Source organism: Mycolicibacterium tusciae (assembly GCF_002086795.1).
Classification (GTDB): Bacteria; Actinomycetota; Actinomycetes; order Mycobacteriales; family Mycobacteriaceae; genus Mycobacterium; species Mycobacterium tusciae.
Window position 1 is genome coordinate 513,999 of sequence record NZ_MVIM01000003.1, and the last position, 56,503, is coordinate 570,501.

Genomic DNA, 56,503 nt, shown 5'->3' on the forward strand with positions numbered 1-56,503 from the left:
AATGGCCTCGTCGGACAGTGCCTTCTGCCAACACATCAACGCGACACTGGCAGCGAACCGCTGCAGGTCCCAGGTGAAATGGCCGACGAACGCCTCGTCGAAGTCGTTGACGTCGAAAATGAGAACCCCGGCGCCGTCCATGTAGGTGCCGAAGTTCTCGGCGTGCAGGTCACCCTGGATCCACACGCGCGAGGTCCGCTCGTCGGCCCACCTGTCCTCTCGGTCTGCGACGTCGGCATAAAACACGCACGCGCTCCCGCGATAGAAGGCGAACGGCTCAGCCGCCATCTTCCGGAACTTGGTTCGGAACGCGTCGGGATCGGCCTTCATCAGGTCCGAAAACGCCTCGACGAGGCAGTTGACGATGACTGATTCCCTTTCGTCCTGCATGGGAGGAGGAGTACCCCAAAACAGATGTCACCGATCCCCGCCACACTGCGGTCATGCTCGACCTGGTCCTGCCGCTGGAGTGCGGCGGCTGCGGCGCGCGCTCGACGCGGTGGTGCGACGCCTGCGCCAAAGACCTGGCAGTCAAGCCCGACGAACCGCACCTCGTCAGCCCTCGCGCCGACCCCGGCATACCCATCTTCTCGCTCGGCCGCTACGCAGGCGCACGTCGCCAAGCGATCGTCGCCGTCAAGGAGCATGGCCGCGCCGACCTTCTCGCTCCGCTCGCCGGTGCGCTCGGCGCGGGGCTGGATCACATGCTGACCTGGGGTGTCGTCGGCACGCCGCTCACCGTGGTGCCCGCACCGACACGCCGGTGGGCGGCCAGGCGGCGCGGCGGGGACCCCGTCACCCGCGTCGCCCTTGCCGCGATCTCCGGACGGCCCGAAGTCACCGTGGTTCCGGCGCTGCGCACGCGAGCCTTCGTCGCCGATTCCGCAGGCCTGTCCAGCGCCGACCGCCAGCGCAACATCGCAGGCCGGGTGAAGCTGGTACGCCCCGTCGGTCTCATGACAGGGGACGTCGTGATCGTCGACGATGTCGTGACGACGGGCGCGACCGCGCGTGAATCGGTCCGCGTCCTGCACCGCGCCGGCGTAGCTGTGGCGGCGGTGCTGGCTATCGCCAACGCTTGACCGCCCGTGGTGACGGTCCCGGTAATTACTTCGGCATCAAGGGGATGTGAAGAACTGAAAACAGGTCCTGAAAACTCAGTGCATTTTGTGGCACGACCGGGTGAACACGGACTACCGTCGGGTTCAACCACCCGTGAATGCCTCACGGCGGCGCATCACCAACCGGCGCCGGCATCGCCCACCAGCGGTAGGAGGTGAGTAGACGACACCTTGCACCGGCGGGCCGCGACTAAGGCATGAGACATGCAGGTCCCCTCGGCGCGTATCCACATCCAGCCGGGCACGCTGACGCGTGCGGACGCGAAAGAGAAACGAGTTGCCAAGTATGTCAACCCATTCCATTGGCTCGGACCAAGCAACGCTGGTCACCGACGAGACGCCCGAAGCCGAACCGCGAGCCGAGATCGTCGTCAAGGGTCGCAACGTCGAGATTCCCGAGCACTTCCGCATCTACGTCTCAGACAAACTCACTCGCCTGGAACGACTCGACCGCACCATCTACCTCTTCGACGTCGAGCTGGACCATGAACGCAACCGGCGCCAGCGCAAGAACTGCCAGCACGTCGAGATCACCGCGCGCGGCCGCGGCCCGGTAGTCCGGGGCGAGGCCTGCGCCGACAGCTTCTACGCCGCGCTGGAGTCCGCGGTCTGCAAACTCGAGAATCGACTTCGGCGAAGCAAGGACCGTCGCAAGATCCACTACGGCGACAAGACCCCGGTTTCGCTGGCCGAGGCCACCGCGATCGGCCCGATGCCCGACACCCTCAACGGTTCCGGATCGGAATCACCGCAGGTCGACCCGGCGATGCTGGACGACCACGAACCCGGACGCATCGTGCGCACCAAGGAGCATCCGGCCACGCCGATGACCACCGACGACGCCCTGTCGCAGATGGAGCTCGTCGGCCACGATTTCTTCCTGTTCCATGACAAGGAAAGCGACAAACCGTGTGTGGTGTACCGCCGCCACGCCTACGACTACGGACTGATTCGGCTCTCCGACCCGCAAGGCTGATCGCTTCGCCTGACACGCTCGCCGGACTCGGCGTGCCGCGTCGCTACCATGGGTTGAGCTCTATCAGATCCAACCCACCTGGAAAGCCTGAGGAATAGCGTGCTGGATAAGTTGCTCCGTCTCGGTGAAGGCCGCATGGTCAAGCGGCTCAAGGGGGTGGCTCAGTACGTCAACACCCTGTCCGACTCCGTGGAGAAGCTCTCCGACGCCGAGCTGCGGGCCAAGACGGACGAGTTCAGAAAGCGGTACGAGGGGGGCGAAAGCCTCGACGATCTGCTGCCCGAGGCATTCGCCGTCGCTCGTGAGGCGGCCTGGCGCGTGTTGGACCAGCGCCATTTCGACGTCCAGGTGATGGGTGGCGCCGCGCTGCACTTCGGCAACGTCGCGGAGATGAAGACCGGCGAGGGCAAGACCCTTACCTGTGTGTTGCCTGCCTACCTCAACGCACTGGCCGGCCAGGGTGTGCACGTCGTCACGGTCAACGACTACCTCGCCAAACGTGACGCCGAGTGGATGGGCCGCGTGCACCGCTTCCTCGGCCTCGACGTCGGCGTCATCCTGTCCGGTCTGACGCCCGACGAGCGACGCGTCGCCTACGGCGCCGACATCACCTACGGCACCAACAACGAATTCGGCTTCGACTATCTGCGCGACAACATGGCGCACTCCCTGGAGGACCTGGTCCAGCGTGGCCACAACTTCGCGATCGTCGACGAGGTCGACTCGATCCTCATCGACGAGGCCCGTACCCCGCTGATCATCTCGGGCCCGGCAGATGGCGCATCGAACTGGTACACCGAGTTCGCGCGGCTCGCCCCGCTGATGGAGAAGGACGTCCACTACGAGGTCGACATCCGCAAGCGGACCATCGGCGTGCACGAGATCGGCGTAGAGTTCGTCGAGGATCAGCTCGGCATCGACAACCTCTACGAGGCCGCCAACTCCCCGCTCGTCAGCTACCTCAACAACTCGATCAAGGCCAAAGAGTTGTTCACGCGCGACAAGGACTACATCGTGCGCGACGGCGAGGTGATCATCGTCGACGAGTTCACCGGCCGCGTGCTGGTCGGGCGTCGCTACAACGAGGGCATGCACCAGGCGATCGAGGCCAAGGAGCACGTCGAGATCAAGGCCGAGAATCAGACGCTGGCCACCATCACGCTGCAGAACTACTTCCGCCTCTACGACAAGCTCGCCGGCATGACGGGCACCGCCCAGACCGAGGCGTCCGAGCTGCACGAGATCTACAAGCTCGGTGTGGTCAGCATCCCGACGAACAAGTCGATGATCCGCGAAGACCAATCGGATCTGATCTACAAAACCGAAGAGGCCAAGTACATCGCGGTCGTCGACGACGTCAGCGAGCGGTATGAGAAGGGTCAGCCGGTGCTGATCGGCACCACCAGTGTGGAGCGCTCGGAGTACCTGTCTCGCCAGTTCACCAAGCGCCGCATTCCGCACAACGTGCTCAACGCCAAGTACCACGAGCAGGAGGCCAGCATCATCGCCGAGGCCGGGCGTCTGCGTGCGATCACGGTGGCCACCAATATGGCCGGCCGCGGTACCGACATCGTGCTCGGCGGCAACGTCGACTTCCGGGTCGACAAGAAGCTACGCGACCAGGGCCTTGACCCGGTGGAGACCCCCGAGGACTACGAAGCGGCGTGGCACAAGCTCCTGCCCGAGGTCAAGGCGGAGGCCGCCAAGGAAGCCAAGGACGTGATCGAGGTCGGCGGTCTCTACGTGCTCGGCACCGAACGCCATGAGTCCCGGCGCATCGACAACCAGCTGCGCGGCCGCTCGGGCCGCCAGGGCGATCCGGGCGAGTCCCGGTTCTATCTCTCACTCGGCGACGAGCTCATGCGGCGGTTCAACGGCGCGACGCTGGAGTCGCTGCTGACCCGGCTGAACCTGCCCGACGATGTGCCGATCGAGGCCAAGATGGTCAGCCGCGCGATCAAGAGTGCGCAGACCCAGGTCGAGCAGCAGAACTTCGAGGTCCGCAAAAACGTCCTGAAGTACGACGAAGTGATGAACAAGCAGCGCATGGTCATCTACGACGAGCGCCGCCGGATCCTGGAGGGCGAGAACCTCGCCGACCAGGCTCACAAGATGCTCATCGACGTGGTGACGGCGTACGTGAACGGTGCGACCTCCGAGGGCTACTCCGAGGATTGGGACCTCGAGCAGCTGTGGACCGCGCTGCGGCAGCTCTACCCCGTGGGCATCGACCACCACGACCTCATCGACTCCGACGCCGTCGGCGAGCCTGGCGAGCTGACCCGCGAAGAGCTGCTCGACGCGCTGATCAAGGACGCGGAGCGCGCGTACGCGGTCCGCGAGAAGGAGCTCGAGGAAATCGCCGGCGAGGGTGCGATGCGTCAGCTGGAACGCAACGTGTTGCTCAACGTGGTCGACCGCAAGTGGCGCGAGCATCTCTACGAGATGGACTACCTCAAGGAGGGCATCGGGCTGCGCGCGATGGCGCAGCGCGACCCGCTGGTCGAGTATCAGCGTGAGGGCTACGACATGTTCATCGGCATGCTCGACGCAATGAAGGAGGAGTCGGTCGGCTTCCTGTTCAACGTGGCCGTGGAAGCCGCGCCCGCTCCTCCGGCGGCCCGAGTGGCGCCGGTAGCCGCGCCGCAGGGACTGGAAGAGTTCGCCCAGGCGGCCGCCGCCAAGGCTCAGGGGGGCGCTCAGGGCGGATTGGCCACCAAGGAGCGCCCGGCACCGACCGAAGCTGGACAGCCGGCGGCCTTGCGTGCCAAGGGAATTGACAACGAGCCGCCACCGATGACCTACAGCGGCCCCGCCGAGGACGGTTCGACGGAGGTCAGGCGCACGGGCGGGGGCGGTAAGCACGCCGCACCCTCCGGCTCACGCAGGGAGCGTCGGGAGGCGGCGCGTCAGCAGGCCCGCGAAACCAAGCGGCGCGGCTGAGGCGTCAGCCGATCTGCAGAGCGACGATGCGCCAGCGATCCCGGTAGAGCTCGATGCGTGCGGCGAGCGCACGCACCCGCGGCCCGTTGGTGAACGTCCCGAACACCTCGGCCTCGGTGCCGTCGGTGCCGTCGACCATGCGCAGCCGTATCCGGTGCAGCCTCGCGACGGTGCGCACCCCTTGCGGGCGGCCGTTCCGGCTGTGCGATGACCGGCTCAACTCGATGACCGTGTCGATCAGCGCCGGCGCCACCAGCGGCCGCAGCTGCGCGACCGGCCTGCGCCGGTCGATCACCTCGAGCACCCTTCGCAGCGCGGCGTCGGCGAACATGACGGCGGTGCGCGGCGGATCCGCCTCCCGAACGGCCGCCCGGTTTCGCGCGGGGGACGCCGACCGCGAGGCGCGCCGGTGCAGCACCGGCGTCGATCGGCATGCCGCCAAGCCGACGGGCTGCGGCTCGTAGTCGACCACCGGCGATACCAATGGTGCACCCGGCGTCGGGGTCGGGGATGTGGTCATGAAATGCTCTCCGGCGATCGACGGGGATGGACGGCATCTGCCGGAGAGTTGCAGATCTGTTCATGATCGCACGGTTTGCGGTGGGTTCTCTGCACCCGTGCTGCGGAGCGACAGGATTGGTCGCTACGTTGGTAATCAGAACCACCGCGGCCGAGAACCGCGTAGTCAACGAGGGGGCGTCGCGGCGATGGTGACCAGGTTGTCGGCCTCCGACGCGGCGTTCTTCCGTTTGGAGAACACGTCGACGCCGATGTATGTGGGGTCGCTGTCGATCCTGCGCAAGCCGCGCAACGGATTGAGCTACGAAACCCTGCTCGAAACCGTCGAGCAGCGGCTCCCACAGATTCCGCGCTACCGCCAGAAGGTTCGCGAAGTGACCCTCGGACTGGCGCGCCCGGTCTGGGTGGACGATCCCGACTTCGATATCACCTACCACATTCGCCGTTCGGCCCTGCCGTCTCCGGGGAGCGACAACCAGCTGCACGAACTGATCGCGCGGCTGGGCTCCCGGCAGTTGGACAAGTCCAGGCCGCTGTGGGAGATGTACCTGATCGAGGGTCTGGCCAAGAACCGGATCGCGATCTACACGAAGTCGCATCAGGCCCTGGTGAACGGGATGACGGCGCTGGAGATCGGACACGTCATCGCCGACCGCACGCAGAAGCGCCCGGAGTTCGGTGAGGACATCTGGATTCCGGCGCGCGAACCCAGTGACCGCCGGCTGCTGGTCGGTGCCGTCGGCGAATGGGTGACCCGTCCCGCCGAACAAGTCGGGGAGCTGCGCTCGGCGGTCACCGGTGTCGTCACCAATGCCGGTCAGCTGGCCGACGTCGGCAGGCGATTGGTCGACGTGGTCCGTACCGCCGCGCGCGGCACCGCGCCGAACAGCCCGCTGAACACCACGGTGTCGCGCAACCGCCGGTTCGCGGTGGCCAGCGGCGACCTGGAGGATTTCCGTCTGGTCCGGGCCCGGTACGACTGCGACGTCAACGACGTGGTGCTCGCGGTGGTGGCGGGTGCGTTGAGGAACTGGCTGCTGTCCCGTGGCGAGCCGGTGTCGGCGACCACGACGATGCGTGCGATGGCCCCGATGTCGGTCTACCCCGACGCCGATCTCGACACGACGGGCCCCGGCCAGGCGATCAGCGAGGTGTCGCCGTTCCTCGTGGATCTTCCGGTAGGTGAGGGCAACGCGGTTGTCCGGCTGTCACAGATCGCGCACACCACCGAGTCGCACCCCACCGCCGCCAGCCTGGTTGACGCCAGGACAATCGTCACGCTGTCGGGCTTCGCGCCACCGACGTTGCACGCCATGGGAATTCGCGTGGCAACCGGCTTCTCGGCGCGCCAGTTCAACCTGCTGATCACCAATGTCCCTGGCGCGCAGAAGCAGATGTACGTCGCGGGCGCCAAGCTGCTCGAGACCTATTCGGTGCCACCGTTACTGCACAACCAGGTCCTGGCCATCGGTGTGACGTCCTACGACGGCATGCTCTATTTCGGCATCAACGCCGACCGCGACGCGATGAGCGACGTTGACATGCTGCCGACCCTGTTGCGCGAATCGCTGGATGAACTGCTCGAAGCCGCACGTTGAACGGTCGTATTTCTGATCTTGGTTGAGATTCAGCCGCGGTGGGAATGGCTCATCGGTGAGCATCGACGCCGAGAACCCGCATCCGAAAACGTCCGTCCGGCGGACCCTCTCCTCGCCCACCGACCGGGTCATTCCGCACCCAGTCCTGGATGTACCCGTCGAAGAAGCCGCGTACACGCGGTCACGCGGAGTGGACTGGGTCGTCTTCGGAGTCACCGCAGTCATCGCGGTCGCGTTTCTGGTCTGGGGCTTCGTCAGTACCCCGTCGCTGGCCGACGCGTCCGGCAGCGCGCTGACCTGGGTCATGGACAACACCGGCTGGTTGTTCGTCCTGACGGGGTCGGGGTTCGTGATTTTCGTGCTCTGGCTCGCGCTCGGCCGCTACGGAACCATCCCGCTGGGCCGTGACGATGAGGAGCCCGAGTTCAACGGAGTGTCCTGGGTATCCATGATGTTCTCCGCAGGCATGGGGATCGGGCTGATGTTCTTCGGTGTCGCCGAGCCCCTGACGCACTTCACCACGCCGCCGCCGGGAACCGGCGACGCGGGTAATCCGGAGGCGGTCCAGAACGCGTTGGCGACCACGCTGTTCCACTGGACCCTGCACCCCTGGGCGATCTACGCGGTCGTCGGGCTGGCGATCGCGTACGGCGTGTACCGGAAGGGCCGGCTGCAGCTGATCAGCGCGGCGTTCGTGCCGCTGCTGGGCGAACGCGCAAATGGCCCGTGGGGCAAGGTCATCGACATGCTGGCGATCTTCGCGACGCTGTTCGGATCAGCGGCATCGCTCGGGCTTGGGGCGCTGCAGATCCGCAGCGGCCTGCAGATCGTCGGCGGTATCGGCGAATCCGGCAACACGATCCTGATCGTGATCATCACCGTGTTGACGATCGCGTTCGTGCTGTCCGCGGTGTCGGGGATCGCCCGCGGCATCCAATGGCTGTCGAACATCAACATGGTATTGGCCGTCTCGCTGGCGCTGTTCGTATTCGTCGTCGGCCCAACGGTTTTCATTCTCAACCTGATGCCGACCGCGATGGCCAGCTACCTGGGCGACATCGCGATGATGTCCGCGCGCACCGGGGCCGAGGGCGCCGAGGTCAACACCTGGCTGCAGACGTGGACCATCTTCTACTGGGCGTGGTGGGTGTCGTGGACGCCGTTCGTCGGCATGTTCATCGCGCGGATCTCGCGTGGGCGCACCATCCGGCAGTTCGTCGCGGGGGTGCTGTTGGTGCCCAGCCTGGTCTCGCTGGTGTGGTTCGCGGTCTTCGGTGGAGCCGCGATCAAGCTCCAGCAGGAAGGCGTCGACCTCGCGGGTGAGGGCAGCATCGAGGCGCAGCTGTTCGGTCTGCTCGACCAATACCCGATAGCGACGGTCGCGAGCGTTTTGGTGATGGTGCTGGTCGCGATCTTTTTCGTCTCCGGCGCGGACGCGGCGTCGATCGTGATGGGTGCGCTGTCCGAACGCGGGACCATCAAACCGGGCCGGGGCACCGTCATCTTCTGGGGTGTCGCGATGGGAGCGGTGGCGGCGGTGATGCTGCTGGTAGGTGGAGAAGACGCGCTGAAGGGGCTGCAGACCATCACCATCATCGCGGCTTTGCCCTTCCTGCTCGTCATGATCGGCCTGGCGGTCGCGCTGGTGAAAGACCTGCGCAACGACCCGAAGGTGGTGCGGCGGCAGTACGCGTCCGAAGCGGTCAACAACGCCGTCGTCAGCGGGGTCACCCAGCACGGCGACGATTTCGTGATCGTGGTCGAGAAGGATCCCGACGCCGACAAGAGCGGAGCCGGTTAACCTTCGGGCGTGCGCGTCTACGTCCCAGCGACCCTGGCCATGTTGCAGCAGCTCGTCGCCGACCAGATGCTGCATGCCCGCAGCGGAACGGCCTTCGCGGTGACGCCGACGCTGCGCGAGGCTTATGCCCAGGGCGACGACGACGAACTGGCCGACGTGGCGTTGCGCGAGGCGGCACTGGCCTCGCTGCGACTGCTCGCAGGGGAGGGCGCATCGACCATGCCGTCGCGCCGGGCGGTGGTGGTGGCCGAGGCCGGTGATCTGACACCTCGACCCGATCTCGACGACGCAGTGGTGCGGCTGTCCGGCCCGATCGCATTCAGCGACGTGATCGCGGCGTACGTCGACAACGCCGATGCCGAGCCCGCGGTGGTGGCCGCAATCGAGGCTGTCGACGACGCTGACCTCGGTGATGAAGACGCCGAGTTCGTGGTCGGCGATGCCCAAGACCATGACCTGGCCTGGTACGCCCCGCAGGAGCTGCCGTTCCTGCTGGAGCTGCTGTGACGGCGGTAACTGTATTGAGTACGGGACCGTAAGTTACGGTACCGTAGGTTACGTGGCCAAGAACTCGATAAAGATCTCGGCTCAAGTCGCCGACACTGCCCGAGCGGGTGTCGTCGGTGAGAAGCACCCGGCCTGGCATGCGCTGCGTACCGTCGCTCAGCGGATCACCACACCGCTGCTACCCGACGACTACCTCAAACTCGCCAACCCCCTGTGGTCGGCGCGTGAACTGCGCGGCCGAGTGGTGGAAGTGCGCCGCGAGACCGAGGATTCGGCCACCCTCGTCATCAAGCCGGGGTGGGGCTTTTCCTTCGACTACCAGCCGGGCCAGTACATCGGCATCGGGTTGCTGGTCGACGGCCGCTGGCGTTGGCGGTCGTATTCGCTGACCTCGAGCCCGGTCACGGCCGGCGCCGCGGGACCGGTGATTTCCAGGTCGAGGCGCACCATCACGATCACGGTCAAGGCCATGCCCGAGGGATTCCTGTCGACCCACCTCGTCGGCGGGGTCGCGCCCGGCACAATCGTGCGACTGGCCGCGCCGCAGGGCAACTTCGTGATGCCCGACCCGGCTCCGGCGAAGGTGCTGTTCATCACCGGCGGTTCGGGCATCACCCCGGTGATGTCGATGCTGCGTACCCTGACCCGTCGCGATCAGGTCACCGATATCGTCCACTTGCATTCGGCGCCAACGGAATCCGATGTGCTCTTCGCGACGGAGCTGGCAGACCTGGAGCGTGGTCATGAGGGGTACCGCCTACGACTGCGTGCCACCCGAACTGAGGGACGCCTGGATCTGTCTCGCCTTGACCACGAGGTGCCCGACTGGCGCGAGCGCCAGGTCTGGGCGTGCGGCCCCGAGGGCATGCTCGACGCCGCTGAGCGCGTGTGGTCGGCCGCGGGCATCGCCGATCTGCTGCACCTGGAACGTTTCGCGGTGTCCAAGGCCGCGGCACACGGTCAGGGCGGCACCGTGGAGTTCGCGCGCAGTGGCAAGACCGTCACCGTGGACGCCGCGACGCCGTTGATGGATGCCGGCGAGGATGTCGGTGTGCGGATGCCGTTCGGCTGCCGCATGGGTATCTGCCAGTCATGCGTCGTGGGTCTGATCGAGGGACACGTCCGCGACCTGCGGACGGGTGCCGAGCATGAACCCGGCTCGCGGATACAAACCTGTATTTCCGCAGCTTCCGGCGATTGTGTACTGGACGTATGAGGTTTACCGACCAGTAACCTACGGGTACGTAGGTTACGATAACGTAGGCACCGAGAGGAGGCTGAAAGATGGCAATCACTGACGTTCCTGAATTCGCGCACCTGACCGATGCGGACATCGAGAATCTGGCTGTTGAGCTGGACTCGATCCGCCAGGACATCGAAGACTCCCGCGGGGAGCGCGACGCGCGCTACATCCGCCGCACCATCGCGGCCCAGCGTGCCCTCGAGTTGGCGGGCCGGCTGACGCTCGCCGCAAGCTCGCGCCGCTCGGCATGGTGGGCGGGCACCGTCACCCTGGGGGTGGCCAAGATCATCGAGAACATGGAGATCGGCCACAACGTCATGCACGGCCAGTGGGACTGGATGAACGATCCCGAGATTCACTCCTCGACGTGGGAGTGGGACATGAGCGGGTCGTCCAAGCACTGGCGCTTCACCCACAACTTCATGCATCACAAGTACACGAACATCCTGGGCATGGACGATGATGTGGGCTACGGCGTGATTCGTGTGACGCGCGACGCGAAGTGGAAGCCGTTCAATCTGTACGGCAACCTGCTGTTCAACACACTCCTGGCCATCGGCTTCGAGTGGGGCGTCGGACTGCAACACCTGGAGCTCGGCAAGATCGCCAAGGGCGGCGACGACCGTGTCGCGACGATGAAGCGCGTGCGTGAGTTCGGTGTGAAGGCGGGTCACCAGATCGCCAAGGATTACGTGGTGTGGCCGGCGCTGACGTCGTTGTCGCCGGGGGCGACGTTCAAATCGACACTCAAGGCCAATGCGGTCGCCAACGTCATCCGCAATGTGTGGGCCAACGCCGTCATCTTCTGCGGTCACTTCCCTGATGGCGCAGAGAAATTCACCAAGACCGACATGGTCGGCGAGAGCAAGGGTCAGTGGTACCTGCGCCAGATGCTGGGTAGTGCCAACTTCGAAGCGGGTCCTGCGCTGCGGTTCATGAGCGGCAACCTGTCCCATCAGATCGAGCATCACCTGTACCCGGACCTGCCGAGCAACCGGTACGAGGAGATCTCGATCCGGGTGCGCCAGTTGTGCGACAAGTACGACCTGCCCTACACGACGGGCAACTTCCTTATGCAGTACGGCAAGACGTGGCGCACCATCGCCAAGCTGTCGCTGCCGGACAAGTACCTGCGCGCCACGCGCGACGATGCGCCGGAGACCCGCAGCGAGCGGATGTTCGACGAACTCGAGCCCGAGCAGCGACGCGGGCTCAAGTCGGCGATCTCCGCTGTGCGCGCACGACGCCGTGAGAAGCGGCTGCAAAGCGGCCGGGAACTCGCCGCCTGATCTGATCGACCGAGAGAGAGCCCTCCCCAGCCGGGGAGGGCTTTTTCGTGTCCGCCGATCGGGGGACACGCGAATCCCCCGGTGGACCGGCTGATCGCCCGACATACACCGGCGCTGGGAGGCGGCATCCTTGAGTCATCGCAGGCACACCCCGGCGATATGGCCGAAAGGCCAACTCACACAGGAGTATCGACATGAAGAACAACACCTTCGCCAAGACCGTCGCCCGCATCGCACTGCCGCTGGCCATCGGTGCCGCCGCGCTGGGCATGGCCGGCATCGCCAACGCCCAGACCCAAGAACCGGTCGGCCCGGGCTACCAGTATGCCCCGACGACCACCGCGCACCCCGCCCCCCAGGCGCCCACCACCCATCACGGCGTGGGTCGCGTCGAGGAAATGGTCCCCGGCTACCACCGCTGAGCCACACCCCTCTAGAGGCCCTCTCCGCAAGGAGAGGGCCTCACCTTTTCAGTGGCCTTCCCGCAGCGCCGCTAGCAGTCGGCGTGCGGCGGCGACCCGAACGGCGGCGGGGCCGGTCAGCATGTCGAGCGCGCATTCGGGGTCGGCAGGCGGGCCCATGTGGCCGCAACCCCTCGGGCAGTCGTCGATCGCCTCGGCCAGATCGGAGAAAGCGAGCATCACATCATCGGGTTCGATGTGTGCCAGGCCGAACGACCGGATCCCGGGAGTGTCGACCACCCAGCCTCCGACGCTCAGTGGGAGCGCGACCGATTGCGTTGAGGTATGCCTGCCTCGGCCCATGTCCGTCACTACACCGGTTGCCCGATCCGCTTCCGGAACAAGGCGATTCACCAACGTCGACTTACCGACCCCGGAATGTCCGAGCAGTACCGTTATCTTCCCGGCGAGCAGTGGGGCCACGGCGTCGAGTGGATCGTCTCGTCCGGCGGTCGTGACTTTGAGATCGAGGTCGGCGAATTCGGCGGCGAACGGCTCGGGGGGTGCGAGGTCGGTCTTGGTGAGGCACAGAATGGGTTCCAGGCCGCCGGCGTACGCGGCGATGAGTGCGCGCTGCACCAGACCTGTGCGCGGCGGCGGGTCGGCGAGAGCGACCACCATCAACAGCTGATCGGCGTTGGCGACGACGACGCGTTCGGTGGGATCGGTGTCATCGGCGGTGCGGCGCAACACGGTTCGCCGCTCACCGCGTCGAACGATGCGAGCCAGCGTGTCCTGCTTGCCCGAGACGTCGCCGACGATGTCAACGTCGTCGCCGACGACGATAGGCGTGCGCCCCAGTTCGCGTGCTCGCATGGCGGTGACCAGGCGGTCGGGGTCGTGGTCGAGCGCGCATCCCCACCGGCCGCGGTCAACGGTGACGACCATGGCTTCGTGGGCGTCTGCGTGATCCGGGCGGTTCTTTGTGCGCGGCCGCGATCCTCTGCCCGGACGGACCCGGACGTCGGACTCGTCGTACTCGCGAGGGCTCAATCGCCCGCCAGCATGTCGGCCCACATCTGCGGGAAGTCGGGCAGCGTCTTGGCGGTGGTGCCGATGTCCTCGACCTCGACGCCGTCGACGCGCAACCCCACGATGGCTCCGGCGGTGGCCATCCGGTGATCGGCATACGATCGCCACAACCCGCCGTGCAGCGGACTCGCGGTGATCAGCAGACCGTCGGGCGTCTCCTCACATTGCCCGCCGAGGCCGTTGATCTCTGCGGAAAGTGCTGCAAGCCGGTCGGTTTCGTGTCCGCGCAGATGGGCGACACCGCGTAGCTGCGACACCGACCCCTCCGGCGCGATGGCAGCGAGCGCGGCCACCGCGGGCGCCAGCTCACCCACGTCGTGAAGATCGACGTCGATGCCGGTATAGGACTCGGGTCCCTGCACCTCGAGATACGAATCACCTTGGCGGACAACTGAGCCCAGGTTCTTGAGAACCGTCAGGATCGTGTCGGCGGGCTGCACGCTGGCCGGCGGCCATCCGATGATGCGGACGGCTCCTCCGGTGACCACTGCGGCAGCCAGGAACGGTACCGCGTTGGAGAGGTCGGGTTCGATGATCCAGTGCCTTGCGGAGATCGGGCCGGGGGAGACGTGCCACCGGTTGGGGAGCGTGTCGTCGACGTCGACTCCGGCGTCGCGAAGCATGGCGATCGTCATCGCGATGTGCGGGGCCGAGGGCACCGACTCCCCCGTGTGCACGATGGTCAAGCCCTCGGTGAACGCCGCACCGGAGAGCAGCAGACCCGACACGAACTGCGAGGACGACGATGCGTCGATCTCGACCGTCCCGCCCGCCACCGAGCCGGACCCGTGGACGGTGAACGGCAGCGCGTCACCGTCGACGTCGACACCGAGGCTGCGCAGCGCATCGAGCAGCGGAGCGATGGGCCGGGACCGCGCCTGCTCGTCGCCGTCGAACGTCACCGTCGTCGTGCTCAGCGCCGCCACCGACGGCACGAACCGCAGAACGGTGCCGGCGAGGCCGCAGTCGATGCGGGTCCCCGGCTGCGGGTCGATCGCACCGCTGAGGGTCAGTTCGGTGTCGGCGCCGTCGACCGTGACACCGAGTGCGTCGACCGCGCCGATCATCAGATCGGTGTCGCGGCTGCGCAGCGCGCCGCTGATCGTCGACGTGCCGTTCGCCGTCGCCAGCGCCGCAAGCACCAGCGCGCGGTTGGTCAGCGATTTCGACCCCGGCACGGTGACCGTGGCATGCACGGGACGCGAGGTCGACGGTGCCTGCCAGTTGCCCACGGCTCTATCCTGCCTTGTCGGTTCGGCGTGCCACCATGGGATATATGTGTGGACGATTCGCGGTGACCACCGATCCGGCGTTGTTGGCCGAGAAGATCCAGGCGATCGACGAGAGCGTGGCGGCGGCAAAGAAGGACGCGCCGGCCGCCAACTACAACGTCGCGCCGACGACGACGATCAACACCGTGGTGAAACGTCACAGCGAGCCCGACGACGAGTCGACCCGCCGGCTGCGGTCGATGCGCTGGGGTCTCGTCCCGCCGTGGGCCAAGACCACCGAAGACGGCGGTCCGGACACCAAGGGACCGCTGTTGATCAACGCGCGTTCGGAAAAACTGACCACCTCGCCCGTCTTCCGGAACTCGGCCAAGAGCAAGCGGTGCCTCATACCGATGGACGGGTGGTACGAATGGCGGCCCAACGGAGAGACGGCGACGGGCAAGAAGGCTCCCAAGACGCCGTTCTACATGTACGGGGGCGATGGCGAGCCGCTGTTCATGGCCGGTCTGTGGTCGACGTGGCGCCCCCGAGAGGCGCCGAAGGACTCGGCGCCCCTGGTGAGTTGCACGATCATCACCACCGACGCCGCGGGCCCACTGGCCGAGATCCACGACCGGATGCCGCTGACCATCAGTGAACGCGACTGGGACCGCTGGCTCGACCCGGACGCGCCGATCGACGAGGGGCTGCTGCGTGGTCATGGTGACCTGGACCGGATCGAGATCCGTGAGGTGTCCCGGCTGGTCAACAGCATCCGCAACAACGGCCCCGAGTTGATCGAGCCTGCCGAGCCCGAACCCGAACAGGCCACGCTGCTGTAGCGGACTTTTCGGGCATATACGGCCGCTCAAGGCAGAATAGCCATTAACATATCTGCATGCTCGCGGCTGCCAGAAAGGTCCTCGCCTTCGAGATGACCATCGCCGAGTGGATCGGTACCGGGGCGATGCTCGCGGTTCCCTACCTGCTCATCGGCGTGGTGTGGACGGCCATCGCGGGAGACCAGATCGGCTGGGACGGGTCCGCGCGGATCCTGTCGATTCTCGTATCGATCGCCTCGTGGCCTGTGTTGATCGTCCCGGCAGTGTGCACGATATGACCGCTGAACGCTGCCGCATCACCATCCACAGGCGCACGACCAGGTGGGACCACGACGAACACGTCACCGCGGCCGATGCAATGGATTTCTGGTCGTTCGCCGCCGGAGCGGCCAACGTCATCATGCAGCTGTCGCGTCCCGGGGTGGGCTACGGCGTCGTCGAAAGCAAGGTGGACTCGGGCAATCTGCTCAAGCATCCGTGGAAACGGGCGAGGACGACGTTCCAATACCTCGCGGTCGCGATCATTGGAACGCCGCAGGACCGCGCGGCGTTCCGTGAGGCCGTCAACGGTGCGCATCGGCACGTCAAGTCCACCCCGGACAGCCCGGTGCGTTACAACGCTTTTGACCGCGACCTGCAGATGTGGGTGGCAGCGTGCCTGTTCGTCGGACTGGAAGACACGTACCAACTCCTGCGTGGTGAGATGACCGCTGAACAGTCCGAGCAGTTCTACCGGTCGGCATGGACCCTGGGCACGACGCTGCAGGTGACCGAGGACCAATGGCCGCCCACCCGAGTGGAATTCGATGCGTACTGGGCCACGGCGTGCACTGAGGTCGCCATCGATGATCGCGTCCGCGGCTATCTGCTCGACCTGCTGAACCTGCACATGATCAACCCCGTGCTGGGCCTGCCATTCCGGCCGTTGCTCAAGTTTCTCACGATCGGATTCCTGGCACCGGTGTTCCGTGATGCCATGGGCGTGCAGTGGGGTGATTTCCGGCAGTGGCTCTTCGAAAGCCTTTTCCTGGTAGTCGCTCTGGGGAACCGATTCCTGCCGGTGTTCGTCCGTCAGGGCGGCAGTTATGTCTTGCTGGCAGATGTGCGGCGCCGGGTGCGCCGAGAACGCGCGTTGGTGTGAGCTTCCTGCGCCGGGTGCTGAGCCGGAAGGTGAGTGTGGCGGCGATGATCGAATTCGCGCTGTGGCTTGCGATTCCGTACCTGCTCATCGGGTTCGTGTGGGCCTTCTTCGACGCCGAGCAGGTGCAACTGTTCGACACCGCGTTCCGCATCCGGTTGCCCGCCGGCTCCGAGATCCTGGCCTACGTCCAGACGGCGGCCATGTGGCCCCAGCTCATGCTCGGTGCCGACGTCTGCGCGGCGTGAAAAGGGCTAGCCCCGGCCGCCTCTAGTACCGAGAAATTCTCTGTATTGATAGAGTATTGCTCGTGCCTCGAACAGGCGTGGATGCACGGGCCCGGTTATTGGACGTGGCACGCCGGCGGTTCGCGATCGATGGGGCACTCTCAGCGACCTTGGACGAGGTGCGGCGCGAGGCGCAGGTGAGTGTCGGCGCGCTCTATCACCACTTTCCCAACAAGCTGTCGCTGGCGACCGCCGTCTACGCGCAGCTGATGAGCGAGTACCAGACGGGGTTCATCACGATGCTGCGCGAACACGATACGGCCGAGGGAGGTATTCGTGGCGGTGTGAGGTATCACCTGCGATGGGTGAGCGCACACCGCGGCGAGGCCGCACTGTTACTGGGTTCCCGGCTGGACAGTGGCGAGTTGCGCCATTGCAACAGCGTGTTTTTCGCGGCGGTCCGGGACTGGTGGCGCCCGCACCAGGCTTACGGGGCGCTAGGACCGCTGGATATCGGGATCACCGCCGCGCTGTGGCTCGGGCCCGCGCAGGAGTTCTCGCGCTATTGGGTGGCCGGCTCAGCGGCCAAGCTTCCGCGCGGGGCCGTCGATACGTTCGCTGATGCCGCCTGGACGGCGTTGCGCGCCAATGAAACCGAGGAGTGAACCACCATGAAAAGCGAAACCGATTCCCTGTACCGGCGGTTGCTGGCCGAAGGCGACGCCACTGACGCTCCGGAGCGGGTACGGGTGGACCGTCGCGGTGACCGAGCGGTCGTCACGCTCGACGAGCCGCAGCGGCTCAACGTGCTCTCCGCGCCGCTGGTACGCCAACTGCGTCGGGCGCTGACCGTCCTGGATGCCGACCCCGACGTGCGATCCATCGTCATCACCGGTTCCGATCCGGGATTCAGCGCCGGCGGCGACCTGAAGATGATGGGCGCAGCCATCGAGAACCGCGATGCCCCGGAGGGTGGCGCCGATGTATGGCGTTGGATCAGACGCGAATTCGGCGGCATCGCCCGGCTCATCGCGGGTTCGGACACCCTGTTCGTCGCCGCGCTCAACGGCCCCGCTGCCGGTGTCGGTTTGGCGTGGGCGATGACGTGTGACCTCGTCATCGCCAGCGAACGGGCCGTGATCGTGCCCGCTTTCGGTCGGCTGGGACTCATTCCTGAGGTCGGGACCAGTTGGGCGCTGACCCGACGGCTGGGCTATCAGGGAGCGTTGGCGTTCTACCTGTGCGGCGAGCACATCGACGCCGAGACCGCCCTGCGTCTTGGGCTGGTGCAGCAGGTGGTCGCTCACGGCGAGCTGCTGAACGCGGCCGACGAATGGTGCTCGCGCATCGCTGACATGCCCCCGCATGCGATGGCGATGACGAAGCCGCTGCTGCGCGCCGCCGCCGATGCGAGCTGGAATGACGCGCTCACCATGGAGGAATTCGCCGAGCCGACCTGCTTCACCACCGCGGCCTTCGCGGGCAACGTGCACGGCATGCTCGGTCAACGGACATCGTCGTAGCGCGAAGACATGGCCTCCGCGCGTGCCACGATGGCGCGGTGAGCTTTGAGGTCACCGCGCCGCCGCTGCCGCGGCCCGTGCTGTTCGACCAGTTCTGGTGCGACCTCACCTTCGTTCACTGGCCGGTCCGGCCGCAGCGCGTCACGCACCTGTTCCCGCCGGGCACCCGCCCGGACGTGTTCTCCGACGGCCTCACCTATGTGGCGCTGGTGCCGTTCGTGATGCGCCACAGCGCGTTGGGCACGTCGCTGCGACTGCCGTACTTCGGACGCTTCGCCGAGACCAACATCCGGCTGTACTCGGTCGACGACGCCGGCCGGCACGGCGTGCTCTTCAGGTCGCTGGAGACCCAGCGACTGGCCGTCGTGGGGCTCACGCGAGCGCTGATGGGAGTTCCGTACACCTGGGCGAAGATGCGCGTCATCCAGCGCGACGACGAGATCACGTATTCCAGCGTTCGGCGCTTGCCGACCAGGGGACTGCGCAGCAGGCTCCGAGTGCGGATCGGCGACCCGGTGACGCCCACGCCGCTGGAGGTGTGGCTTACGGCGCGCTGGGGCGGGCACACCCGTAAAGCCGGACGCACGTGGTGGGTGCCCAACGAACACGGCCAGTGGCCGCTGCAGGAGGCCGAAATCCTCGACCTCGAGGACGATCTGCTGACCGCGGCCGGAGTGGAGGTCGCTGGCCAACGCCTACGTGCGCTGTTCTCCCCGGGCGTGCACGCGCGGTTCGGAAGGCCCTCGCAGGTGGTCTAGGGGCCGGTGTATCCGGGCGGATTCGGCGTGTCCACCCATAAATCGACGCCGAGTTCGGCACCGGGCACGCAGTCGTATACCGACAGATCCGTGACACCGGACTCCAGCAACACGTCCTCGCACAGCACGGTGTTGCCGGTGTACTCGCGGGCCGGCTTGTTGAGGATCACGTACGCGGCATCGGAGTACACCGCCGGCTTGCGGGCCCGGCCCATGGCCTCGTCGCCGCCGAGCAAGTTCTGTACCGCCGCCGTCGCCACCATCGTGCGGGGCCACAGCGTATTGGAGGCGATGCCCGCATCACGCATCTCCTCGGCAATTCCCAAGGCGCACAGCGTCATCCCGTATTTGGCCATCATGTAGGCCGTGGGCTTGAGCCACTTGGGCTCCAACCGGATCGGCGGCGACAGCGTCAGGATGTGCGGATTCTCGCGTCCCATCATGTGGGGGATGCAGGCCTGCGACACCGAATAGGTGCCACGCACCTGGATCCCGTTCATCAGGTCGAACCGCTTGAGCGGGACCTCCGTCACCGAACCCAGGTTGATCGCCGAGGCGTTGTTGACACAGATGTCGATCGCGCCGAACTGCGCGACCGCCGCCTCCACCGCCGATGCGACCGAGTCGCCGTCGCGGATGTCGCCGACGATCGGTAGCGCCTGGCCGCCCGCCTGCTCGATCTCCTTGGCCGCGGTGTAGACGGTGCCTTCAAGCTTGGGGTGTGGTTCGGCGGTCTTGGCGACGAGCGCGATGTTCGCGCCGTCGGCGGCCGCGCGCTTGGCGATCGCCAGCCCGATACCGCGGCTGGCTCCGGAGATGAACATGGTCTTCCCTGAGAGCGACATGGCCTCACCCTATGACTCCGCCGACGCACCCCGGCGCGAACGTGGGTTACCGGCACACCTTTCGCGCCAAAAGCGTGCGGGTAACCCACGTTCGGCGGATCGTCAGGCGCGGATGGCGGCGATGGTCGCGGTGGTCAGGGCGATCAGATCCCGCGGATGCACCGCGACCTCCCAGCCTCGCCTGCCCGCGCTGCACAGCACGCGATCCCAGGTCAGCGCCGACTCGTCGACAACTGTGGGCAGGGCCCGGCGCTGGCCGAACGGCGAGATCCCACCGATCACGTATCCGGTCGAACGTTCGGCGGCCGCGCGCTCAGCCATCGTGACCTTCGGCACGCCCAGCGCGGTGGCGGTCGCCTTGAGCGCGAGCTTGGCGGGCACCGGCAGCACGGCGACGCCGAGTCTGATGTCGCGGCCGGGGCTCCGGGGCCCCGCCGGCATTGCCACCACCAGCGTTTTGAACACCTGCTCGGGCTCGACGCCCTCGGTGTGGGCCAGCGCCCGCGCGGCCTCCTCACCGAACGACGAATTGCGGGGGTCGTGGTGGTACTGGAGAACCTCGTGGGGCACCCCGGCTGCCACCAGGACCGCGATCGCAGGAGTTGCCGCACGCGTCACGGGCTCGAGCGTAGTGCGGGAACAAGCCCACCCGGTGGCGCTGTTGTTGACGGCAGTCAGGGCTGCCAGCAGCGGCAGCCGGGAAAGATGTCCGTCTCAACCTCTACGATCGAAGGAGGGGTCAAGGTGCCAGCACTTGCCTTAGAGCGTCCGGTGGACCTGCCGGGCCTGTTTGGTGGCGCCGCAACAGAAGGGACGGTGCTTCCCGCGATGACCGACATTGACGGGTCGGCGCCCGCAAGATCGGACGAGTCAGACGCCGAGCTGACCGCCCGGTTCGAGCGTGACGCGATACCTTTGCTCGACCAGCTGTACGGCGGCGCGCTGCGCATGACGCGCAATCCGGCGGACGCCGAGGACCTGCTGCAGGAAACCATGGTGAAGGCCTATGCAGGCTTCCGCTCGTTTCGTGAAGGCACGAACCTCAAGGCGTGGCTGTACCGAATCCTGACCAACACTTACATCAACAGCTACCGCAAGAAGCAGCGCCAGCCTGCGGAGTATCCGACCGAGGAGATCACCGACTGGCAGCTTGCGGCCAATGCCGAGCATTCGTCGACCGGGCTGCGCTCGGCCGAGGTGGAGGCTTTGGAGGCCCTTCCGGACAGCGAGATCAAGGACGCGCTGCAGGCGCTGCCCGAGGAGTTCCGGATGGCGGTGTACTACGCCGACGTGGAAGGGTTCCCGTACAAGGAGATCGCCGAGATCATGGATACCCCGATCGGCACGGTCATGTCCCGGCTGCACCGAGGCAGGCGTCAGCTTCGTGAATTGCTCGCCGACGTGGCCCGCGACCGCGGATTCATTCGCGGTGAGCAGGTCGAGGCACCTGAGGAGGTTTCGTCATGAGCTCGACCAACGACGAAGAGCGCTGGCAGCCGCCGGTCGGTCCAGTCGACCCGGAGCATCCGGAGTGTGCTGCGGTGATCGCCGAGGTGTGGACGCTGCTCGACGGTGAATGCACCGCCGAAACCCGCGACAAACTGCGCCATCACCTCGAAGAATGCCCCGCGTGCCTACGCCACTACGGCGTGGAGGACCGCGTGAAGAAGCTGATCGCGAATAAGTGCGGCGGGGAGAAAGCCCCTGACAGCCTGCGTGAGCGGCTGCGCATCGAGATCAGCCGCACCACCATCATCCGGCGCGGTTAGCCGCTACTTGACGGCCTTCGAGCCCGCATTGGGCCGCTTTCCGTGGTTGGCCTTCGAGTGCTTGCGGTCGCGCTTCTTACGGCCACGCTTAGCCATGGTCGTCCTCCATTCGGTACAGGGGATTGTGGAGCCCGCATCCAGCGGGTGCTCGTAGCCATTCTCTCACGGCCTGGCGACAACTCTGCCGGGCCGGTGGTGTGGTTCGATATGTGCGTCAGGTACGCGGAGCCGGGTGCCGAGGACATAGGACTCCGAAGGGGTGAAGATGGCCGAGGATGTTCGCGCCGAGATCGTGGCCAGTGTGCTCGAGGTCGTGGTGAACGAGGGCGATCAGATCGGCGAGGGCGACACCCTGGTGCTGCTGGAGTCGATGAAGATGGAAATCCCGGTCCTGGCCGAGGTCGCAGGCACCGTCAGCAAGGTGAGTGTGTCGGTCGGCGACGTGATCCAGGCCGGCGACCTCATCGCAGTGATCAGCTGATGCGGGTTCGACGCCCGCAACAGTGAGGCCCGATGTCGACCCTCGGTGACCTACTCGCCGAGCACACAATGCTGCCCGGCAACGCCGTCGACCATCTGCATGCGGTGGTGGGTGAGTGGCAGCTCCTGGCCGACCTCTCATTCGGTGACTTCCTGATGTGGGTGCGTCGCGATGAAGGTGCGCTGGTGTGCGTGGCGCAGGTCCGACCGAACACCGCGCCGACGGTGCTACTCGCCGACGCCGTCGGCACCCTGAACCAGGCACATGAGATGCCCGTCGTGGCCGATGCGTTCGACTCGGGTGCCATCGGCAGGCAAAACCCGACGGGCTATAGGGATTTGCAGGAGGATCCCCCCAGCCTCAACGTGGAGGCTGTTCCGGTGCGCTACAACAACAATGTGGTCGCGGTGCTGACGCATCAGACCGCACTGGCGGCGCGCAAAGCGAGTCCGCTGGAAAGCGCGTACCTCGACTGCGCCGACGACCTGCTGCTGATGTTGTCCGAAGGCACCTTCCCGAATGTCGGTGACGTCGCCATGTCGCGCTCGAGCCCACGTGTCGGAGACGGCTTCATCCGCCTCAACGGAACCGGCATCGTCACGTTCGCCAGCCCGAACGCAATCTCGGCTTACCACCGGATGGGCCTTGCGGCCGAGCTCGAGGGACACAACCTGGTCACCGTGACCCGGCCGCTGATCTCGGACCCATTCGAGGCCCAGGAGTTGGCCGACCACGTCCGTGACTCGCTGGCCGGCGGTTCGAGCATGCGGATGGAAGTCGACGCAGGCGGCGCCGCGGTGTTGCTGCGCACGCTGCCACTTGTGGTGCACGGCAACGCTGTTGGAGCCGCCGTGCTGATCCGCGACGTGACCGAGGTCAAGCGCCGCGACCGCGCGCTGCTGTCCAAGGACGCGACGATCCGCGAGATCCACCATCGGGTGAAGAACAATCTGCAGACGGTCGCCGCCCTGCTGCGACTGCAGGCGCGGCGCACCAACAACGCCGAGGGCCGCGAGGCGCTGATCGAGTCGGTGCGCCGGGTGTCCTCGATCGCGTTGGTGCACGACGCGCTGTCGATGTCGGTGGACGAAGAGGTGAACCTCGACGAGGTCATCGACAGAATCCTGCCGATCATGAACGACGTTGCGGCTCCGGTGGATTCGGACAACCCGATCCGGATCAACCGGGTCGGCGAACTGGGTGTACTCGACGCCGACCGGGCCACGGCCTTGATCATGGTGATCACCGAACTGGTGCAGAACGCCATCGAGCACGCCTTCGACAGGTCCACTCAGCACGGGTGCGTGACGATCCGCGCCGAACGTTCGGCTCGTTGGCTCGACGTGGTGGTACATGACGACGGCCGCGGGCTGCCCGAAGGCTTCAGCCTGGAGAAGTCCGATCGGCTTGGACTGCAGATCGTGCGGACGCTGGTGTCGGCGGAACTGGACGGTTCGCTCGGCATGCACGAGGTGGACTCCGGCGGTACGGATGTGGTGTTGCGGGTGCCGATCGGGCGCCGTGCCCGTCTGGCGCAGTAGGTAACTTGTGTCGACCGATGAAAATTGACATCGACTGACGCCATTCCCGTGAATTTCATTACCAAAAAATTACGGCCCCGACTTTCGTCGGGGCCGTAATACGTGTCTGATGCGGGATGGGAGCTTTAGACCCCGCTGCGGGCCTTGGTGCGGGCATTGCGCCGCTTCAGCGCGCGCCGCTCGTCCTCGCTCATGCCGCCCCACACGCCTGCGTCCTGTCCAGACTCCAACGCCCAGGTGAGGCAGTCTGTAGTCACCGGACAGCGGTTGCAGACAAGCTTCGCGTCAGCGATCTGAGCGAGGGCCGGGCCACTGTTTCCCACCGGGAAGAACAGTTCCGGATCTTCGTCGCGACAGACCGCCTTGTGGCGCCAATCCATAGCTATAACTCCTTATCGTGTGCGCAGCACAGCGCACTGACGTTTTCTCGGCTGTTAACGCATGCGCATGAAATGTTTCTGCACTGTTGCATCCGAGTTTTTCACAGGCTGAACAGATGTCAATACTGATGAGTTAACAAGTGGGCAACCTCACTAGCAGGCCCGCATTTTCAAGCCCTCACTCGTTTGTACTACACTCGTTCCACCTGCGCCCTGAATCGGTTGATCCGGCGGCGTTATCGCTGCTCAGGCTAGGTGTTCGCCGACGGCGCAACAACACCCAAGGCATTTGGCACCGACGTGAACGTCATCGTGTCGCGTAGCCCGAGGTAATCGCCGTCGATCTGGCAGGCGACCGGTGTGTCACTCGTCACTCTCAGCTGTGGTAGGTCGTCTTCCCGGATCAAGTGCGCTGCGTCTATGCGCGGGCGTCTCGCCAGCATCTTGCGCACCAGCTGCAGATTGGCCCAGACGTTCATGCTGGTGATCGCGAAGACACCCAGGCCGGTGTCGAACGAGGTCGTCGGGTTTGTCCACACGGGCCTCGTGTTGGCGTACGTCCAGGGGCTGGAGTTCGACACAAAGGCGAAATGAACGCCCTCCACGGGGTCGCGGCCGGGGATGTGCAACGTCAGCGAGGGGTCCTTGCGGGCGCTGGACAGCATTTCGCGGATCGCCACGCGGATGTAGCGCGAGGCCGTGACCTTGCGGCCCTTGGCGCGCTGCGCCTCGACGGCGGCCACGACATCACCATCCACACCCATGCCCGCGGTGAACACCGCCCAGCGCTCGCCGCAGTCCATCAGGCCGATGCGCCGCCAGGTCTTGCGACGGCGGTAGGCGGACAGCAGGTCGACGAGTTGATTCGTGGCCTCGATGGGGTCCGGGCTGATCCCGAGTGCACGTGCAAACACGTTCGCCGAGCCGCCCGGCACGACGCCCACGGCCGGCGCCCCCACACCCGGCCCGCCGACCTCGAGAATGCCGTTCACCACCTCGTTCACGGTGCCGTCGCCGCCGTGCACGATCAGCACCTCCACACCGTCGGCCGCGGCCTCGCGGCCGATCTCCACCGCGTGACCGCGGTGGTCGGTGTGGATGACGGTGAGCTTCACCCGGCTCTCGAGGGCGTGAGCGAGCAGATCACGCGTGGCCGGGGTCGTCGACGTCGCATTGGGGTTAACGATCAGCACGGCGCGCACAGAGGACGACCCTATCTAAAGGGGCAAGCCGAACCTCTACCCTCGAGGTCGTGACCGTTCCCTCCCCGGCATCCGTGCGTCAGGCAGCCATCGTGGTATCGCTGGAAGGCGTTGCCGGCGTGAGTGCGGCGGTCTGGTACCTGGTGAGCGGGCTGCTCGGCACCCGTGAGCCCGGAATGAACCTGTTCGGCACCGCGGGATGGTTCGTCGTCATGGGTTCGGCCGTCCTTGCTGCGGGATGGGCGCTGTGGACGGGCCGGCAGTGGGGACGCGGCCTGGCCGTGTTCGCCCAGCTGATCCTGCTGGGGGTGGCCTGGTACGTCGGCGTCGGATCGGGCCAGTGGGTGCCCGGCGTCGCGGTTGCGGTCATGGTGCTGGCCGTGCTGGCCCTGCTGTTCAGCCCGTCAGCCCTGCAGTGGGCGGCGGCTCAGGGCTCGCCGGCCGCCGACGACGCGGCGAGCGCCGACAAGTCCGGGCCCGAAACCCGGTAGGTGATCCACTCGTCCTGCGGCTTGCCGCCGACCGCGTCGTAGAGCGCGATCGCGTTGACGTTCCAGTCCAGCACAGCCCACTCCAGCCGGGCGCCGTCAATGTCGATGCATTGGCGCGCGAGTGCGGCGAGCAGTTTTCGCGCCAGTCCCAGCCTGCGAAAGTCGGGGCGCACGAACAGATCTTCGAGATAGATGCCGGCCACGCCCTCCCACGTCGAGAAGGTGCGGTACCAGATGGCGCACGCGGCGGCTTTGCCGTCGACCTCCGCGATGTGCGCCCACGCGGTCGGCACATCACCGAACAACGCCGCCGTCAGCCGCTCCTCGGTGAGTGTGCACTGGTCCACGGAATGCTCGAACTCGGCGAGCTCATAGACCATGGCGGTCAGTTCCGGCTCGTCGCCCGGCCGGGCAAAACGGATCAGCTCGCTCATGGCTGCACTCCAAGGGCTGCGAATATCGTCTTGAATTTCGTTGTGGTTTCGTCGACTTCGTCGTCGGGCTCGGATTCGGCGACGATCCCGCCGCCGGCGTAGGCGTATGCGGTGCGACGGTCGGCGGACAGTTGTGCACAGCGGATCGACACCACCCAGCGGCCGTCGCCGCGCTGATCGCACCAGCCCACCGCGCCCGCATAGAACCCGCGATCACCCTCGAGTTCGTTGATCAGCTGTTCGGCCGCATCGGTGGGCACTCCGCCCACCGCCGGCGTTGGGTGTAGGGCGATCGCCAAATCCAGTGCTGTGGTGGCGTTTTCGCGCAGTCGCCCACTGATTGGGGTGTAGAGATGCCAGACGGCAGCGGTCTTGTTCAGTTTCGGTTCTGCCGGAATGTCCAATTCGGTGCACAGCGGCTCCAGTGCGGTGCGCACCGCGTCGACGACGAGCTGGTGCTCGTGCCGGTTCTTCGCCGAGGCCACCAGCGCCGCCCCGCTCGCCTCGTCGGCCTCGGGATCGGCCAGGCGTGGCGCCGATCCGGCGAACGGTGCGCACAGCATCCGGTCGCCCTTGCGTGCCACCAGCAGCTCCGGACTCGCACCGATGAGCGCACTGCCCGAGTACCCGCCGCCGGCCGCGGTCAGGTCCGCCAGAAACGCATTGGCCGCGGAGTCCTGAGCGACGATGCGATCCAGGATCGTGCGGGCATCCAACGGACCATCGGCGACCAGGCGCAGCGCGCGGGCCAGCACGACCTTGTGCAGGCCGCTGTCGGGATCGCGCAGGCGTTGCAGCGCTGACGCGATGCGGGAACGGTGTTCGTCCGGCTCCGGCAGCGTCTCGGCGATGTGCACAGACGGCAGCGTGCGCAACGGCCACTCCGGCAGCGCATCGAGGAACTGGACTCCCTGCGGCCGGATGAGCGCCGCCGGCTTCGACATGTCAAAGGGTAAGGCGCCCACAACGATTGGCGCGCTGTGCGAGGCCAGCGCGGCCCGTGCCTCCGCGACTCTCGGGAATGCGGTGTGCACGCCGTCGGCGATGACGGCGCTGCCGCCCGAGGCGAGGACGAACGACGGTTCGCGGGTCATGAGGGCAGGCATGGGTGGCGATGGCCCGTCAATCCCAGTGCGATGATCTGGCGCACACCGTGCTCGTATCCGCACACCGCGATCGAGGCGGCCACCATCGCGAACCTGATGCCCTCGGAGATCTCGAGCTGCACCCAGCGCGTCAGCACCGCTCGGGAGAAATGGCCGTGGCCGACGAAAAGGACGTCACGCGACTTCATCTGCTCCAGCGCGAACTCGATGGCGCGGTCGGCGCGATCGCTGACCTGCTGGGTGGATTCACCACCCGGGCATCCGTGCGTCCACACCAGCCAGTCGGGCACGGATTGTTGAATCTCCTTGGTGGTCAGGCCCTCGTAGTCGCCGTAATCCCATTCGGCGAGAACAGGGGAGACCTCGTCGACCGTCAGTCCGGCGAGCTCAGCGGTGACGAGTGCGCGTTGCCGCGGGCTGGACACCACCAGCGGGTTGTCCAGGCTCAGCACGTCCAGCGCGTCGGCGGCCAGCTTGGCCTGCACGCTGCCGGTTTCGGTGAGCTCGAGTTCAGTGCGGCCGGTGTGCCGACCCGAGAGTGACCATTCCGTCTCCCCATGACGAAGAAGTAGCAGGCGGTGCTGCTGACTTCCCCTAGCTTCGCTGTGGGCCGACACTCTGGCGATTCTGCCCCACGTTGGGTCGTGGTGTTCGCGGGCGTGCCAGGATGAAAGGGTGACGCGGGTACTTGCGGTCGCCAATCAAAAGGGTGGGGTCGCCAAAACAACGACAGTGGCATCGCTGGGTGCGGCGATGGTGGAGAAGGGGCGACGGGTGCTGCTCGTCGACCTGGATCCCCAAGGGTGTTTGACGTTCTCGCTGGGCCAGGACCCAGACAAGTTGCCGATGTCGATCCACGAGGTGCTCCTCGGCGAGGTCGAGACGGAGGCGGCGCTCGTCGAGACGTCGGAGGGCATGACGCTGCTACCGGCCAACATCGACCTGGCCGGGGCCGAGGCGATGCTGTTGATGCGGGCCGGCCGCGAATACGCCCTCAAGCGGGCGTTGGCCAAGGTCAGTGACCAATTCGACGTCGTGATCATCGACTGCCCGCCGTCGTTGGGCGTGCTCACCCTCAACGGGCTGACGGCGGCCGACGACGTGATCGTGCCGCTGCAATGCGAAACTCTGGCACACCGCGGCGTCGGCCAGTTCCTTCGGACCATCAACGACGTCCAGCAGATCACCAACAGCGACCTGCAACTGCTGGGTGCGCTGCCGACGCTGTACGACTCGCGCACGACCCACAGCCGCGACGTGCTCCTCGACGTCGCCGATCGATACGACCTGCCGGTGCTCGCGCCGCCGATACCTCGAACCGTGCGTTTCGCCGAGGCCACCGCGTCGGGAGCGTCGGTGCTCGCAGGTCGAAAGAACAAGGGTGCGGCCGCCTATCGCGGGTTGGCCAACGCGTTGCTCAAGCATTGGAAGCAAGGCAAGGCGTTGGCGACCTACACGCCCGACGTCTAGCGATTTCGGCGCAGACAGTCGCACAGCGATCGTTTGCGCAGCCAAATCGCAATCAGCCGAAGGCAACCAGTTCGCTGCCCCGCTGCTCAACGACCGTCGACCCCGCCACCGCGGGAACGACGGGATCCGAACTCGGCGGGCGCGGCACCGGGATATGCCGGTCGCCCTTTCCGCTATTGGCGTCGAACACGTCGTAACCGCCGGTGACTGGAACGAGGAGCTTTCCCGCCATCACCGTCGCGGGTCCGAGCGGAACGTTGGCGCCCGCAGGCGAGACGGTGTACTTGTACTGAAGTCCCTTGGCGGAGAACACCATTACGCTGTCGCCGGTCCACCAGGTGAACAGGTCGCCCGCGCGGTTCATCGTCGCGTTCGGCGTCGCAGGCTTGGGCAGCGGCGTGCTCGCGATCGTGGCGCCGGTTTCGTCGACGATATTCACGACCGGCTTCGGCGTCGGCACGTACACCGCCGTTGTCGTGTCGGAGACAGCAACCACTTGTGCATCGGAATCCACGCTCACCCCGGACTGGGTCACGTACTTCAGTTCGGGGGTGTCCTCGTCGTCGGCAGGCCGCAACAGGGTCAGGCGCAGATCCTCCTGCTGGGGGCAGGACTCGAGCACCGAGACTGCCGTCGAACTGGCGGCCGCCGAGACCAGTCGGCACAGCGGCGACGCCGGGGTGCCGGGTTTGATCTTCGCGTCCAGGGAGCCGTAGCTCAGCATCCTGACCATGTCCGAGCGCCACAGCTCCAGTCGGCTGTCCCCGGCCGACAGCACGGCGGTGCCATCCGAGGACAGGCGCACCTCGGGATCCGCGTAGGCGGTGCGGGTGGGACCGCGTTGGCCCGTCTTCGCGTCGATGGTGCTGACCTGGCCGCAGCCCCGGCTGTCCGGGTAAACCGCGACGGCGTACTGATATACCCAGCTGACCCCGCACAGCTCGAGGTTTGTCCGCGCATAGCTCCACACCGGGCTGCCGGAAGCCGGGTCGCGGCCCTGCACGGTGTGGCCGTCCCCCGTGACCACGCTGCCGGCGATCACCAGAGGTGCCGTGGTCGTGGGGCTGGGCGCGGTCCACAGCTGGCGCAGCGCCGACGGCACCACCTTGGCGGTGCCCAGGGTAGGAACCGGATCGGCCGCGGGGCGGCTGATCGTCGCCCTGGCATCGCTGACCCACCACACCACACCGGCGGTGACGGCGACGGCCACCGCGATCGCGACGGCCGCCACCACGTCGGCGCGCGTGCGGCGTTCAGGTTTGACCATCGGGCGGTGGTGGAGTCTTTTCGACGTCTTCTCGAGGGCTGCTAGCCCGTGCTGGCCGCGGCCTTGCGGGGACGCCGGCGGCGCCTGCGCCGTGGCGCACCGTCACTGCCCTCCTCGGCCTCTGGCGAGCCTGTGTCGGCGGGTGCCGCAGGGGAGTGTGCGGCGACCGACTCCCCGCCGCGGGTGCGCCGACGGTTGCGGTTGCGGACGGGACGATCGGCCTTCTTCTCGGCGGGTGGGCGCTTGGCAGCACGATCCTTGCGCGGTTCGCCGATGGTGCCGGCGGCATCGGGGGGGATGTTCAGCTCTTCGAACAGGTGCGGCGAGCTCGAGTACGTCTCGGCCGGATCGGGGGTGTTCAGCCCGAGCGCCTTGTCGATCATCGTCCAGCGGGGCAACTCGTCCCAGTCGACCAGCGTGACCGCGATACCCGTCTTACCGGCGCGGCCGGTGCGGCCGATGCGGTGCACGTAGGCCTGCTCGTCCTCGGGGATCTGATAGTTGATCACGTGCGTGATGTCGTCGATATCGATACCGCGGGCGGCGACATCGGTGGCGACGAGCACGTCGACGTCACCGGTGCGGAACGCCTTGAGCGACTTCTCGCGAGCACCCTGGCCCAGATCGCCGTGCACCGCACCGACCTTGAAGCCGCGCTCGGCGAGTTCGTCGGACACCTTCTGGGCGGTCCGCTTGGTCCTGGTGAAGATCATCGTGGCGCCGCGGCCTTCGGCCTGCAGAATGCGGGCGACCATCTCGATCTTGTCCAGCGCATGCGCGCGGTAAGCGAACTGCTCGGTGGTGTCGTGGGTGGCCGCCGAATGCGGGGCCTCGGCCCGGATGTGGGTCGGCTGGTTCATGAACGTGCGTGCCAGCGTGATGATCGGGTCCGGCATGGTCGCCGAGAACAGCATGGCCTGCCGTTCGCTCGGGATCTGACGCAGGATGCGCTCGATGTCGGGCAGGAAGCCCAGGTCGAGCATCTCGTCGGCCTCATCGAGCACCAGCATCGAGAGCCCGCCCAGCTGCAGGTGACCCTGCTGCGCGAGGTCGAGCAGACGGCCCGGCGTGCCCACCACCACGTCGACGCCCTTCTGCAGGGCCTCGATCTGGGGTTCGTAGGGTCTGCCGCCGTAGATGGAGGTGACGGTCAGCTTGCGGTCGCCGACGGTGAGGTATTTGGCCGCGATTTCGAGGTCGCTGAACACCTGCAGGCAGAGCTCGCGGGTGGGGACGACGACCAGTGCGCGCGGAATGCCGGACAACTCGCGGTCGGGGTCGGTGGTGATCCGCTGCAGCAGCGGGACGCCGAACGCGAGCGTCTTGCCCATACCGGTGCGGGCTTGGCCGATGAGGTCATCGCCCGCCAGCGCCATCGGCATGGTGAGTTCTTGGATAGCAAACGGGTGTTCCTTGCCGTCCTCGGAAAGTGCGCGCACGATTTCGTCGCGGACTCCGAGCTCAGCAAAGGTTGGATTGAGATGTGTCATACGCTGGGGGCTCAGCCTTTCGATTATCGATTCCTCATGGCGTCCACGCGCGCACGAGTTCGACGAAGCTTTGCCGGGGCCCTGCGCTGAGGTAGGCGGGCCGACTGCGTGCACGCACATTTCTTAGGTAACGACGTGGTCTTTTCGACCCTGACGATGCCGCTGCCTGCATCCATGATAGCTGGCCGGGTTCGCCGTGAGAGCGCCTGGCGGCCGGCGATTAGAGTTGGGCCATGACTGCCCCCAAGTCTCCGGCACCACCTGCGGCCACTTCCGAGCAGTCGACGGACTCGGTGAGCTCGGGTGTGTCGCTCGACCATCCCGGTGTCAACGAGCTGTTCGCGCTGCTGGCATACGGCGAGGTGGCGGCGTTCTACCGACTGACCGACGAAGCGCGGATGGCGCCCAACCTGCGGGGCCGCATCAACATGGCCAGCATGGCCGCCGCGGAGATGAACCATTACGAGGTACTGCGCGACTCGCTGGAGCGCCGGGGCGTCGACGTCGTGCCCGCGATGACGAAATACGCATCGGCCCTTGAGAATTACCACCGGTTGACCACGCCCAGCACGTGGCTGGAAGCGCTCGTCAAGACATATGTCGGCGACGCGCTGGCCGCCGATTTCTATCTCGAGATCGCGACGTCGCTACCCACCGAGGTCGCCGACGTGGTGCGCGCGGTGCTGTCGGAGACCGGCCATTCGCAGTTCGTGGTCGCCGAGGTGCAGGCCGCCGTGACAGCGAGCCAGAAGCAGCGCCACCGGCTGGCTTTGTGGTCGCGCCGGTTGCTCGGCGAGGCGATCACCCAGGCTCAGTATGTGCTGGCCGATCACGACGAACTCGTTGACCTCGTGATGACGAGCGGCGAGGGTCTGACCCAGATGACCGAGTTCTTCGACCGCCTCCAGCGCACCCATATGTCCCGGATGCAGGAGCTGGGCCTGGCCTGACCGCTACTGGGTGCAGTTGGCGATCATCGTGTTGTTGCTCTGGACGGCGACCAGGGTGCCCGACGCGTCGTAGATGCCGCAGTTGAGCTGGCCGCCCACGCTGGTCGCGGTGACCGACTTCAGCTCGACACCCGGGTCCAGCACGACCGACTTCGCCCACGGCAGCGCGACGTTGACCTCGGTCTGCAGCGCCCCCTGCTGATGGGTGTAGATGACGGTGACGAGGTCCAGCAGGGGGCGGTTGCCCGTCACGCGGTAGGTGATCGTGCGCGGCGAGACCGCCGGTGCGGCCGCCGGCGGCGGCGCCACGGGGGCGGCGATCTCGGGCTGTGGGGCCGCCACGGTGGCATCCGCCGTCGGGCTCACTGTCGTGACCGTCTCGGCAGGCAGCGACGGTGCCGCGACCGCGGGGGCTGACGTGGCCGGGGCCGAGGTCGCGGTCGGGGCCGACGAGGTTCCGGTGGCCGATACCGGACCGCTGTCGCCGCCGCCGAGAATGATGCCCGTCGTGCCGATGGCGATGAACAGGATCAACCCGGCGATGCCGGCGACCCACATCCACTTCCGGTCGATGCTCTCCTCGTCGTACTCGACGACGTCGGTGTAGTCGTCATCGTCGGGGTACTCCAGCAGCCCGTTGTATTCGAACTCGCCGGCGTCGCCGCCGGCGTAGACGGGGATCTGCTCGGTGGGTGTCAGCGAATACGGAGAATGGGCGGTATAAGGCCTGTTCATATCGGGTTCCCATGTTGTCTCGTTCATGTATCGGGCCGATGCTATCGAGGCACAAGTGACAGATGAGGTTCCGCGCCGGTGTGTACGGTCACGGTCCGGACTCGGTTGGGTCGCCGTTCTGCACGCGGTCCGACTCCGGCGCGAAATGCGCTTCGCTGACCGCGAACTCACCGGCGCGGCATCAGCGTGGACGCGTCCACTAGCCTTACGTCAAGGTTCTTCGAGGGCTTCTCGAGCAACACGGAAGTTATGGAAAAGACGGAAAGGGTTCACAGCGTGGAGGTCAAGATCGGTGTCACGGACAGCGCGCGCGAACTCGTGTTCAACAGTGCGCAAACACCCACCGAGGTGGAGAAGCTGATCACCGATGCGCTCGGCGAGAGCTCAGGCGTGTTGGCCCTGACCGACGAGAAGGGCCGGCGATTCCTGGTCCAGACGTCGAAGATCGCCTATGTCGAGATCGGTGCCGCCGACGTTCGCCGTGTCGGCTTCGGCGTGGTGGGTTCAGAGGCCGTCAAGAACGCGTAAGCGGTACGTGCGACAGACCGCCCCAGGCGAAAAGCACCGTGCTGTCCACCGCATCGTCCTTGGTGATCGGCCGATCGTTGTTCAGCCAGTAGCGCGCCGAGTCGACGCTGATCGCCACCAGGCCGACGGCGATCATCCTCGCCCGGTGCGCCTCCAGTCCAGAATCGCGGCTGATCAGGTCGAACACCGCGTCAGTACATGCTTCGGTCGCCACTTTGACCTGCGCGGCGACCTGCGGTTCGGTCACATAGTCGTTCTCGAATATCAGCCGGTAACCCTGGCTGTCGTGCTCGATGAAATCGAAAAAGGCGTGGACCGCGGCGCGCAACCGTTGCCGGTTGTCCGTGGTGGTGCGCAATGCTTGACGCACACCGGAAACCAAGTTCTCGACGTGGCGTTGCAGCACCGCGAGGTACAGCTCCAACTTCGATGAGAAGTGTTGATAGAGAACAGGTTTGCTTACTCCGGCCCGGTCGGCGATCTCGTCCATACCGGCGGCGTGATACCCGCGGTCGACGAAAACCTCACTAGCGGCGACGAGCAACTGCCCGCGTCGCTCGTCACGGGGCAGCCGGTTGCCGCGTCGGCTCATTCCTTCACCGGAGCCCGACTGCGCACCCCGCCTAGCAGCGGGGTTGGCGAGATCGCTCATTACATCCTTTATCTGGCTTCTTCTGCGTGGTTTCGCAACGAGGTTACTACCGTTGGCAAAGCCACCGCGCAAAGTCGACGTCGCGGCGGGGTCGGCGCGGCGCGGCGCGACCCCACCACTACCGGGTGGCGCGCCGGAGGTATCAGCACTCTGGCCTGTGTCATCCTGTTCCCGTGACCTACGACTCGGAGCGTCGCGGGGGAGGCGTACCTGCGCTGCGCAACGAGTGGCGCGAGCCACTGCGCGCGCAGCGCGACCCGTTGTCGAACGACTCCGGGCGGCCCAGGTCCAACCGCGAAGAGCACCGCAACGCCCGAAAGCAGAGCAAGCTGGGCCGTTTCGTGCACACCTACGGTTGGCGGGCCTACGCGCTGCCCCTGCTCGTGGTGTGGACGGCCGTTGCCCTCTACGTGACCTTCGCCGGTGCCACCGAGCCCGCGACCGACGAATCCCAGGGGCCGGTGCAAGGTCCGCCGACCATCGGAGTCGCCAGCACGGCGATCATCGGCGCCCCGCCAAGGGGTTTGACGCAGTTCGACGCGAATCTGCCGACGGGCATCCTGCCCGAAGGCGGTCCGTTCACCGAGGCGGCCGCCAAAACGTGGCACCTCGTTCCCGGCGCGTCGTCGCAGGTCGGCGAGGGTACGGCAAAAGTCTTCACCTACACCGTCGAGGTCGAAGACGGCATCGACACCACGACCTTCGGCGGTGACGAGGGCTTCGCTCGGATGGTCAGCGAAACGCTGGCGAATCCGAAGAGTTGGACCCACAATCCGCAGTTCGCCTTCCAACGCATCGACGGGACCGCTCAGGTCGAACCCGATTTCCGGATCTCGCTCAGCTCACCGATGACCGTCCGCGAGGGATGCGGTTACGACATCCAGCTCGAGGCGTCCTGCTACAACCCGTCCTACCTCGACGGGCAGCCTCGTGTATTCATCAACGAGGCGCGCTGGGTGCGCGGCGCGGTGCCGTTCCAGGGCGACATCGGCTCGTATCGGCAGTATCTGATCAACCACGAGGTGGGCCACGCGATCGGCTATCAGCGACACGAGGCGTGTGAAGCCAACGGCGAATTGGCGCCGATCATGATGCAGCAGACGTTCTCCACCAACAACAACGATGCCGCCCGCTTCGACCCGGGCACCATCAACCCGGACGGCAAGACCTGCCGGTTCAACCCCTGGCCGTATCCGATCGCCTGAGCATCGATCGTCTGGCGCCTCCCGGGAAGCCTCACGACGCGTTCGCTGTTGTGGAATGTGCCTATTGTTGGGGCAGCACAGCCAATCAAGGAGCATTCGGTGACGACAGCGTTGCCGCCGCTGGTAGAACCGGCGGCCGAACTCACGCGTGAAGAGGTGCAGCGCTACAGCCGCCACCTCATCATTCCGGACCTCGGTCTGGACGGGCAGAAACGGCTCAAGAACGCCAAGGTGCTTGTCATCGGCGCAGGCGGGCTGGGTTCGCCGACCCTGCTGTACCTGGCCGCCGCCGGGGTGGGAAAGATCGGGATCGTCGAGTTCGACGTGGTCGACGAATCGAACCTGCAACGTCAGATCATCCACGGCCAGTCCGATATCGGCCGGTCGAAGGCCGAGAGCGCGCGCGACTCCATCCTCGAGGTCAACCCGCTGGTCGAGGTGCAACTGCACGAGTTTCGGCTCGAGCCGGACAACGCCGTCGAACTCTTCGAGCAGTACGACCTGATCCTCGACGGCACCGACAACTTCGCCACCCGCTACCTGGTCAACGACGCCGCGGTACTGGCGGGCAAGCCGTACGTCTGGGGCTCGATCTACCGGTTCGAGGGTCAGGTCTCGGTGTTCTGGGAGGACGCGCCCGACGGTCTGGGCCTGAACTACCGGGATCTGTACCCCGAGCCGCCGCCGCCTGGGATGGTCCCGTCCTGCGCCGAGGGTGGCGTGCTGGGCATTCTGTGCGCGTCCGTCGCGTCGGTGATGGGCACCGAGGCCATCAAGCTGATCACGGGCATCGGTGAGCCGCTGCTCGGCCGGCTGATGGTGTACGACGCACTCGACATGACGTATCGCACGATCAAGATCCGCAAGGATCCGGCCATCCCGAAGATCACGGAGCTCATCGACTACGAGGAATTCTGCGGTGTGGTGTCCGAGGCTGCGGCCGAGGCCGCCGCCGACTCCACGATCACCCCGCGTGAACTGCGTGACCTGTTGGACACGGGCAAGCCGCTGGCGCTGATCGACGTGCGCGAACCCGTTGAGTGGGACATCAACAGAATCGAGGGCGCCGAGCTGATCCCCAAGGGCGCGTTCGAAACGGGTGAAGCGCTTTCCAAGCTGCAGGTGGACCGTACGCCGGTGTTCTACTGCAAGACCGGCGTGCGCTCGGCCGAGGTGCTGGCCATCGTCAAGAAAGCCGGCTTCTCCGACGCGAAGCACGTGCAGGGCGGCATCGTCGCCTGGGGAAAGCAACTCGAACCCGACATGGTGATGTACTAACGGCCCGTTTGCCCGACCTGCGCTTACGCTGATGCGGTGAGTGTCGAGCAACCGCCTGATCATGTGCTGGCGGGGTTCGGGTTGAGCGGAGTTCAACCTGTGCCGCTCGGGTCGAGCTGGGAGGGCGGCTGGCGCTGCGGCGAGGTCGTGCTGTCGATGGTCGCCGACCACGCGCGTGCAGCATGGTCGGCGAAGGTGCGCGAGACGCTGTTCGTCGACGGTGTGCGCCTGGCCAGGCCCGTGCGCTCGACCGACGGCCGCTACGTGGTGGCGGGCTGGCGCGCCGACACCTTCGTCGCGGGAACCCCGGAACCGCGTCACGACGAAGTGGTGTCTGCGGCCGTGCGGTTGCACGAGGCGACGGCCAAGCTCGAGCGTCCGCGTTTCCTGACTCAGCCACCGGTGGCGCCGTGGGCCGACGTCGACGTGTTCATCGCCGCCGACCGGGCCGCATGGGAAGAGCGTCCCCTGCACTCGCTGCCGCCGGGCGCGCGGGTGTCGCCCGGGTCTGCGGACGGTCAGAAGTCCGTCGAGCTGATCGGTCAGTTGGCCACACTGCGCAGGCCGACCAAGAGTCCCAGCCAGCTGGTCCACGGAGACCTCTACGGCACAGTGCTTTTCGCCGGTACGGCGGCCCCGGGAATCACCGACATCACGCCGTATTGGCGGCCGGCATCGTGGGCTGCCGGAGTGGTGGTCGTCGACGCGTTGTCATGGGGTGAGGCCGACGACGGGCTCATCGAACGGTGGAGCCCCCTGCCGGAATGGCCGCAGATGTTGTTGCGCGCGTTGATGTTCCGCCTCGCGGTCCACGCGCTGCATCCACGGTCGACGGCCGCGGCGTTTCCAGGCCTGGCGCGCACAGCCGCGTTGGTGCGCCTGGTCCTCTAACTCCAGTGCCGCCGAACGTGGGTTACCCGCACACAAAATGCGGCCTCGGCGTGTTATTACCCCACACTCGGCGCGGCTCAGAACTCGTGACGCACATCGCGCAGCGGGATCCGACCGTCCTCGGACAGCACACCTTCGGCCCGTAGCAACTCCAACTGCTGGGTGGTCAGGTGCGGTGCCGGGCGCCCCGAGGCGCGGATCACGCGATGCCAGGGCAGATCCGACGAATCGGTGCGCATGATCCAGCCGACGATCCGGGGGCTGGAAAGGCCCGCGACGTCGGCGATGTCGCCGTAGGTCGATACGCGTCCCGGCGGGATGGACGCGACGAGGGCGCGCACGGTCTCGACCTGTTCGTCGGTGATGGCCGCCATCTACCCGAGAGCCTTGCGGATCACCGCCGCCGTTTCGACGGGGAGCGCTTGAGCGACCATGTGGTCACAGTCGAAGTCGATGAGCGTGAGGTCGCGTTCGGGTGCCAGTCCCGCGAGCAGCTCTTCGGTGACATACGGCGGGCTGGTTCGGCTCGCCCGGACGAGAGTGGTGGGAATAGTGTTGGGCGGTAACGTGATTGGCCGGGCCAGCTCGCTCCAGTACGACATCATCGCCGGGATGCTGATGCGCCAGCCGACGCGCCCGTTGACCTGATCGTCGAGGTGCTCGTCGAGCTCGCGATCCAACTCCTCGGCGGGGACATCAGCCCATGAGCCGTAGGCCTTCTCGTCGCGCGCCTCGGCACGGTCGGTGTAGTCGGGTGAGGCCAGCATGTCTTCGGCGATATCGCGCATCCATCCGCCGTCCAGTCCCACCGCGGGGTCGAGCAGCACCAGCGCGGAGACCAGATCCGGACGGGATGCGGCCAGCTTCAGCGCCACGGCGCCGCCGAACGAATGCCCGACGACGACGGCGGGAACGTCGAGCAGTGCGGCCAGTGCCGCGACGTTGGCGTCGATGGTCCAGGGTGCGGCCCACGTCGAACGTCCATGACCCAGCAGGTCCGGTGCGGCAACCGCGAATTCGGCAAGGTGTCGCGTGGCCAGGGTCTGCCACCGTTGCCCGTGCCCGGTCAAGCCATGGATGGCCAGGACCTGTATCGGACCCGGCGGGCCGTATCGGTTCAGGTGCAGTGGTTCGCTCACTCCTGTGATGCTGCCAGCCGGTCGGTGCGGCTGACTTGTCGGACCCCCGTGGTGTTATTCGGGCATGTCCGCACCGCACACCGATCTGACGCCGACCGCGCTCACCGAACCCGGAATGCGCGGCGTGGTACGGGTGCTCGGGGGAGCCGGCACCGGTAAGAGCACTCTGCTCGTCGATGTCGCTGCGGCCCACATCGCGGCAGGCACCGACCCGGAATCGGTTCTGCTGCTGACGGGTTCGGCGCGCCTCGGCGTGCAGGCGCGCGCGGCGATCACGTCGGTACTGCTCGAGGCGGGCACCCGTGCGGTCGTTCGCGAACCATTGGTCCGCACGGTGCACTCCTACGCCTTCGCGGTGTTGCGTCTCGCCGCGCAGCGCAAGGGTGATCCGCCGCCGCGGTTGGTGACCAGTGCCGAACAGGACGGCATCATCCGCGAACTGCTCGCAGGCGATCTCGAAGACGGTGACCGGTCCGCCGTGGCGTGGCCCGCGCAGCTGCGGCCCGCGCTGAGCACCGTCGGCTTCGCCAACGAACTGCGTGACCTGTTGGCGCGCTGCACTGAACGCGGTGTGGATCCCGTCGAGCTGCAGCGCATCGGGCGGCGGGCCGGCCGACCCGAATGGCTGGCCGCCGGACAGTTCGCCCAGGCCTACGAACAGATCATGCTGCTGCGTTCGGCGGTCGGAATGGCCGCGCCGCAGGCCACCGTGCCCGCGCTGGGCGCCGCCGAACTGGTGGGTGCAGCGTTGGAAGCGCTGGCGACCGACGACGATCTGCTGGCCGCCGAGCGTGCACGCATCAAACTGCTCCTGGTCGACGACGCTCAACATCTGGATCCACAGGCGGCCCGCCTTGTCCGGGTGCTGTCAGTCGGTGCCGAGCTCTCCATCCTCGCCGGCGACCCGAACCAGTCGGTGTTCGGTTACCGCGGAGCCGATCCCGCGCTGCTGCGCGGCGACGAGCCGGTGCTCGCCCTCACTGAATCTCGCCGCTGCGCGCCCGCCATCGCACGGGCCATCACCGGCGTCGCTCAACGGCTTCCGGGTGCCGACGAGGCGCGCCGTGTCGACGGCGTCGACGGCGACCGCGGCTCGGTGTCGGTACGCATCGCGGCGTCGCCGCACGCCGAATCCGCGGTGATCGCCGATGCGCTGCGGCGGGCCCATCTGGTCGACGGGATCCCGTGGTCCCAGATGGCGGTGATCGTGCGATCGGTGCCGCGACTGGGATCCACCCTCGCACGTGCCCTCACCACGGCGGGCGTGCCCGTGGAGTTGCCGAACCCGACCGCGCCGCTGGCCGACCAGCCGGCGGTGCAGGCCCTGCTGACAGTGTTGGAGGCGACCGAACGCGAACTTGACGGGGCGCAGGCGCTGTCACTGCTGACCGGGCCCATCGGCCGGGTCGACCCCGTGTCGCTGCGGCAGCTGCGACGGGCGCTGCGTCGCCTGGACGGTTCTTCCCCGCCCCGCGAACTCGGCGATCTACTGGTCGACGCCCTGCAGGCCGACGCGGATACCGAGGGACTGTCCGCGGAACTCGCCCGGCCCCTGCGCCGGGTCGGCGCGGTGCTGTCCGCCGCGCGCCGCTCCGCGTCCGAGGGTGGCGATCCGCGATACACACTCTGGCAGGCGTGGCACCGGTCCGGTCTGCAGCGCCGCTGGCTCACGGTCAGCGAACGCGGCGGCGCAGCGGGCGCCCAAGCCGACCGCGATCTCGATGCCGTCACCGCCTTCTTCGACATCGCCGAGCAGTACGTGAATCGCACCGCAGGCGCATCGTTGCGCGGACTCCTCGATCACGTCAGCGCGCTCGGCCTGCCGTCTGCCTCGCGCGATGATCGCGCCACCGGCGACGCCGTTCCGGTGCTGAGCGCGCATGCGGCGCTCGGTGGCGAGTGGCAGTTCGTCGTGATCGCGGGATTGCAGGAAGGGCTGTGGCCCAACATGATCCCGCGCGGGGGCGTGCTGGGAACGCAGCAGCTGGTCGATGTGCTCGACGGGGTGGTGACGCCGAACGACAGGGCGGTCTCGACGCGCGCGCCGCTGCTGGCCGAGGAGCGCAGGCTGCTCATCGCGGCTATGGGCCGCACCCGCAACCGGCTGCTGGTGACCGCGGTCGACAGCGACTGCGGAGACGAGTCGATGCTGCCGTCGCCGTTCTGCTACGAATTGACCTCGCTGGTCACCGATCCCGATCCCGAGCCCCCGGTTCCGGTGCACGCACCGAAGGTGCTGGCGCCGACGGCCCTGGTCGGGCGTCTGCGCGCGGTGGTTTGCGCCCCGGCCGACGATGTCGAGGACGGCGTACGCGCCTGCGCGGCGGCACAACTGGCCCGGCTGGCGCAGGGTGGCGTACCCGGTGCCGATCCCGGCCAGTGGTACGCCACCACGCAGCTCTCCACCGACGAACCCCTGTGGTGCGGTGACGAGCACACCGTGACGTTGTCGCCGTCGACGCTGCAGATGCTGACGGACTGCCCGCTGCGCTGGCTGCTCGAACGCCACGGCGGCAACGACGTACGCGATGTGCGGTCGGCGATCGGCTCGCTGCTGCATGCATTGGTCGCCGATCCGGGCAAGACCCAGAATCAAATGCTCAACGACCTCGAAAGGGTGTGGGAAAAACTGCCGTTCGATGCGCAGTGGCATTCGGAGAACGAGTTGGAGCGCCACCGGTTGATGCTGTCGACGTTCGCGCAGTGGCGGGAGAAGAGCCGCGATCAGCTGACCGAGGCCGGTACCGAGGTCGACGTCGCGGGCGAGATGGTCAAACCGACCGGTGAGGGCCCCGGAGTGAGGATCCGCGGTCGGCTGGACCGGCTGGAACGCGACAGCGAGGGACGGCTGGTGGTCGTCGACGTCAAGACCGGCAAGAGCCCGGTCACCAAGGACGAGGCTCAGCGGCACGCCCAGCTCGCGATGTATCAGCTGGCCATCGCCGAAGGGCTGCTGCCGCAGGGGGAGGAGCCGGGCGGCGGCAAGCTGGTGTATCTCGGCAAAACCAGCGGCGGCAAGGCGGCCGAGCGTGAGCAAGACGCGCTGACGCCCGAGTCCCACGCGGCATGGCGGGCGAAGGTGCAGGGCGCGGCGGCAGCCACGCAGGGCCCGCAGTACGTCGCGCGGATCAACGACGGCTGCACACACTGCCCGGTGCAGAAGATGTGCCCGGCGCAGACGCCGGCCGGAGGTCAGCGGTGAACCCACGCTACAGCCCTGACGAACTCGCTTCGGCGCTCGGGCTTTTCGCTCCCACCGACGAGCAGGCCGCCGTGATCGCCGCGCCGCCGGGACCGTTGGTGGTCATCGCCGGCGCCGGGGCCGGCAAGACGGAGACGATGGCGGCCCGGGTGGTCTGGCTGGTGGCCAACGGCTATGCCAACCCGGGTGAGGTGCTCGGCCTGACGTTCACCCGTAAGGCGGCCGGACAGTTGCTGCGCCGCGTTCGCACCAGGCTGGCCAGGCTCGCGGGCGCGGGTCTCGTCCCCGCCGGCCCTGGACTTCCCGACATCATCGACGACCCGGCCACCGTCAGCACCTACCACGCGTTCGCCGGAAACCTGCTGCGCGAGCATGGCTTGCTGCTCCCCGTCGAACCGGACACCCGCCTGCTGACCGAGACCGAGATGTGGCAGTTGGCTTTCCGGGTGGTATGCGAACATCCGCAGCACCTCGACACCGACAAGACACCGGCCGCGGTGACGGCGATGGTGCTCCGGCTCGCGGGCCAACTCGCAGAACACCTCGTCGACACCGAGCAGTTGCGCGACACTCACCTCGAGCTCGAAAGGCTGGTGCACAACCTGCCCGCGGGCCCGTACCAGCGGGACCGCGGACCCAGCCAGTGGCTGCTGCGGCTGCTGGCCACCCAGACCGAACGCACACATCTCGTCCCGCTGATCGATGCGCTACACCGGCGGATGTGCGAGCAGAAGGTCATGGACTTCGGCATGCAGATGGCATCGGCCGCGCGGTTGGCGTCGACCTTCCCTCAGGTCGGCGAGCAGCTGAGAAACCGGTATCGGGTTGTGCTGCTTGACGAATACCAGGACACCGGCCACGCCCAGCGAGTGGCGCTGTCGGCGCTGTTCGGCGGCGGAGTGGATGACGAGCTGGCCCTGACCGCCGTCGGTGATCCGATCCAGTCGATCTACGGCTGGCGCGGTGCCTCAGCCACCAACCTGCCGCGGTTCACCACCGATTTCCCGTATTCCGACGGTCGCCCCGCGCCCACCCTGGAACTTCGCACCAGCTGGCGCAACCCGCCGGACACCCTGCATTTGGCGAACGCGGTGTCCGCTGAGGCGCGGCGGCGTTCCGTTGCCGTACGCGAGCTGCGGCCCAAGCCCAATGCGGCCCCGGGCACCGTCCGGTGTGCACTGCTGTCCGACGTGGTTTCCGAACGCGACTGGGTGGCAGACCATTTGGCCCGGATATACCATGAAGCGCGCGGTGGTGGTGTCGCCGCGCCGACGGCCGCGGTGTTGGTGCGGCGTAACGCCGATGCCGCACCGATCGCCGATGCGCTCACCGCGCGCGGCGTACCGGTCGAAGTCGTGGGCCTGGCCGGGTTGCTCGGGGTGCCCGAGGTCGCCGATGTGGTGGCGACGTTGCGGATGGTGGCCGATCCCACCGCCGGCGCCGCCGCCATGCGGGTGCTCACCGGGCCGCGCTGGCGGCTGGGCGGGCGTGACGTCACCGCGCTGTGGCGGCGCGCCGTCGAATTGGACGACGTCGGGGAGCCGGCGGACAGTGTCGCGGCGGACCGGGTCGTCGCGCAGGCCGCACCCGATGCCGACACCGCTTGCCTGACCGACGCCGTCGGCGATCCGGGTCCCGCCGCCGCGTACTCACCGGTGGGGTATGCCCGCATCGTTGAATTGGGCCGCGAACTGACCGCGCTGCGTGGGCATCTCACGCATCCGCTGCCCGAACTGGTCGCCGAGGTGCGGCGGGTGCTCGGGGTGGATACCGAGGTTCGGGCGGCACGGCGGGTTTCGGCCGGGTGGGCGGGCACCGAACATCTCGATGCATTCGCCGACGTGGTGGCAGATTTCGCGAGCCGTCCCGGCGCCACGGTCGCCGGCCTGCTGGCCTATCTCGATGCGGCCGAGCAGGTGGAGAACGGTCTGGCACCCGCGGAAGTCTCCGTCGCCGACGACCGCGTTCAGATCCTCACCGTGCACGCCGCCAAGGGGCTGGAATGGCAGGTGGTGGCGGTGCCACACCTCAGCGGCCGGGTGTTTCCGTCGACCGCGTCCACGCGGACCTGGCTCACCGACGCGGGCGACCTGCCACCGCTGCTGCGCGGCGATCGGGCAACGCTGTCGGAGCACGGTGTCCCGGTCCTGGACACCTCCGATGTCAATAATCGAAAGAAGCTGTCGGACAAGATATCTGACCATAAGGACAGCTTGGCGCAGCGTCGTATCGACGAGGAGCGACGGTTGTTGTACGTGGCGATCACCCGCTCGGAGGACACGCTGCTGTTGTCCGGCCATCACTGGGGAGCGACGGAGACCAAGCCGCGCGGTCCGTCGGCGTTCCTCGAGGAGCTCAAGGAGATCATCGAGCAAGCGGATGCGGACGGCGAACCCTGCGGCGTCGTCGAGCAGTGGACTCCCGCACCGGCCGACGGTGAACCCAACCCGTTGCGTGACAACGTCGTTGAGGCGGTCTGGCCGACTGACCCCGCCGGAGCCCGCCGCGACGACGTGGGTCGGGGGGCCGAACTCGTCACCAAGGCCATGTCGGGTGCGAAGGGCGACGCGGCCGCGGAGGGCGACGAGGGCTGGGCATCCGATGTCGACGCCCTGCTGGCCGAACGCAACCGGGCCGTCGAACGTCCGGTTCCTCCGTTGCCGGCACAGCTGTCGGTCAGCGCGCTGGTGGAACTAGGTCGCAACCCCGACCTGGTGGCACAGCAGCTGCGACGCCGGCTGCCCAGCCGACCGGATCCACATGCTTTACTGGGCACTGCTTTTCACGATTGGGTACAGCGCTTCTATCACGCCGATCGGCTCTTCGATCTCGATGATCTGCCCGGCGCCATGGATCGTGCGACCACCGTCGCCGACGAACTCGCCGAGCTACAGGCGGCCTTCGCGGTGTCGCCGTGGGCCGGCCGGACCCCGATCGATGTCGAGGTGCCGTTCGACATGGTGCTCGGCGGGCGGGTGGTGCGCGGACGGATCGACGCGGTCTTCGCCGACGACGACGGGGGTGCGACCGTCGTCGACTGGAAGACAGGTGACCCGCCGGACACGCCGGAAGCCAAGCAGCACGCAGCCGTTCAGCTCGCCGTCTACCGGCTGGCATGGGCCGCGCTCCAAGGCTGCCCGGTCGGATCGGTGCGCGCGTCGTTTCACTACGTGCGCAGCGGGCTGACCGCCACTCCCGACGATCTGCCCGGAACTGCCGACCTCCTGGCATTACTGGAAGGAGCTACTGCGGCTTAGTCGAGCGATAGATCTTGAGTGCCTCGGTGATCATCGGGATCTGCAAAGGCAGGCGGGCTATCGCCCCGATACGCATGGGGAGGGGCTTGGCAGGGTCTTTGAACCACAGCCGGACCATGTTCACGTTGCCGGGAAACACGCCGATGAACAAGGCGATGGCCGCCAGCGCGCCGAGGCGACGCGTCTTCGGCGCCAGCAGCAGGCCGCCCACCGCCAACTCACCGACGCCGGAGGCATAGGTGTAAAAACGCGCGCTGCCAGGCAGCTCCTCCGGGATGATCGTGTCGAACGGCTTGGGCGCCACAAAATGGAGGACGCCCATGCCGAGCAGGCCGGCGCCCATCAGGTGGGCTCGTTTGGGATTCGCGATCTGCTCGAGTTCGGGTGCGGGGGTGGTCATGGTTACATAATGACGTGCGGCGACTTCCAGCGATGATGGGTTCTGATGGCTAGGGGACGATTGCGCCGTCGGCTCAGCAGAATTAATCAGTCGCTCGACGATCGGCCGGTCCATTCGCTGGTCGACCGCGTCCAGATTCCCGAAGACGTGCCAAGCCCGTGGGCGCGTATCACCAAGCGGATTGTCATCGCGATGGGCGTGCTGTGTGCTGTCGTGCTCATCGTCTACGTCGACCGCGACGGCTATAGGGACACGCAGACCGACGGCCTTTCGCTACTGGATTGCTTCTATTACGCGACTGTTTCTCTGTCGACCACCGGGTACGGCGACATCACGCCCATCACGGAGGGCGCGCGGCTGGTCAACATCGTGATCATCACGCCGCTGCGCGTCGCATTCCTGATCGTGTTGATCGGTACCACGGTAGAGACGCTCACCACCGAATCGCGACAGGCATTCAAGATCCAGCAGTGGAGGAACAAGTTGCGCAACCACACCGTCGTCATCGGATACGGCACGAAGGGCCGGACGGCAGTCGCCGCGATGGTCGGCGATGAGATCGCTCCTGCCGACATCGTCGTCGTCGACGAGAACCCCGCCGCGCTGGAGCGCGCCAAGAGCGCCGGGCTGGTCACCGTGCGCGGCAGCGCCACGGACTCGGAAGTACTGCGGCTGGCCAGCGCGCAGCACGCCAAGGCGATCATCGTGGCCACCAATCGCGACGACACCGCTGTTCTCGTGACGCTGACTGCTCGCGAGCTGGCGCCGAACGCCAAGATCATCGCCGCAGTGCGGGAAGCCGAGAACCAGCACCTGCTCCAACAATCCGGCGCCGACTCGACGGTGGTGACATCTGAGACAGCGGGACGGCTGCTGGGCATTGCCGTCCAGACCCCGAGCGTTGTCGAGATGATGGAGGACCTGCTGACCCCCGATGCCGGCTTCGCGATCGCCGAACGCGAGGTGGGCCCGAAAGAGGTCGGCGGATCGCCGAAACACAACACCGACATCGTGCTCGGCGTTGTGCGAGACGGAAAGCTGATGCGTGTCGACGACGAGCGGGTCGACTCGCTCGAGAACGGCGACCGGCTGCTGTACATCCGCAGCGCGGACGCGGAGCGATGACCGGCGGGTTCCGGCTCCGCAACGTCCCGCTGCTGTCCCGCGTCGGCGCCGACCGGTCCGACACGCTGCGCACCGACGTCGACGCGGCGCTGGCTGGCTGGGCCGATGCCCGCGTGCTGCGGGTCGATCGCCGAAATCAGGTGCTGATCGCCAACGGCAGCGTCGTGCTGGGCAGGGCCGCCGACTTGGGTGCCAAGCCTCCCGAGAACGCCGTGTTCCTCGGGCGGCTCGCCGACGGTTCGCATGTGTGGGGGATCCGCGCGGCGCTGGAGGGGCCCGAGGACCCGCACATCGAAACCGAGGTACTCGACCTTCGTCGTGCGGGCCCGATCTTCGACGATGTCAGCGCTCAGCTGGTCGCGACCGCCACCGCCCTGCTGAATTGGCATGACAGCGCACGGTTCAGCGCCGTCGACGGCGCTCCCACTAAGCCGATCAGGGGCGGCTGGGCCAGGGCCAACGCCGCCGCCGGCCACGAGGAGTTTCCGCGCATCGACCCGGCGGTGATCTGTCTCGTTCATGACGGGCATGACCGCGCGGTGCTGGCCCGTCAGACGGTGTGGCCGGAGCGGCTGTTCTCGCTGCTGGCCGGGTTCGTCGAGGCGGGGGAGTCGTTCGAATCGTGTGTCGTACGCGAGATCGCCGAAGAGATCGGATTGCACGTCACCGATGTCCACTACCTGGGTAGCCAGCCGTGGCCGTTTCCGCGATCACTCATGGTCGGTTTCCACGCCATCGGGGATCCGGAGCAGGAGTTCTCGTTCAACGACGGCGAGATCGCGGAGGCGGCCTGGTTCACCAGAGACGAGGTCCGCGCCGCGCTGGCCGACGGGGACTGGAGTAGCGACTCGCCGTCACGCCTGCTGCTGCCCGGATCGATATCGATCGCCCGCGAAATCATCGAGTCCTGGGCGGCGCTGGACTAGCGGCCGAGCTTCTTCTTGACCTCGGCTCCGCTGGGGTTGGTCAGCGTCGAGCCGTCGGGGAACTTCAGCGTCGGCACCGTCTGGTTGCCGCCGTTCGCGGATGCGACGAACTCCGCGGCTGCGGGATCGGCCTCGATGTCGACCTCGGCGAACGCGATGCCCTCAGACTTCAGCACCTTCTTCAGGCGGACGCAATAGCCGCACCACGACGTGGTGTACATGGTCAACTCAGCACTCATAAAGCAGTCAACGTAGTCGATGCGCCGAACATGCCCGCGGCATGCCCCGGTTTTGTCGGCCCACCCTGACAAGATGGTCCGCATGCCGTTAGAGGTCGCATGCTCGAGCATCATCGATGACCTCGACGACGAGCAGCGCGAGGCCGTACTCTCCCCCCGCGGGCCAGTCTGCGTGCTGGCCGGCGCGGGCACCGGAAAGACGCGCACCATCACCCGTCGCATCGGCCACCTGGTATCCGCCGGGCACGTCGCACCGGGACAGGTGTTGGCGGTGACGTTCACCCAGCGCGCCGCCGGCGAGATGCGTGCCCGGCTGCGTGCCCTCGATGATGGAGTCGGCACCGCGTCGGTGCAGGCGATGACGTTTCACGCCGCGGCCCGCCGTCAGTTGGCGTATTTCTGGCCCCGCGTCGTCGGCGACACCGGATGGGAACTGCTGGACACGAAGTTCGCCGTCGTCGCACAGTCCGCCAACCGCGCCGGGCTCAATGCCGGCACCGACGACGTCCGCGACCTCGCGGGCGAAATCGAATGGGCCAAGGGTTCTTTGATCAGTCCGGAGACTTATCCCGCCGCCGTCGCGAAGGCAGGACGTGACATCCCCTTCGACGCGGCCAAGGTCGCGGCGGTGTACGCGGGATACGAGACGCTCAAGGCCCGCCGCGACGGGACAGCGCTACTGGACTTCGATGATCTGCTGTTGCACACCGCCGCCGCCATCGAGAACGACGCGGCGGTGGCCCAGGAGTTCCGCGATCGGTACCGCTGTTTCGTGGTCGACGAGTACCAGGACGTCACACCGCTGCAGCAGCGTGTGCTCGACGCATGGCTGGGCGACCGCGACGACCTCACCGTCGTCGGCGATGCCAACCAGACGATCTACTCGTTCACCGGCGCCACACCGCAGTACCTGCTCGACTTCTCGCGGCGCTTTCCCGACGCCGCGGTGGTCCGGCTGGAGCGCGACTACCGCTCCACCCCGCAGGTGGTGTCGCTGGCCAACCGCGTCATCGCCGCGGCCCGCGGTCGGATGGCCGGCAGCAAGCTGCACCTGGTCGGCCAGCGCGACCCCGGCCCGGTGCCCACGTTCGCCGAACACCGTGACGAGGTGGCTGAGGCCGCCGCCGTCGCCAAGAGCATCAAGCGACTCATCGAATCGGGTACCGAAGCCGCCGAGATCGCGGTGCTGTACCGCATCAACGCGCAGTCCGAGGTCTACGAGGAGGCGCTGACCGAGGCGGGCATCCCGTTCCAAGTGCGCGGCGGCGAGGGCTTCTTCAGCCGCCAGGAGATCCGCCAATCGCTGGTGGCGTTGCAGCGCGCCGCCGACCGCGATGTCGACGGACCATTGCCGGAGATCGTCCGCGCGGTGCTGGAGCCGCTGGGCCTGACCGCAGAACCGCCGGCCGGCACCAAAGCGCGCGAGCGGTGGGAGGCGCTGACCGCGCTCGCCGAACTCGTCGACGAGGAGGTCGCGCAGCGCCCGTCCCTGGACCTGCGCGCTCTGCTCGTCGAGCTTCGGCAGCGCGCCGACGCCCGGCACCCGCCCGTCGTCCAGGGCGTCACGCTCGCGTCGCTGCATGCCGCCAAGGGTCTGGAGTGGGACGCGGTGTTCCTCGTCGGTCTCGCCGACGGCACGCTGCCGATCTCCCATGCATTGGCGCACGGGCCGGACAGCGAGCCGGTCGAAGAGGAACGTCGGCTGCTCTACGTCGGAATCACAAGGGCGCGAATACATTTGGCGCTGAGCTGGGCGCTGGCCAGGGCTCCTGGTGGGCGGCAGAGTCGTAAACCGTCGCGGTTCCTCAACGGCGTCGCCCCGCAGGCGTCGGCCGACAGCAGCCCCAGCAAGCCGCGTCGGCCCAAGGGCGCTGCGCCGCGCTGCCGTGTGTGCAACGCCGCCCTGACGGCCCCTGCGGCGATCGTGTTACGACGCTGCGAGGGGTGCCCGTCCGACATCGACGAGAACCTGCTCGCGGAGCTCAAGGACTGGCGGCTGCGCACCAGCAAGGAGTTGAGCGTGCCTGCGTACGTGGTGTTCACCGACAACACGTTGATCGCGATCGCCGAGACGTTGCCGGGCGACGACGCCGCGCTCGTGGCGATTCCCGGCATCGGTGCGCGCAAGCTCGAGCAGTACGGCGCCGACGTCCTCGCGTTGGTGAAAGGCCGCCAATCATCGTAAAAATCGTGCCAAAGCCGCAGGTCAGAAAATCAGTTGTCAGTTTTCCCTGTTACGCTTAGCCTCGAGATCGCACACCCCAGCCCTGTGATTTGTCGTGTGAAAGGAGGGTTCCGAGAACATGTCGAGCATCAATGCGTTTGACGCCGTAGGCATCGCCGGCGGTTCGTGGACCCTCCGTGTCCCCGCTGCCGCTGAGCATCCCGCCATGGCGTACGTCGCCGCGGGTGCCGCAGCTGCTATTTCCCCGCAGCGCAAGCGCCGCACCGCCACCGCGACTGAAGAGTCCGTGAATCGGGGCACCATCTAGGAACGCCACGATTTCGCCCCAAGGCCACGGACCCGCAGTCACCGGATCCGTGGCCAAAGTCTTTTGGGAGTCAGTTCGACACCGAAAGCCCTGGTCAGGATCCATCGAAAAGACCGATGAGATACGAAACCGACGACCAGGAAGCTGAGGTACGAGCCATGTCACTTGCGATGAACGCTCGCGCGAAGAGCGTCCAAACGCAGACATGCCGACAACGGACGAAGCTGGCGGTGCCCTGTCACCTGAACGACCCCGACCTGTGGTTCGCCGAGAGCCCGGTCGAATTGGAACGCGCCAAGTCGCTGTGTGCCGAATGCCCGATCCGGCGCGAGTGCCTGGCGGCCGCGCTCGAGCGCGCGGAACCGTGGGGCGTCTGGGGTGGCGAGATCTTCGATCGCGGCATCATCATCGAGCGCAAGCGCCCACGGGGCCGCCCGCGCAAGAACACCGAGGACAGCCCGGCAGCGGCGTGAGCCCTGCCGGGTTGCCCCGGGCCCAATCGCAGGATCAGGCCGCTTCGTCGGCGAAGCCCGGAATCAGCTCTGTCGCAAGTCGTTTGGCTGGAACATACGCGTCGAGCTGACACGCGATCGCAACATTGGACGCGATCACCCGCATCGGGATCGCCAGCTTGGACGGAATGTCCATCTGTCGCGCGGCCTTGAGCTGGCCCGCGGCGCGGTCGGGCGAAAGGTTCCCCACAGTGTTCCGCTGCAGCCATTTGCGCGTGTAGTGGAAGACCTCAACCTCGAGTGGCTCCACGTACTGCTTCATCATCTCGTCCATCTCGCGTTTGGACACATGCTCGCCCTTCTGGACGAAACCGATCGCCTGCATGGCCGCCAGCAGGTTGTCGTACTCATCGTTGAGCGCGTAACGCGTGGCCATACCGATTTCGGGAGGTATACCGCCCGGCATCGGCGCAACCGCACCGAAGTCGATGACACCCATTTTTCCGTCGGGCAACAGCATGAAATTTCCCGGATGCGTGTCGCCGTGCATCATCTCGAGACGCTTCGGCGCGTCGTAGGTCAGCTCGAACAATCGGGTGGCCATCAAGTCGCGCTGTTCCTGGGTGCCCTCGCGAATAATCACCGACATCGGGACACCTTCGATCCATTCCTGGATCACCACCTTGGGTGCGCTGGCCACGATGTGCGGGACCACGAAGCGAGGGTGCCCGTCATAAGCTTTAGCGAACGCGCGTTGGTTGTCCGCCTCCAGCCGGTAGTCGAGTTCCATCTCCGTGCGTTCGATCAGCTCATCGACAACGCCTTGGATATCGGCTCCAGGGGCGAGCTGCTTGAATACGCTGACCAACCGCTGAATGGTCTTGAGGTCGGCGCGCAGCGCCTCGTCGGCTCCCGGGTACTGGATCTTGACCGCGACCTCGCGGCCGTCGGCCCACACTGCCTTGTGCACCTGACCGATGCTGGCCGACGCGACGGCCTTGTCGTCGAAAGAGGTCAACCGATCGCGCCACTTGGTGCCAAGTTGTCCGTCGAGGACGCGGTGCACCTTGGCGGCGGGTAGCGGCGGGGCCTCTCGCTGCAGTTTGGTCAGCGCTTCGCGGTACGGCTTGCCGTATCGCTCGGGGATGGCGGCCTCCATGACCGACAACGCCTGGCCGACCTTCATGGCGCCGCCCTTGAGCTCGCCCAGAACGGTGAACAGCTGCTGGGCGGCCTTGTCCATCAGCTCCGCGTTGACCTCGTCTTTGTCTTTGCCGGTCAGCCGTTTACCGAAGCCCAGCGCGGCCCGACCGGCCATGCCGGCACCCAGTCCCGCCAGCTTGGCGTTGCGCGCCGCTCGACCGCGTTTGATCTCGCTCACCAGACCATCATCCCTGACGATGCTGAGCGCACCACGGCGACTTGCCTACGAGCGTTGTCAGCAGCCGCAGCGTGGATGCCTCGGCCAATGGCGCGCAGCGATGGTGCCGACGTTCACGTCGAACTCCAGGGTGGTGTTCAACGTCGAGGGCGGCTCGGCAGTGTCGGCCATGTCAAGGCCGCCGTGCACCGCGCGCACGACGCGCTCGACCTGGTTGAGCGCCAGCGCCGCGGTTGCCAGCACCGTCGCCCGGTCGGCGCTGCCGACGGCGTCGCGTAGCTGTGCAGCGACCGCCGGCCAGGCCGAATCCCGGTCGCTGCGATGCAGATCCGCGCATTCTAGGCAGGAGGTCACCCCGGGTAGCACCAACGGTCCGACGAGGCCGACACCGTCGCGCACCCGCACCGGAAGATAGGGCACCCCGTCGGCGTGCAGGTCACGCACCACCCGCGGGTCTGACACCAGGAAGTCGGTCAGCACCGCCAAGTCGGCGGGTGCACCGGCATGTGGGCGGCTGCTCTGCGTGATGAGGGCGCCCGAGCACCGCAGCGCCGAGGCGAGCAGGTCCGACAGCGGACCTCGGCCGTGGATTCGGATGGACGCGGCCCGGGTGCGTCCTCGGGACGTGCTCGTTACGACCGCGGCGTCGACCAGCGACGAGACCAGCTCCGCCACGACGTGGGTTCCGATCCCGTCGGCGTGTTCGTCGAGCTGCGCGAGGGTCGCGCCGGACTGCAGGCGGCGCAGCAGATCAGCCAGCGTGCGTGCGGTCATTCCCGTCGGTGGACGGACCAGGACCGCCCGCCGTGGATCCCAGCCCACCTGCACGGCGCCGTCGGGTCGCAACAGCACCGGTCTCGCGGGGTCGAGGACGTATCCCGCCATGCGAGGAGTGTGGCACGTCGGCGGCCAAACGCCGCCGAGTTATCCACAGGCGCCGAATCAGCGCTCGGAATCGTCTGTGCCCGAGTCTTTTTCGAGATCAGCCAGCGCCTGGTCGATGCCGCTGGTGTCACCGCCGATCATGCGGTCGATGAAGCCGGCCGGCTCGTCGAGGTCCTCCGCGCTGGGCAGCAGGTCGGGGTGCTGCCACACCCCGTCGCGGGCGTCGGAGCCGGCGGCCTCGGTGAGCCGCTCCCACAACGCCGCGGCCTCGCGCATCTTGCGCGGCCGCAGTTCGAGGCCGACGAGGGTGGCGAAGGTCTGTTCGGCCGGCCCGCCGGTGGCGCGTCGTCGACGCAATGTCTCCGACAGCGCCGACGTGCCAGGGATCCGGTCGCCCAGCGCATCGGTGACGACGGTCTGCACCCAACCCTCGATCAGCGCGAGCAGCGTCTCGAGCCGTTCGAGGGCGGCGGTCTGCTCCGGCGTCGCCTTCGGTTCGAACATGCCCTGGCTCAACAGCTGTTCCATCTGCGCCGGGTCGGTCAGCGCCGCGGGGTTGAACCCCTGCGCGAGCTCCTCGAGTCCGCTCATGTCGATCTTCATGCCCTTGGCGAACGCCTCGACGGCGTTCATCAGCTGGCTCGACAGCCACGGCACGTGACTGAACAGGCGGTGATGCGCGGCCTCGCGCGCCGCAAGGAACGTGATGATCTCGCTACGCGGCTGCTCGAGCCCCTCGGTGAGCGATTCGACGGCGGCAGGCATAAGGGCCGCAACGCCTTTGGGGCCCAAGGGCAATCCGATGTCGGTGGACGTCAGGACTTCCTTCGACAAGGTGCCCAGCGCCTGACCCAGCTGCGAGCCGAAGGCCATGCCGCCCATCTGCGTCATCATCGACAGCAGCGGCCCGGCCATGGACTTCGCCTCTTCGGGCAGCGATGACGCCCACACCGTGGAGATCTGCTCGGCCACCGGATCGCAGAGTCGTTTCCACGTGTCGAGCGTGTTGTCGACCCAGTCGGTGGGCGTCCATGCCACGGCCTTGGTGGTGCCGGCAGGCAGTGCCGTCGCGCCGTCGAGCCAAGTCTCGGCCAGGTGGACGGCGTCGGAGATGGCCGAGCTGGTGTTCTCGCTGACCGGTGCGACGAAGCCGATCGAGCTCGACGCCAGCTGGCGGGCCAGGTCATAGTTCACGGGGCCCGACTTGGTGCCGTCGGCCATGACGTTGCCGGCACCGCTGAACATCTCGCCGAGGCGGCTGAAGATCTGACCCAGCTGGGACATGTCGAACTCGGAACCGCCCGCGAACCCCATGCCGAACGGGTCGCCGGGCGTGGGGCCGCCGGCATCGCCGGACCCCGAGTCCGGGTCCTTCTTACGTTTGTCTCGCTCGGGGTCGTCCCCGGGGGAGAAGCCGAAAGGCAGGTCAGCCATGCCCCCAACGGTACTCACAGGTGCCGCGTCATGTGAGAAGGCAGGTCACGCCGAGAGCGAAGTCCTGGCCAACCTTTACATTGGGCGGCGTGAACAGGCGCATTTTGACGTTGCTCGTCGCGCTGGTCCCGATTATCGCGTTCGGACTCGTGCAGTCGGTGGTGACGGTGCCGTTCGTGTCGCTGGGGCCCGGGCCGACGTTCGACACACTCGGTGAGGTCGACGGCAAGGACGTCGTCGACATCGAGGGCACCGAGGTCCATCCGACATCGGGACACCTGAACATGACCACGGTGTCTCAGCGCGACCAGTTGACTCTCGGTCAGGCGCTCGTGCTGTGGATGTCGGGCCGAGAACAACTGGTGCCGCGCGATCTGGTGTACCCGCCGGACAAGTCGAAGGACGAGGTCGACGAAGCCAACAACACCGACTTCCGTCAGTCCGAGGACAGCGCCGAATACGCCGCACTGCTCTACCTGAAGTACCCGATGGCTGTGACGGTCGAATCGGTCACCGAGGACGGTCCGTCGGCGGGCAAGCTGGAGGACGGCGATGCGATCGACTACGTCAACGGAAAGCCGGTGGCCGACCTCGACGCCTTCCAGGCGCTGATCAAGGACACGAAACCGGGTGATCAGGTGGTCTTGGATTACCGCCGCAAGAACGGTGACCTCGGCGCTGCGACCATCACGCTGGGTAAACATCCGGACAAAGACCAGGGTTACCTCGGGATCGGAGTGCTCGACGCGCCGTGGGCGCCATTCACCGTCGAATTCAACCTGGCCAACATCGGCGGGCCGTCCGCCGGGTTGATGTTCAGCCTCGCGGTCGTCGACAAACTCACCACCGGGGACCTCAACGACGGCAAGTTCGTCGCGGGTACCGGAACCATCACCGGCGACGGCAAGGTGGGCGCGATCGGCGGCATCACGCACAAGATGCTGGCCGCCAGGGACGCGGGGGCCACCATTTTCCTGGTCCCCGCCGACAACTGCGAGGAAGCCAAGACCGCCCATCAGGACGGACTGGAACTGGTCAAGGTCGAGAACCTCGATGGGGCCGTCGCCGCGCTCAAGACCCTCTCAGCCGGTGGCGAACGCCCCGCATGCTGAGCGAACGCTGTCCGACGCATGCGTAGAGTTGGGTCACGTCGGCCAAGACGTTTGGGAACGGTTAGAAACTGGAGTTGACGAGTGGGTATGCGGCCAGCGGCAAGAATGCCGAAGCTGACACGACGTAGCCGGGTCCTCATCGCGATTGCCGCGGTAGTCGTCCTGATCCTGCTGTTCGGGACGCGCCTGATCGATACATACGTCGAGTGGCTGTGGTTCGGCGAGCTCGGATACCGCTCGGTGTTCACGACTCAGCTGTTCACCCGCCTTGTGGTGTTTCTGATCGCGGCGGTGCTGATCGGCGCGATCGTTTTCGCGGGGCTGGCGCTGGCGTATCGCACCCGGCCGGTGTTCGTCCCGACCACCGGCCCCAACGACCCGGTCGCGCGCTACCGCACCGCCGTTATGTCTCGGCTGCGGCTCGTCGGCATCGGTGTCCCGGCGTTCATCGGCGTCCTCGCGGGCATTGTGGCGCAGAGCTATTGGACCCGCATCCAGCTGTTCCTGCACGGCGGCAGCTTCGGGATCACCGACCCGCAGTTCGGTATGGACCTC

The 56,503-nt window shown here is 66.8% G+C and carries 59 protein-coding genes (2 of these 59 only partly in view); 36 read left to right on the top strand and 23 right to left on the bottom strand.

All coding sequences use genetic code 11. The features are described 5' to 3' along the window. A protein-coding gene (locus BST47_RS08415; protein WP_083125020.1) for a DUF2252 domain-containing protein crosses the window boundary here: on the bottom strand, nt 1-390 show its beginning. It extends 918 nt beyond the left edge of the window; the window shows 390 of its 1,308 coding nt (coding positions 1-390); the start codon lies at nt 388-390; the stop codon falls past the left edge of the window. 53 nt (nt 391-443) lie between these two features. Here BST47_RS08415 and BST47_RS08420 point away from each other — a divergent pair, with 53 nt between their 5' ends. The 3 genes from BST47_RS08420 to secA all read left to right on the top strand — a co-directional run bounded on the left by BST47_RS08420 (nt 444) and on the right by secA (nt 5,040). Continuing rightward, the gene (locus BST47_RS08420) at nt 444-1,082 is read left to right on the top strand and encodes a ComF family protein (RefSeq protein ID WP_083125021.1); all 639 of its coding nucleotides are present in this window, start codon (nt 444-446) and stop codon (nt 1,080-1,082) included. Nucleotides 1,083-1,407: 325 nt separating this feature from the next. Further along, entirely contained in the window at nt 1,408-2,097 is a 690-nt protein-coding gene (hpf, locus tag BST47_RS08425) for a ribosome hibernation-promoting factor, HPF/YfiA family (RefSeq protein ID WP_083125022.1), read from the top strand. 99 nt (nt 2,098-2,196) lie between these two features. Next, complete coding sequence (gene secA, locus BST47_RS08430) at nt 2,197-5,040, top strand: preprotein translocase subunit SecA (RefSeq protein ID WP_083125023.1); 2,844 nt, start codon at nt 2,197-2,199, stop codon at nt 5,038-5,040. Between the two features lie 4 nt (nt 5,041-5,044). On the opposite strand, the gene BST47_RS08435 is transcribed toward secA, so the two are convergent. Beyond that, complete coding sequence (locus BST47_RS08435; protein ID WP_083125024.1) at nt 5,045-5,560, bottom strand: Rv3235 family protein; 516 nt, start codon at nt 5,558-5,560, stop codon at nt 5,045-5,047. Between the two features lie 187 nt (nt 5,561-5,747). Between BST47_RS08435 and BST47_RS08440 the strand changes: the two genes are divergently transcribed. The 6 genes from BST47_RS08440 to BST47_RS08465 all read left to right on the top strand — a co-directional run bounded on the left by BST47_RS08440 (nt 5,748) and on the right by BST47_RS08465 (nt 12,419). Next, nucleotides 5,748-7,157 carry a WS/DGAT/MGAT family O-acyltransferase gene (locus BST47_RS08440; RefSeq protein ID WP_083125025.1) on the top strand — a complete coding sequence of 470 codons (1,410 nt, stop codon included), beginning with the start codon at nt 5,748-5,750 and terminating at the stop codon, nt 7,155-7,157. Nucleotides 7,158-7,212: 55 nt separating this feature from the next. Then, nucleotides 7,213-8,958, top strand: a complete 1,746-nt coding sequence (locus BST47_RS08445; protein ID WP_083125026.1) for a BCCT family transporter — start codon at nt 7,213-7,215, stop codon at nt 8,956-8,958. Between the two features lie 9 nt (nt 8,959-8,967). Continuing rightward, nucleotides 8,968-9,465: a DUF6912 family protein gene (locus BST47_RS08450; protein WP_083125027.1), complete on the top strand. Its 498-nt coding sequence runs from the start codon at nt 8,968-8,970 to the stop codon at nt 9,463-9,465. A gap of 52 nt (nt 9,466-9,517) precedes the next feature. After that, on the top strand, nt 9,518-10,681 hold the full coding sequence (locus BST47_RS08455) for a ferredoxin reductase (RefSeq protein ID WP_083125028.1): 1,164 nt from the start codon (nt 9,518-9,520) through the stop codon (nt 10,679-10,681). A 68-nt stretch (nt 10,682-10,749) separates the two neighbouring features. Next, nucleotides 10,750-11,997, top strand: a complete 1,248-nt coding sequence (locus BST47_RS08460; protein ID WP_083125029.1) for a fatty acid desaturase family protein — start codon at nt 10,750-10,752, stop codon at nt 11,995-11,997. Between the two features lie 194 nt (nt 11,998-12,191). Further along, entirely contained in the window at nt 12,192-12,419 is a 228-nt protein-coding gene (locus BST47_RS08465) for a hypothetical protein (protein WP_083125030.1), read from the top strand. A 48-nt stretch (nt 12,420-12,467) separates the two neighbouring features. Here BST47_RS08465 and rsgA read toward each other — a convergent pair whose 3' ends face one another. Continuing rightward, entirely contained in the window at nt 12,468-13,451 is a 984-nt protein-coding gene (gene rsgA / locus BST47_RS08470) for a ribosome small subunit-dependent GTPase A (RefSeq protein ID WP_083125031.1), read from the bottom strand. After that, nucleotides 13,448-14,722 carry a 3-phosphoshikimate 1-carboxyvinyltransferase gene (gene aroA, locus BST47_RS08475; protein ID WP_083125032.1) on the bottom strand — a complete coding sequence of 425 codons (1,275 nt, stop codon included), beginning with the start codon at nt 14,720-14,722 and terminating at the stop codon, nt 13,448-13,450. The genes rsgA and aroA overlap by 4 nt, the downstream gene beginning before the upstream one ends. Before the next feature lie 44 nt (nt 14,723-14,766). Here aroA and BST47_RS08480 point away from each other — a divergent pair, with 44 nt between their 5' ends. The 7 genes from BST47_RS08480 to BST47_RS08510 all read left to right on the top strand — a co-directional run bounded on the left by BST47_RS08480 (nt 14,767) and on the right by BST47_RS08510 (nt 19,189). Then, on the top strand, nt 14,767-15,543 hold the full coding sequence (locus BST47_RS08480; RefSeq protein WP_207568560.1) for an SOS response-associated peptidase: 777 nt from the start codon (nt 14,767-14,769) through the stop codon (nt 15,541-15,543). A 56-nt stretch (nt 15,544-15,599) separates the two neighbouring features. Then, entirely contained in the window at nt 15,600-15,821 is a 222-nt protein-coding gene (locus BST47_RS08485; RefSeq protein ID WP_234809615.1) for a hypothetical protein, read from the top strand. Next, entirely contained in the window at nt 15,818-16,684 is an 867-nt protein-coding gene (locus BST47_RS08490; protein WP_083125035.1) for an oxygenase MpaB family protein, read from the top strand. The genes BST47_RS08485 and BST47_RS08490 overlap by 4 nt, the downstream gene beginning before the upstream one ends. Further along, a complete protein-coding gene (locus tag BST47_RS08495) occupies nt 16,681-16,929 on the top strand; it encodes a hypothetical protein (protein ID WP_083125036.1) in 249 nt (82 codons plus the stop codon). Before BST47_RS08490 ends, BST47_RS08495 begins: the two co-directional genes overlap by 4 nt. A gap of 62 nt (nt 16,930-16,991) precedes the next feature. Beyond that, nucleotides 16,992-17,573: a TetR/AcrR family transcriptional regulator gene (locus BST47_RS08500; RefSeq protein WP_083125037.1), complete on the top strand. Its 582-nt coding sequence runs from the start codon at nt 16,992-16,994 to the stop codon at nt 17,571-17,573. Nucleotides 17,574-17,579: 6 nt separating this feature from the next. Next, nucleotides 17,580-18,431, top strand: a complete 852-nt coding sequence (locus BST47_RS08505; RefSeq protein ID WP_083125038.1) for an enoyl-CoA hydratase/isomerase family protein — start codon at nt 17,580-17,582, stop codon at nt 18,429-18,431. Between the two features lie 38 nt (nt 18,432-18,469). Beyond that, nucleotides 18,470-19,189, top strand: a complete 720-nt coding sequence (locus tag BST47_RS08510) for a YqjF family protein (RefSeq protein WP_083125039.1) — start codon at nt 18,470-18,472, stop codon at nt 19,187-19,189. Here BST47_RS08510 and BST47_RS08515 read toward each other — a convergent pair. Both BST47_RS08515 and BST47_RS08520 read right to left on the bottom strand, forming a co-directional pair. Continuing rightward, on the bottom strand, nt 19,186-20,034 hold the full coding sequence (locus BST47_RS08515; protein ID WP_083125040.1) for an SDR family oxidoreductase: 849 nt from the start codon (nt 20,032-20,034) through the stop codon (nt 19,186-19,188). The two genes, BST47_RS08510 and BST47_RS08515, sit on opposite strands and share 4 nt — an antisense overlap. Nucleotides 20,035-20,136: 102 nt before the next feature. Further along, nucleotides 20,137-20,652: an aminoacyl-tRNA deacylase gene (locus BST47_RS08520; protein ID WP_083125041.1), complete on the bottom strand. Its 516-nt coding sequence runs from the start codon at nt 20,650-20,652 to the stop codon at nt 20,137-20,139. 210 nt (nt 20,653-20,862) lie between these two features. Between BST47_RS08520 and BST47_RS08525 the strand changes: the two genes are divergently transcribed. Next, nucleotides 20,863-21,501, top strand: a complete 639-nt coding sequence (locus BST47_RS08525) for a sigma-70 family RNA polymerase sigma factor (protein ID WP_207568573.1) — start codon at nt 20,863-20,865, stop codon at nt 21,499-21,501. Next, nucleotides 21,498-21,803: a mycothiol system anti-sigma-R factor gene (gene rsrA, locus BST47_RS08530; RefSeq protein ID WP_083125043.1), complete on the top strand. Its 306-nt coding sequence runs from the start codon at nt 21,498-21,500 to the stop codon at nt 21,801-21,803. Before BST47_RS08525 ends, rsrA begins: the two co-directional genes overlap by 4 nt. Before the next feature lie 3 nt (nt 21,804-21,806). Here the strand turns inward: rsrA and BST47_RS31585 are convergent, their stop codons facing one another. Further along, nucleotides 21,807-21,899 carry a 50S ribosomal protein bL37 gene (locus BST47_RS31585; protein ID WP_014208825.1) on the bottom strand — a complete coding sequence of 31 codons (93 nt, stop codon included), beginning with the start codon at nt 21,897-21,899 and terminating at the stop codon, nt 21,807-21,809. A 169-nt stretch (nt 21,900-22,068) separates the two neighbouring features. Between BST47_RS31585 and BST47_RS08535 the strand changes: the two genes are divergently transcribed. Both BST47_RS08535 and BST47_RS08540 read left to right on the top strand, forming a co-directional pair. Continuing rightward, nucleotides 22,069-22,284 carry a biotin/lipoyl-binding carrier protein gene (locus BST47_RS08535; protein ID WP_014208824.1) on the top strand — a complete coding sequence of 72 codons (216 nt, stop codon included), beginning with the start codon at nt 22,069-22,071 and terminating at the stop codon, nt 22,282-22,284. 32 nt (nt 22,285-22,316) lie between these two features. Next, entirely contained in the window at nt 22,317-23,825 is a 1,509-nt protein-coding gene (locus tag BST47_RS08540) for a two-component system sensor histidine kinase PdtaS (protein WP_083125044.1), read from the top strand. Between the two features lie 125 nt (nt 23,826-23,950). On the opposite strand, the gene BST47_RS08545 is transcribed toward BST47_RS08540, so the two are convergent. Further along, complete coding sequence (locus BST47_RS08545; protein WP_006245866.1) at nt 23,951-24,205, bottom strand: WhiB family transcriptional regulator; 255 nt, start codon at nt 24,203-24,205, stop codon at nt 23,951-23,953. Nucleotides 24,206-24,456: 251 nt separating this feature from the next. Then, nucleotides 24,457-25,407: a diacylglycerol/lipid kinase family protein gene (locus BST47_RS08550; protein ID WP_083125045.1), complete on the bottom strand. Its 951-nt coding sequence runs from the start codon at nt 25,405-25,407 to the stop codon at nt 24,457-24,459. A 50-nt stretch (nt 25,408-25,457) separates the two neighbouring features. On the opposite strand from BST47_RS08550, the gene BST47_RS08555 reads away from it, so the two are divergent. Further along, nucleotides 25,458-25,898, top strand: a complete 441-nt coding sequence (locus BST47_RS08555) for a hypothetical protein (protein WP_083125046.1) — start codon at nt 25,458-25,460, stop codon at nt 25,896-25,898. Here the strand turns inward: BST47_RS08555 and BST47_RS08560 are convergent. Genes BST47_RS08560 through BST47_RS08570 form a run of 3 tightly spaced genes read right to left on the bottom strand, consistent with a single transcriptional unit; the run spans nt 25,835 to nt 28,055 of the window. Continuing rightward, complete coding sequence (locus BST47_RS08560) at nt 25,835-26,332, bottom strand: GNAT family N-acetyltransferase (protein WP_083125047.1); 498 nt, start codon at nt 26,330-26,332, stop codon at nt 25,835-25,837. The genes BST47_RS08555 and BST47_RS08560 overlap by 64 nt on opposite strands. Continuing rightward, a complete protein-coding gene (locus BST47_RS08565; RefSeq protein WP_083125048.1) occupies nt 26,329-27,426 on the bottom strand; it encodes an isochorismate synthase in 1,098 nt (365 codons plus the stop codon). Before BST47_RS08565 ends, BST47_RS08560 begins: the two co-directional genes overlap by 4 nt. Next, nucleotides 27,423-28,055, bottom strand: coding sequence for an acid phosphatase (locus BST47_RS08570; protein WP_083125049.1), 633 nt, complete (start codon nt 28,053-28,055; stop codon nt 27,423-27,425). Before BST47_RS08570 ends, BST47_RS08565 begins: the two co-directional genes overlap by 4 nt. A 58-nt stretch (nt 28,056-28,113) precedes the next feature. Here BST47_RS08570 and BST47_RS08575 point away from each other — a divergent pair, with 58 nt between their 5' ends. Next, a complete protein-coding gene (locus BST47_RS08575; protein WP_083125050.1) occupies nt 28,114-28,908 on the top strand; it encodes a ParA family protein in 795 nt (264 codons plus the stop codon). Nucleotides 28,909-28,960: 52 nt separating this feature from the next. On the opposite strand, the gene BST47_RS08580 is transcribed toward BST47_RS08575, so the two are convergent. Both BST47_RS08580 and BST47_RS08585 read right to left on the bottom strand, forming a co-directional pair. After that, nucleotides 28,961-30,175, bottom strand: coding sequence for an Rv3212 family protein (locus BST47_RS08580; protein ID WP_083125051.1), 1,215 nt, complete (start codon nt 30,173-30,175; stop codon nt 28,961-28,963). A 41-nt stretch (nt 30,176-30,216) separates the two neighbouring features. Then, the gene (locus BST47_RS08585) at nt 30,217-31,665 is read right to left on the bottom strand and encodes a DEAD/DEAH box helicase (RefSeq protein ID WP_207568561.1); all 1,449 of its coding nucleotides are present in this window, start codon (nt 31,663-31,665) and stop codon (nt 30,217-30,219) included. Nucleotides 31,666-31,898: 233 nt separating this feature from the next. On the opposite strand from BST47_RS08585, the gene BST47_RS08590 reads away from it, so the two are divergent. After that, nucleotides 31,899-32,615 (top strand): ferritin-like fold-containing protein, encoded by a 717-nt coding sequence (locus BST47_RS08590; protein ID WP_083125052.1) that lies wholly within the window; start codon nt 31,899-31,901, stop codon nt 32,613-32,615. A 3-nt stretch (nt 32,616-32,618) separates the two neighbouring features. Here BST47_RS08590 and BST47_RS08595 read toward each other — a convergent pair whose 3' ends face one another. Then, on the bottom strand, nt 32,619-33,350 hold the full coding sequence (locus BST47_RS08595; protein ID WP_083125053.1) for a hypothetical protein: 732 nt from the start codon (nt 33,348-33,350) through the stop codon (nt 32,619-32,621). 276 nt (nt 33,351-33,626) lie between these two features. Between BST47_RS08595 and BST47_RS08600 the strand changes: the two genes are divergently transcribed. Beyond that, nucleotides 33,627-33,878, top strand: a complete 252-nt coding sequence (locus tag BST47_RS08600; RefSeq protein ID WP_083125143.1) for a DUF3107 domain-containing protein — start codon at nt 33,627-33,629, stop codon at nt 33,876-33,878. On the opposite strand, the gene BST47_RS08605 is transcribed toward BST47_RS08600, so the two are convergent. After that, nucleotides 33,865-34,530 carry an HTH-type transcriptional activator FasR gene (locus tag BST47_RS08605; protein ID WP_083125054.1) on the bottom strand — a complete coding sequence of 222 codons (666 nt, stop codon included), beginning with the start codon at nt 34,528-34,530 and terminating at the stop codon, nt 33,865-33,867. The genes BST47_RS08600 and BST47_RS08605 overlap by 14 nt on opposite strands. A gap of 173 nt (nt 34,531-34,703) precedes the next feature. Between BST47_RS08605 and BST47_RS08610 the strand changes: the two genes are divergently transcribed. The 3 genes from BST47_RS08610 (at nt 34,704) to BST47_RS08620 (ending at nt 37,904) form a co-directional block, all read left to right on the top strand. Continuing rightward, a complete protein-coding gene (locus tag BST47_RS08610) occupies nt 34,704-35,735 on the top strand; it encodes a DUF3152 domain-containing protein (protein WP_083125055.1) in 1,032 nt (343 codons plus the stop codon). 99 nt (nt 35,736-35,834) lie between these two features. Continuing rightward, complete coding sequence (gene moeZ / locus BST47_RS08615; RefSeq protein ID WP_083125056.1) at nt 35,835-37,013, top strand: adenylyltransferase/sulfurtransferase MoeZ; 1,179 nt, start codon at nt 35,835-35,837, stop codon at nt 37,011-37,013. A gap of 36 nt (nt 37,014-37,049) precedes the next feature. Then, complete coding sequence (locus BST47_RS08620; RefSeq protein WP_083125057.1) at nt 37,050-37,904, top strand: TIGR02569 family protein; 855 nt, start codon at nt 37,050-37,052, stop codon at nt 37,902-37,904. A gap of 77 nt (nt 37,905-37,981) precedes the next feature. Here BST47_RS08620 and BST47_RS08625 read toward each other — a convergent pair whose 3' ends face one another. After that, the gene (locus BST47_RS08625) at nt 37,982-38,278 is read right to left on the bottom strand and encodes an MGMT family protein (protein WP_083125058.1); all 297 of its coding nucleotides are present in this window, start codon (nt 38,276-38,278) and stop codon (nt 37,982-37,984) included. Then, the gene (locus BST47_RS08630) at nt 38,279-39,043 is read right to left on the bottom strand and encodes an alpha/beta fold hydrolase (RefSeq protein ID WP_083125059.1); all 765 of its coding nucleotides are present in this window, start codon (nt 39,041-39,043) and stop codon (nt 38,279-38,281) included. It abuts the gene before it with no gap. 64 nt (nt 39,044-39,107) lie between these two features. On the opposite strand from BST47_RS08630, the gene BST47_RS08635 reads away from it, so the two are divergent. Beyond that, nucleotides 39,108-42,245 (top strand): ATP-dependent helicase, encoded by a 3,138-nt coding sequence (locus tag BST47_RS08635; RefSeq protein ID WP_083125060.1) that lies wholly within the window; start codon nt 39,108-39,110, stop codon nt 42,243-42,245. Then, nucleotides 42,242-45,502, top strand: coding sequence for an ATP-dependent helicase (locus BST47_RS08640; protein ID WP_107528913.1), 3,261 nt, complete (start codon nt 42,242-42,244; stop codon nt 45,500-45,502). Before BST47_RS08635 ends, BST47_RS08640 begins: the two co-directional genes overlap by 4 nt. Here the strand turns inward: BST47_RS08640 and BST47_RS08645 are convergent. Next, nucleotides 45,489-45,902 carry a DoxX family protein gene (locus tag BST47_RS08645; protein WP_083125062.1) on the bottom strand — a complete coding sequence of 138 codons (414 nt, stop codon included), beginning with the start codon at nt 45,900-45,902 and terminating at the stop codon, nt 45,489-45,491. The two genes, BST47_RS08640 and BST47_RS08645, sit on opposite strands and share 14 nt — an antisense overlap. 45 nt (nt 45,903-45,947) lie before the next feature. On the opposite strand from BST47_RS08645, the gene BST47_RS08650 reads away from it, so the two are divergent. Together BST47_RS08650 and nudC are read left to right on the top strand one after the other, a co-directional pair. Continuing rightward, nucleotides 45,948-47,027, top strand: a complete 1,080-nt coding sequence (locus BST47_RS08650; RefSeq protein WP_083125063.1) for a potassium channel family protein — start codon at nt 45,948-45,950, stop codon at nt 47,025-47,027. Continuing rightward, on the top strand, nt 47,024-47,953 hold the full coding sequence (nudC, locus tag BST47_RS08655; RefSeq protein WP_083125064.1) for an NAD(+) diphosphatase: 930 nt from the start codon (nt 47,024-47,026) through the stop codon (nt 47,951-47,953). The genes BST47_RS08650 and nudC overlap by 4 nt, the downstream gene beginning before the upstream one ends. Here the strand turns inward: nudC and BST47_RS08660 are convergent. Further along, nucleotides 47,950-48,192 carry a mycoredoxin gene (locus BST47_RS08660; RefSeq protein WP_083125065.1) on the bottom strand — a complete coding sequence of 81 codons (243 nt, stop codon included), beginning with the start codon at nt 48,190-48,192 and terminating at the stop codon, nt 47,950-47,952. The genes nudC and BST47_RS08660 overlap by 4 nt on opposite strands. A 73-nt stretch (nt 48,193-48,265) precedes the next feature. Here BST47_RS08660 and BST47_RS08665 point away from each other — a divergent pair, with 73 nt between their 5' ends. The 3 genes from BST47_RS08665 (at nt 48,266) to BST47_RS08675 (ending at nt 51,157) form a co-directional block, all read left to right on the top strand. After that, on the top strand, nt 48,266-50,377 hold the full coding sequence (locus tag BST47_RS08665) for an ATP-dependent DNA helicase UvrD2 (RefSeq protein ID WP_107528893.1): 2,112 nt from the start codon (nt 48,266-48,268) through the stop codon (nt 50,375-50,377). A gap of 118 nt (nt 50,378-50,495) precedes the next feature. Next, entirely contained in the window at nt 50,496-50,684 is a 189-nt protein-coding gene (locus BST47_RS08670) for a hypothetical protein (RefSeq protein WP_083125066.1), read from the top strand. Between the two features lie 170 nt (nt 50,685-50,854). After that, nucleotides 50,855-51,157: a WhiB family transcriptional regulator gene (locus BST47_RS08675; protein ID WP_272937633.1), complete on the top strand. Its 303-nt coding sequence runs from the start codon at nt 50,855-50,857 to the stop codon at nt 51,155-51,157. Nucleotides 51,158-51,191: 34 nt separating this feature from the next. On the opposite strand, the gene BST47_RS08680 is transcribed toward BST47_RS08675, so the two are convergent. From BST47_RS08680 to BST47_RS08690, 3 genes are read right to left on the bottom strand one after another with little or no spacing between them, the layout of a single operon-like run. Next, nucleotides 51,192-52,517: a macrolide-binding ATPase MABP-1 gene (locus BST47_RS08680; protein ID WP_207568562.1), complete on the bottom strand. Its 1,326-nt coding sequence runs from the start codon at nt 52,515-52,517 to the stop codon at nt 51,192-51,194. A 57-nt stretch (nt 52,518-52,574) separates the two neighbouring features. Next, nucleotides 52,575-53,402: a bacteriocin biosynthesis cyclodehydratase domain-containing protein gene (locus BST47_RS08685; RefSeq protein WP_083125068.1), complete on the bottom strand. Its 828-nt coding sequence runs from the start codon at nt 53,400-53,402 to the stop codon at nt 52,575-52,577. 57 nt (nt 53,403-53,459) lie between these two features. Then, nucleotides 53,460-54,836, bottom strand: a complete 1,377-nt coding sequence (locus BST47_RS08690) for a zinc-dependent metalloprotease (RefSeq protein WP_083125069.1) — start codon at nt 54,834-54,836, stop codon at nt 53,460-53,462. Nucleotides 54,837-54,925: 89 nt separating this feature from the next. On the opposite strand from BST47_RS08690, the gene BST47_RS08695 reads away from it, so the two are divergent. Both BST47_RS08695 and BST47_RS08700 read left to right on the top strand, forming a co-directional pair. Beyond that, complete coding sequence (locus tag BST47_RS08695) at nt 54,926-55,948, top strand: YlbL family protein (protein WP_083125070.1); 1,023 nt, start codon at nt 54,926-54,928, stop codon at nt 55,946-55,948. A gap of 81 nt (nt 55,949-56,029) precedes the next feature. After that, nucleotides 56,030-56,503, top strand: the beginning of a protein-coding gene (locus BST47_RS08700; RefSeq protein ID WP_083125071.1) for a UPF0182 family protein. It continues 2,538 nt past the right edge of the window; only the first 474 of its 3,012 coding nucleotides appear in the window; it begins with the start codon at nt 56,030-56,032; the stop codon falls past the right edge of the window.

Bases quoted from the DNA above. Each gene is read 5' to 3' on its own strand.
- BST47_RS08420 (WP_083125021.1), top strand. From the start codon at position 444: ATGCTCGACCTGGTCCTGCCGCTGGAGTGCGGCGGCTGCGGCGCGCGC.
- hpf (WP_083125022.1), top strand. From the start codon at position 1,408: ATGTCAACCCATTCCATTGGCTCGGACCAAGCAACGCTGGTCACCGAC.
- BST47_RS08435 (WP_083125024.1), bottom strand. From the start codon at position 5,560: ATGACCACATCCCCGACCCCGACGCCGGGTGCACCATTGGTATCGCCG.
- BST47_RS08440 (WP_083125025.1), top strand. From the start codon at position 5,748: ATGGTGACCAGGTTGTCGGCCTCCGACGCGGCGTTCTTCCGTTTGGAG.
- BST47_RS08460 (WP_083125029.1), top strand. From the start codon at position 10,750: ATGGCAATCACTGACGTTCCTGAATTCGCGCACCTGACCGATGCGGAC.
- BST47_RS08465 (WP_083125030.1), top strand. From the start codon at position 12,192: ATGAAGAACAACACCTTCGCCAAGACCGTCGCCCGCATCGCACTGCCG.
- BST47_RS08480 (WP_207568560.1), top strand. From the start codon at position 14,767: ATGTGTGGACGATTCGCGGTGACCACCGATCCGGCGTTGTTGGCCGAG.
- BST47_RS08485 (WP_234809615.1), top strand. From the start codon at position 15,600: ATGCTCGCGGCTGCCAGAAAGGTCCTCGCCTTCGAGATGACCATCGCC.
- BST47_RS08490 (WP_083125035.1), top strand. From the start codon at position 15,818: ATGACCGCTGAACGCTGCCGCATCACCATCCACAGGCGCACGACCAGG.
- BST47_RS08505 (WP_083125038.1), top strand. From the start codon at position 17,580: ATGAAAAGCGAAACCGATTCCCTGTACCGGCGGTTGCTGGCCGAAGGC.
- BST47_RS08515 (WP_083125040.1), bottom strand. From the start codon at position 20,034: ATGTCGCTCTCAGGGAAGACCATGTTCATCTCCGGAGCCAGCCGCGGT.
- BST47_RS08525 (WP_207568573.1), top strand. From the start codon at position 20,863: ATGACCGACATTGACGGGTCGGCGCCCGCAAGATCGGACGAGTCAGAC.
- rsrA (WP_083125043.1), top strand. From the start codon at position 21,498: ATGAGCTCGACCAACGACGAAGAGCGCTGGCAGCCGCCGGTCGGTCCA.
- BST47_RS31585 (WP_014208825.1), bottom strand. From the start codon at position 21,899: ATGGCTAAGCGTGGCCGTAAGAAGCGCGACCGCAAGCACTCGAAGGCC.
- BST47_RS08535 (WP_014208824.1), top strand. From the start codon at position 22,069: ATGGCCGAGGATGTTCGCGCCGAGATCGTGGCCAGTGTGCTCGAGGTC.
- BST47_RS08540 (WP_083125044.1), top strand. From the start codon at position 22,317: ATGTCGACCCTCGGTGACCTACTCGCCGAGCACACAATGCTGCCCGGC.
- BST47_RS08545 (WP_006245866.1), bottom strand. From the start codon at position 24,205: ATGGATTGGCGCCACAAGGCGGTCTGTCGCGACGAAGATCCGGAACTG.
- BST47_RS08560 (WP_083125047.1), bottom strand. From the start codon at position 26,332: ATGAGCGAGCTGATCCGTTTTGCCCGGCCGGGCGACGAGCCGGAACTG.
- BST47_RS08565 (WP_083125048.1), bottom strand. From the start codon at position 27,426: ATGACCCGCGAACCGTCGTTCGTCCTCGCCTCGGGCGGCAGCGCCGTC.
- BST47_RS08580 (WP_083125051.1), bottom strand. From the start codon at position 30,175: ATGGTCAAACCTGAACGCCGCACGCGCGCCGACGTGGTGGCGGCCGTC.
- BST47_RS08585 (WP_207568561.1), bottom strand. From the start codon at position 31,665: ATGACACATCTCAATCCAACCTTTGCTGAGCTCGGAGTCCGCGACGAA.
- BST47_RS08590 (WP_083125052.1), top strand. From the start codon at position 31,899: ATGACTGCCCCCAAGTCTCCGGCACCACCTGCGGCCACTTCCGAGCAG.
- BST47_RS08595 (WP_083125053.1), bottom strand. From the start codon at position 33,350: ATGAACAGGCCTTATACCGCCCATTCTCCGTATTCGCTGACACCCACC.
- BST47_RS08605 (WP_083125054.1), bottom strand. From the start codon at position 34,530: ATGAGCGATCTCGCCAACCCCGCTGCTAGGCGGGGTGCGCAGTCGGGC.
- BST47_RS08625 (WP_083125058.1), bottom strand. From the start codon at position 38,278: ATGGCGGCCATCACCGACGAACAGGTCGAGACCGTGCGCGCCCTCGTC.
- BST47_RS08635 (WP_083125060.1), top strand. From the start codon at position 39,108: ATGTCCGCACCGCACACCGATCTGACGCCGACCGCGCTCACCGAACCC.
- BST47_RS08645 (WP_083125062.1), bottom strand. From the start codon at position 45,902: ATGACCACCCCCGCACCCGAACTCGAGCAGATCGCGAATCCCAAACGA.
- BST47_RS08650 (WP_083125063.1), top strand. From the start codon at position 45,948: ATGGCTAGGGGACGATTGCGCCGTCGGCTCAGCAGAATTAATCAGTCG.
- nudC (WP_083125064.1), top strand. From the start codon at position 47,024: ATGACCGGCGGGTTCCGGCTCCGCAACGTCCCGCTGCTGTCCCGCGTC.
- BST47_RS08660 (WP_083125065.1), bottom strand. From the start codon at position 48,192: ATGAGTGCTGAGTTGACCATGTACACCACGTCGTGGTGCGGCTATTGC.
- BST47_RS08665 (WP_107528893.1), top strand. From the start codon at position 48,266: ATGGTCCGCATGCCGTTAGAGGTCGCATGCTCGAGCATCATCGATGAC.
- BST47_RS08670 (WP_083125066.1), top strand. From the start codon at position 50,496: ATGTCGAGCATCAATGCGTTTGACGCCGTAGGCATCGCCGGCGGTTCG.
- BST47_RS08675 (WP_272937633.1), top strand. From the start codon at position 50,855: ATGAACGCTCGCGCGAAGAGCGTCCAAACGCAGACATGCCGACAACGG.
- BST47_RS08685 (WP_083125068.1), bottom strand. From the start codon at position 53,402: ATGGCGGGATACGTCCTCGACCCCGCGAGACCGGTGCTGTTGCGACCC.
- BST47_RS08690 (WP_083125069.1), bottom strand. From the start codon at position 54,836: ATGGCTGACCTGCCTTTCGGCTTCTCCCCCGGGGACGACCCCGAGCGA.